The sequence below is a fragment of the Rhodococcus sp. 66b genome, from assembly GCF_002076325.1.
Taxonomy (GTDB): Bacteria; Actinomycetota; Actinomycetes; order Mycobacteriales; family Mycobacteriaceae; genus Rhodococcus_F; species Rhodococcus_F erythropolis.
Genome location: NZ_MUZB01000006.1, coordinates 283430 through 341100, shown reverse-complemented (window position 1 = coordinate 341100; position 57671 = coordinate 283430). Strand labels below are relative to the sequence as shown.

At 61.8% G+C, this 57671-nt stretch carries 54 protein-coding genes and 1 pseudogene (1 of these 55 cut by a window edge); 24 read left to right on the top strand and 31 right to left on the bottom strand.

Features of this window, described 5'->3' with window-relative positions; all coding sequences use genetic code 11:
* Positions 1 to 84 carry the 5' end (the start) of an enoyl-CoA hydratase gene (locus B0E55_RS14075; RefSeq protein ID WP_080909916.1) on the bottom strand. It extends 714 nt beyond the left edge of the window, so only the first 84 of its 798 coding nucleotides appear in the window; its start codon is at positions 82 to 84; its stop codon lies beyond the left edge, outside the window.
* 109 nt (positions 85 to 193) lie between these two features.
* Between B0E55_RS14075 and B0E55_RS14070 the strand changes: the two genes are divergently transcribed.
* Complete coding sequence (locus B0E55_RS14070) at positions 194 to 1624, top strand: coniferyl aldehyde dehydrogenase (protein WP_080909915.1); 1431 nt, start codon at positions 194 to 196, stop codon at positions 1622 to 1624.
* 36 nt (positions 1625 to 1660) lie between these two features.
* Here the strand turns inward: B0E55_RS14070 and B0E55_RS14065 are convergent, their stop codons facing one another.
* From B0E55_RS14065 to B0E55_RS14020, 10 genes are read right to left on the bottom strand one after another with little or no spacing between them, the layout of a single operon-like run.
* Positions 1661 to 3583 carry an SEC-C domain-containing protein gene (locus B0E55_RS14065; protein ID WP_241896069.1) on the bottom strand — a complete coding sequence of 641 codons (1923 nt, stop codon included), beginning with the start codon at positions 3581 to 3583 and terminating at the stop codon, positions 1661 to 1663.
* Between the two features lie 35 nt (positions 3584 to 3618).
* Complete coding sequence (locus B0E55_RS14060) at positions 3619 to 5541, bottom strand: SEC-C domain-containing protein (RefSeq protein ID WP_080909914.1); 1923 nt, start codon at positions 5539 to 5541, stop codon at positions 3619 to 3621.
* A gap of 18 nt (positions 5542 to 5559) precedes the next feature.
* Positions 5560 to 6243 carry a GAP family protein gene (locus B0E55_RS14055; protein ID WP_080909913.1) on the bottom strand — a complete coding sequence of 228 codons (684 nt, stop codon included), beginning with the start codon at positions 6241 to 6243 and terminating at the stop codon, positions 5560 to 5562.
* 49 nt (positions 6244 to 6292) lie between these two features.
* Positions 6293 to 7846: an acetolactate synthase large subunit gene (locus tag B0E55_RS14050; RefSeq protein WP_223257824.1), complete on the bottom strand. Its 1554-nt coding sequence runs from the start codon at positions 7844 to 7846 to the stop codon at positions 6293 to 6295.
* A gap of 5 nt (positions 7847 to 7851) precedes the next feature.
* Positions 7852 to 8592 (bottom strand): enoyl-CoA hydratase/isomerase family protein, encoded by a 741-nt coding sequence (locus B0E55_RS14045; RefSeq protein ID WP_021331919.1) that lies wholly within the window; start codon positions 8590 to 8592, stop codon positions 7852 to 7854.
* 52 nt (positions 8593 to 8644) lie between these two features.
* Entirely contained in the window at positions 8645 to 10219 is a 1575-nt protein-coding gene (locus B0E55_RS14040) for a polyamine aminopropyltransferase (RefSeq protein WP_080909912.1), read from the bottom strand.
* A complete protein-coding gene (locus tag B0E55_RS14035; protein WP_019745424.1) occupies positions 10219 to 10722 on the bottom strand; it encodes a DUF350 domain-containing protein in 504 nt (167 codons plus the stop codon). Before B0E55_RS14035 ends, B0E55_RS14040 begins: the two co-directional genes overlap by 1 nt.
* Complete coding sequence (locus tag B0E55_RS14030; RefSeq protein WP_044480673.1) at positions 10719 to 11096, bottom strand: DUF4247 domain-containing protein; 378 nt, start codon at positions 11094 to 11096, stop codon at positions 10719 to 10721. The genes B0E55_RS14035 and B0E55_RS14030 overlap by 4 nt, the downstream gene beginning before the upstream one ends.
* A gap of 26 nt (positions 11097 to 11122) precedes the next feature.
* Entirely contained in the window at positions 11123 to 11623 is a 501-nt protein-coding gene (locus B0E55_RS14025) for a DUF2617 family protein (protein WP_019745426.1), read from the bottom strand.
* Positions 11620 to 12252: a DUF4178 domain-containing protein gene (locus tag B0E55_RS14020; protein WP_019745427.1), complete on the bottom strand. Its 633-nt coding sequence runs from the start codon at positions 12250 to 12252 to the stop codon at positions 11620 to 11622. Before B0E55_RS14020 ends, B0E55_RS14025 begins: the two co-directional genes overlap by 4 nt.
* 171 nt (positions 12253 to 12423) lie before the next feature.
* Here B0E55_RS14020 and B0E55_RS14015 point away from each other — a divergent pair, with 171 nt between their 5' ends.
* From B0E55_RS14015 to B0E55_RS14005, 3 genes are all read left to right on the top strand, one after another.
* Positions 12424 to 13737: a YhgE/Pip domain-containing protein gene (locus tag B0E55_RS14015; RefSeq protein WP_021345628.1), complete on the top strand. Its 1314-nt coding sequence runs from the start codon at positions 12424 to 12426 to the stop codon at positions 13735 to 13737.
* Between the two features lie 99 nt (positions 13738 to 13836).
* Entirely contained in the window at positions 13837 to 15213 is a 1377-nt protein-coding gene (locus B0E55_RS14010; RefSeq protein WP_080909911.1) for an NAD-dependent succinate-semialdehyde dehydrogenase, read from the top strand.
* Positions 15214 to 15314: 101 nt separating this feature from the next.
* Positions 15315 to 15758 carry a hypothetical protein gene (locus tag B0E55_RS14005; protein WP_021345630.1) on the top strand — a complete coding sequence of 148 codons (444 nt, stop codon included), beginning with the start codon at positions 15315 to 15317 and terminating at the stop codon, positions 15756 to 15758.
* A 4-nt stretch (positions 15759 to 15762) separates the two neighbouring features.
* Here the strand turns inward: B0E55_RS14005 and B0E55_RS14000 are convergent, their stop codons facing one another.
* Positions 15763 to 16596, bottom strand: a complete 834-nt coding sequence (locus B0E55_RS14000; RefSeq protein ID WP_080909910.1) for an alpha/beta fold hydrolase — start codon at positions 16594 to 16596, stop codon at positions 15763 to 15765.
* 75 nt (positions 16597 to 16671) lie between these two features.
* Between B0E55_RS14000 and B0E55_RS13995 the strand changes: the two genes are divergently transcribed.
* The 5 genes from B0E55_RS13995 (at position 16672) to B0E55_RS13975 (ending at position 22566) form a co-directional block, all read left to right on the top strand.
* Complete coding sequence (locus tag B0E55_RS13995) at positions 16672 to 17151, top strand: MarR family winged helix-turn-helix transcriptional regulator (protein ID WP_080909909.1); 480 nt, start codon at positions 16672 to 16674, stop codon at positions 17149 to 17151.
* Positions 17148 to 17780: a 5-oxoprolinase subunit B family protein gene (locus B0E55_RS13990; protein ID WP_080909908.1), complete on the top strand. Its 633-nt coding sequence runs from the start codon at positions 17148 to 17150 to the stop codon at positions 17778 to 17780. Before B0E55_RS13995 ends, B0E55_RS13990 begins: the two co-directional genes overlap by 4 nt.
* On the top strand, positions 17777 to 18640 hold the full coding sequence (locus B0E55_RS13985; protein WP_080909907.1) for a biotin-dependent carboxyltransferase family protein: 864 nt from the start codon (positions 17777 to 17779) through the stop codon (positions 18638 to 18640). The genes B0E55_RS13990 and B0E55_RS13985 overlap by 4 nt, the downstream gene beginning before the upstream one ends.
* Positions 18641 to 18687: 47 nt before the next feature.
* Positions 18688 to 20238 (top strand): bifunctional 3'-5' exonuclease/DNA polymerase, encoded by a 1551-nt coding sequence (locus B0E55_RS13980; RefSeq protein WP_080909906.1) that lies wholly within the window; start codon positions 18688 to 18690, stop codon positions 20236 to 20238.
* A gap of 102 nt (positions 20239 to 20340) precedes the next feature.
* Entirely contained in the window at positions 20341 to 22566 is a 2226-nt protein-coding gene (locus B0E55_RS13975) for an MMPL family transporter (RefSeq protein ID WP_080909905.1), read from the top strand.
* 4 nt (positions 22567 to 22570) lie between these two features.
* Here the strand turns inward: B0E55_RS13975 and B0E55_RS13970 are convergent, their stop codons facing one another.
* From B0E55_RS13970 to B0E55_RS13955, 4 genes are read right to left on the bottom strand one after another with little or no spacing between them, the layout of a single operon-like run.
* Positions 22571 to 23416 carry a DNA-3-methyladenine glycosylase family protein gene (locus tag B0E55_RS13970; protein WP_080909904.1) on the bottom strand — a complete coding sequence of 282 codons (846 nt, stop codon included), beginning with the start codon at positions 23414 to 23416 and terminating at the stop codon, positions 22571 to 22573.
* Complete coding sequence (locus tag B0E55_RS13965) at positions 23413 to 24012, bottom strand: methylated-DNA--[protein]-cysteine S-methyltransferase (RefSeq protein ID WP_080909903.1); 600 nt, start codon at positions 24010 to 24012, stop codon at positions 23413 to 23415. Before B0E55_RS13965 ends, B0E55_RS13970 begins: the two co-directional genes overlap by 4 nt.
* The gene (locus tag B0E55_RS13960) at positions 24009 to 24563 is read right to left on the bottom strand and encodes an RNA polymerase sigma factor (protein WP_020909250.1); all 555 of its coding nucleotides are present in this window, start codon (positions 24561 to 24563) and stop codon (positions 24009 to 24011) included. The genes B0E55_RS13965 and B0E55_RS13960 overlap by 4 nt, the downstream gene beginning before the upstream one ends.
* Positions 24550 to 25050 carry a methylated-DNA--[protein]-cysteine S-methyltransferase gene (locus B0E55_RS13955; protein ID WP_019745441.1) on the bottom strand — a complete coding sequence of 167 codons (501 nt, stop codon included), beginning with the start codon at positions 25048 to 25050 and terminating at the stop codon, positions 24550 to 24552. The genes B0E55_RS13960 and B0E55_RS13955 overlap by 14 nt, the downstream gene beginning before the upstream one ends.
* 144 nt (positions 25051 to 25194) lie before the next feature.
* Between B0E55_RS13955 and B0E55_RS13950 the strand changes: the two genes are divergently transcribed.
* Complete coding sequence (locus tag B0E55_RS13950) at positions 25195 to 25740, top strand: hypothetical protein (RefSeq protein ID WP_007729604.1); 546 nt, start codon at positions 25195 to 25197, stop codon at positions 25738 to 25740.
* Between the two features lie 4 nt (positions 25741 to 25744).
* Here the strand turns inward: B0E55_RS13950 and B0E55_RS13945 are convergent, their stop codons facing one another.
* From B0E55_RS13945 to B0E55_RS13930, 4 genes are all read right to left on the bottom strand, one after another.
* Positions 25745 to 26482 (bottom strand): SDR family NAD(P)-dependent oxidoreductase, encoded by a 738-nt coding sequence (locus tag B0E55_RS13945; protein ID WP_080909902.1) that lies wholly within the window; start codon positions 26480 to 26482, stop codon positions 25745 to 25747.
* On the bottom strand, positions 26479 to 27504 hold the full coding sequence (locus B0E55_RS13940; RefSeq protein WP_021345641.1) for a phosphotransferase family protein: 1026 nt from the start codon (positions 27502 to 27504) through the stop codon (positions 26479 to 26481). The genes B0E55_RS13945 and B0E55_RS13940 overlap by 4 nt, the downstream gene beginning before the upstream one ends.
* The gene (locus B0E55_RS13935) at positions 27501 to 28712 is read right to left on the bottom strand and encodes an acyl-CoA dehydrogenase family protein (protein WP_080909941.1); all 1212 of its coding nucleotides are present in this window, start codon (positions 28710 to 28712) and stop codon (positions 27501 to 27503) included. The genes B0E55_RS13940 and B0E55_RS13935 overlap by 4 nt, the downstream gene beginning before the upstream one ends.
* A gap of 75 nt (positions 28713 to 28787) precedes the next feature.
* Positions 28788 to 30566 (bottom strand): ABC transporter ATP-binding protein, encoded by a 1779-nt coding sequence (locus tag B0E55_RS13930; protein ID WP_080909940.1) that lies wholly within the window; start codon positions 30564 to 30566, stop codon positions 28788 to 28790.
* A 95-nt stretch (positions 30567 to 30661) separates the two neighbouring features.
* Between B0E55_RS13930 and B0E55_RS13925 the strand changes: the two genes are divergently transcribed.
* Positions 30662 to 31249, top strand: a complete 588-nt coding sequence (locus tag B0E55_RS13925; protein WP_019745447.1) for a TetR/AcrR family transcriptional regulator — start codon at positions 30662 to 30664, stop codon at positions 31247 to 31249.
* Here the strand turns inward: B0E55_RS13925 and B0E55_RS13920 are convergent.
* On the bottom strand, positions 31184 to 32719 hold the full coding sequence (locus B0E55_RS13920; RefSeq protein ID WP_080909901.1) for a LuxR C-terminal-related transcriptional regulator: 1536 nt from the start codon (positions 32717 to 32719) through the stop codon (positions 31184 to 31186). The genes B0E55_RS13925 and B0E55_RS13920 overlap by 66 nt on opposite strands.
* A 169-nt stretch (positions 32720 to 32888) precedes the next feature.
* On the opposite strand from B0E55_RS13920, the gene B0E55_RS13915 reads away from it, so the two are divergent.
* The 6 genes from B0E55_RS13915 to B0E55_RS13890 all read left to right on the top strand — a co-directional run bounded on the left by B0E55_RS13915 (position 32889) and on the right by B0E55_RS13890 (position 36339).
* Positions 32889 to 33263 (top strand): PLDc N-terminal domain-containing protein, encoded by a 375-nt coding sequence (locus tag B0E55_RS13915; protein WP_019745450.1) that lies wholly within the window; start codon positions 32889 to 32891, stop codon positions 33261 to 33263.
* Entirely contained in the window at positions 33260 to 33697 is a 438-nt protein-coding gene (locus tag B0E55_RS13910) for a DUF6325 family protein (protein WP_029256345.1), read from the top strand. Before B0E55_RS13915 ends, B0E55_RS13910 begins: the two co-directional genes overlap by 4 nt.
* Position 33698: 1 nt before the next feature.
* A complete protein-coding gene (locus tag B0E55_RS13905; RefSeq protein ID WP_019745452.1) occupies positions 33699 to 33995 on the top strand; it encodes an SHOCT domain-containing protein in 297 nt (98 codons plus the stop codon).
* Between the two features lie 65 nt (positions 33996 to 34060).
* On the top strand, positions 34061 to 35038 hold the full coding sequence (locus B0E55_RS13900; RefSeq protein WP_029537077.1) for a DUF1214 domain-containing protein: 978 nt from the start codon (positions 34061 to 34063) through the stop codon (positions 35036 to 35038).
* Between the two features lie 27 nt (positions 35039 to 35065).
* Entirely contained in the window at positions 35066 to 35479 is a 414-nt protein-coding gene (locus B0E55_RS13895; RefSeq protein WP_080909900.1) for a phage holin family protein, read from the top strand.
* Positions 35480 to 35517: 38 nt separating this feature from the next.
* A complete protein-coding gene (locus B0E55_RS13890) occupies positions 35518 to 36339 on the top strand; it encodes a tyrosine-protein phosphatase (protein WP_047888321.1) in 822 nt (273 codons plus the stop codon).
* Here the strand turns inward: B0E55_RS13890 and B0E55_RS13885 are convergent.
* Positions 36326 to 37254, bottom strand: a pseudogene (locus B0E55_RS13885) (DMT family transporter). The gene B0E55_RS13890 and the pseudogene B0E55_RS13885 sit on opposite strands and share 14 nt — an antisense overlap.
* Positions 37255 to 37336: 82 nt before the next feature.
* Between B0E55_RS13885 and B0E55_RS13880 the strand changes: the two are divergent.
* The gene (locus B0E55_RS13880) at positions 37337 to 37915 is read left to right on the top strand and encodes a TetR/AcrR family transcriptional regulator (protein ID WP_080909939.1); all 579 of its coding nucleotides are present in this window, start codon (positions 37337 to 37339) and stop codon (positions 37913 to 37915) included.
* A 131-nt stretch (positions 37916 to 38046) separates the two neighbouring features.
* Here the strand turns inward: B0E55_RS13880 and B0E55_RS13875 are convergent, their stop codons facing one another.
* Positions 38047 to 38940: a LysR family transcriptional regulator gene (locus B0E55_RS13875; RefSeq protein WP_058037608.1), complete on the bottom strand. Its 894-nt coding sequence runs from the start codon at positions 38938 to 38940 to the stop codon at positions 38047 to 38049.
* A gap of 114 nt (positions 38941 to 39054) precedes the next feature.
* Here B0E55_RS13875 and B0E55_RS13870 point away from each other — a divergent pair, with 114 nt between their 5' ends.
* Both B0E55_RS13870 and B0E55_RS13865 read left to right on the top strand, forming a co-directional pair.
* Positions 39055 to 40545, top strand: a complete 1491-nt coding sequence (locus tag B0E55_RS13870; protein ID WP_021331897.1) for a CoA-acylating methylmalonate-semialdehyde dehydrogenase — start codon at positions 39055 to 39057, stop codon at positions 40543 to 40545.
* A 63-nt stretch (positions 40546 to 40608) separates the two neighbouring features.
* Positions 40609 to 41772, top strand: a complete 1164-nt coding sequence (locus B0E55_RS13865; RefSeq protein ID WP_021331896.1) for an iron-containing alcohol dehydrogenase — start codon at positions 40609 to 40611, stop codon at positions 41770 to 41772.
* A gap of 29 nt (positions 41773 to 41801) precedes the next feature.
* On the opposite strand, the gene B0E55_RS13860 is transcribed toward B0E55_RS13865, so the two are convergent.
* Positions 41802 to 42848 carry a LacI family DNA-binding transcriptional regulator gene (locus B0E55_RS13860; protein WP_019745461.1) on the bottom strand — a complete coding sequence of 349 codons (1047 nt, stop codon included), beginning with the start codon at positions 42846 to 42848 and terminating at the stop codon, positions 41802 to 41804.
* A gap of 957 nt (positions 42849 to 43805) precedes the next feature.
* Positions 43806 to 45347: a PucR family transcriptional regulator gene (locus tag B0E55_RS13855; protein WP_019745463.1), complete on the bottom strand. Its 1542-nt coding sequence runs from the start codon at positions 45345 to 45347 to the stop codon at positions 43806 to 43808.
* Between the two features lie 346 nt (positions 45348 to 45693).
* Between B0E55_RS13855 and B0E55_RS13850 the strand changes: the two genes are divergently transcribed.
* The 3 genes from B0E55_RS13850 to B0E55_RS13840 are packed head-to-tail and all read left to right on the top strand — an operon-like array spanning position 45694 to position 48603.
* Positions 45694 to 46773, top strand: coding sequence for an ABC transporter permease (locus B0E55_RS13850; RefSeq protein ID WP_080909899.1), 1080 nt, complete (start codon positions 45694 to 45696; stop codon positions 46771 to 46773).
* Between the two features lie 48 nt (positions 46774 to 46821).
* A complete protein-coding gene (locus B0E55_RS13845; protein ID WP_080909898.1) occupies positions 46822 to 47790 on the top strand; it encodes a sugar ABC transporter substrate-binding protein in 969 nt (322 codons plus the stop codon).
* A gap of 33 nt (positions 47791 to 47823) precedes the next feature.
* A complete protein-coding gene (locus B0E55_RS13840) occupies positions 47824 to 48603 on the top strand; it encodes an ATP-binding cassette domain-containing protein (protein ID WP_019745466.1) in 780 nt (259 codons plus the stop codon).
* A 248-nt stretch (positions 48604 to 48851) separates the two neighbouring features.
* On the opposite strand, the gene B0E55_RS31685 is transcribed toward B0E55_RS13840, so the two are convergent.
* The 6 genes from B0E55_RS31685 to hisD form a co-directional block, all read right to left on the bottom strand.
* Complete coding sequence (locus B0E55_RS31685) at positions 48852 to 48992, bottom strand: hypothetical protein (RefSeq protein ID WP_157902081.1); 141 nt, start codon at positions 48990 to 48992, stop codon at positions 48852 to 48854.
* 50 nt (positions 48993 to 49042) lie between these two features.
* Positions 49043 to 49879: a sugar phosphate isomerase/epimerase family protein gene (locus B0E55_RS13830; RefSeq protein ID WP_070795628.1), complete on the bottom strand. Its 837-nt coding sequence runs from the start codon at positions 49877 to 49879 to the stop codon at positions 49043 to 49045.
* A 31-nt stretch (positions 49880 to 49910) separates the two neighbouring features.
* Positions 49911 to 51710, bottom strand: a complete 1800-nt coding sequence (locus tag B0E55_RS13825; protein WP_070796055.1) for a thiamine pyrophosphate-binding protein — start codon at positions 51708 to 51710, stop codon at positions 49911 to 49913.
* 40 nt (positions 51711 to 51750) lie between these two features.
* On the bottom strand, positions 51751 to 53337 hold the full coding sequence (locus B0E55_RS13820; protein ID WP_029537086.1) for a GMC family oxidoreductase: 1587 nt from the start codon (positions 53335 to 53337) through the stop codon (positions 51751 to 51753).
* A 153-nt stretch (positions 53338 to 53490) separates the two neighbouring features.
* Positions 53491 to 54924, bottom strand: a complete 1434-nt coding sequence (locus tag B0E55_RS13815; protein ID WP_019745471.1) for an aspartate ammonia-lyase — start codon at positions 54922 to 54924, stop codon at positions 53491 to 53493.
* A complete protein-coding gene (gene hisD / locus B0E55_RS13810; protein WP_080909896.1) occupies positions 54921 to 56243 on the bottom strand; it encodes a histidinol dehydrogenase in 1323 nt (440 codons plus the stop codon). The genes B0E55_RS13815 and hisD overlap by 4 nt, the downstream gene beginning before the upstream one ends.
* 361 nt (positions 56244 to 56604) lie before the next feature.
* Here hisD and B0E55_RS13805 point away from each other — a divergent pair, with 361 nt between their 5' ends.
* Positions 56605 to 57624, top strand: a complete 1020-nt coding sequence (locus B0E55_RS13805; protein WP_021331882.1) for a Gfo/Idh/MocA family protein — start codon at positions 56605 to 56607, stop codon at positions 57622 to 57624.
* Positions 57625 to 57671 lie beyond the last annotated feature (47 nt).

Here is a 57671-nt window from a genome sequence, read left to right as displayed (position 1 = left end):
CCGATCGAGCGTCAGGAATCCGAGTCCCACCGACTCCTCGACGGAAATCTTCACTGCAGTGTTTTCTACCTGTGTCTGCGACATGTGTTCTCTCTACCAATCGAATCCGTCCCGGTCAACGAGACGAAAGGGGCATCTGTTCGCGCCGCGTCGATACGGTCCGGTCAATACTTCGCCACTACGAGGAGTGCCCATGAGCACCGATGCCGCCGTCACCACCGATCTCGAAGAGATTCTGCGGGCCCAGCAGGAAGCAACTCGCGCCGCTGGTCTTCCGTCCGCGCAGACACGACGCGAGCGCATCCAACGCGTCGTCGATCTTCTGGTGGCAAACCACAAGGATCTGACCGAAGCGATCAACGAAGACTTCGGCGGCCGAATCCCGGCCTACTCGGTGATGAATGACGTTCTGGGATCCATGGTTTCACTCAAGCACGTTCGTGATTCGCTCGAAGAGTGGATGATTCGCTCACCGAGAGCCACCGGGGCGATGCAGGATCAGCTGGGTGCCACGGCGTACGTGTCGTACCAGCCGAAGGGTTCGATCGGCATCATCGGAACCTGGAATGCTCCCCTTTTCACTCTCCTGAGCCCGCTCGCCTGCGCCCTCGGAGCGGGAAATCGCGCCGTTCTCAAACCATCGGAGATCGTGCCGAACACTGCGGCGGTCCTGGCCGAGGCGGCGCGTCGAACGCTCGACCCCGTGGAGGTCGCGGTGGTGACAGGTGGACCGGAGGTCGCTGATCTGCTGACGTCGCTGCCTTTCGACCACCTCGTCTTCACCGGCAGCACAACCGTCGGAAAGCTGGTCATGGCCAATGCTGCGAAGAACCTGGTGCCGGTCACCCTCGAACTCGGCGGCAAGTCACCGAGCGTCTTGAGCCGCAGTGCCGATATCAGCTCTGCGGCTTCACGTTTGGCCATCGCGAAGTCGACCAATGCCGGCCAACTCTGCGTCTCTCCCGACCTGATCTACGTCCCGCGCGAGAACACAGAAGCGTTCATCGACGCGTTCACCGATCAGTTCACCGGACTGTTCCCCACGATCGCCGACAACAAAGACATGGTCTCGATAGTCAGCGATCGTCACCTCGCACGCATCGAGGGGTACATCGCGGACGCGGAAGAGCGTGGGGCACGAATCATCACCGTTCCCGACGAAGAACTCTCCGCAGACACTCGTCGCCGCCCACTGCGAATCGTGGTCGCCCCTCCGACCGACGCGCAGATCATGAAGGAGGAGATCTTCGGACCGGCCGTCGTGATCCTGCCGTACGACCAACTCGACAGCGTCGTCGCCGACATCAACTCACGGCCGAAACCTTTGGCGCTGTATTACTTCGGAACCGACCTGGACGAGAAGGAATCCGTACTCGAACGCACCGTCTCGGGCGGCGTCACCATCAACGACGCGATGTCACACCCGGGCCTGAGCGACGCACCCTTCGGCGGCGTCGGAGCTTCGGGTATCGGGCACTACCACGGTCGCGAGGGTTTCCTCGAGTTCAGTCACGCCCGAACGGTATTCGAAGCAGCGCAGCATGACCCGCGCGGTGAATGGGGAATGCTCCCGCCGTACGGTGAGGGTTTCGAGCAGATGATGTTGGCTCAGGTCACGCCCTGAGGCCTCCGGCCCCGTGCGCCTTTTTGGTAGTGCACGCTACCGGAAAGGCGCACCGGCAAGGCCGCGGCTGAGGAACTCCACCAGCTGACCCGGTTCGGTATCCACCGACTCGATCAGTTGGATCAGTTCCTTCTTGTCCTCTGCTGCAAGCGGTTCGATGCCACCGAAGGTGCGCATCGTGGAGCCGGCGGGGAGAACGCGTGCACAGACGAGCGTGCCCGGCTCGAGATTGACTGAGCCCCACTCGTCCGTGACCTTCACCAGATGCCCGTTGCGGACGTCGCTGAGGGTCACCAACTGTCCCGGCTCCGTCGAGGCGACCTTGTACACCGAGCGCGGAATCGACAACCACTGATCGGCCAGTTCGCGTTCGTCGGCAGGCAACAGTTCTCCGCGCCGCTCGACAAATGCCGCGAAAATACCCGCATCGAACAAGGCAGCGTCGACGGCCAATCCGCCTTCGACGGCCAACGTCAGTGCTTCTTCGCTGTTGAACTGCTCGGCACGGATGAGCGCAAGATCGAACACGGCGTCGAAGTACTCCGGTGTGCGCGAGAACAACTGAGCCTTGACGTAGAGCCAGTTGGCCCGATCATCGAACGTCACCTCGGACTTGCCCAGATGGCAGACCTTGAACTTGCGACCGGAACCGCACCAGCACTTGTCATTTCGGCCGAGTTCGGGGTGCTCGGCCGGGGCATAGCGCTGAAGAACCTCGTGCAGAACCTCGGACTCGCCACCCTCGATCCGGCCGAGAAGTGCCAGCGCGCGGGTCACGTCGCTGCGATCGGCCGCCAGTAGTGCCAGATCGAAGATCGCGGGAGTCCAGTCGGGATCTAGATCGTGCGCCGTTTCGTACGACGCCTCAGCGACAAGGATCTTGCCGAGACGATCCGAAGCCTTGCCTGCAAGCCAATGCGCTGCCGGCTTGACACGACGCGACCCTTTCTCGGCGAGAGCAGTTGCAACAGAATGCAATACGGAATCATGATCGTCGAGTTCGGACAACAGCTCCAACGCTGCCGCAGCCGCGGGCGGCTCGGCGATGCCGGCGAAGGTCTGCGGATCCTCCTTGATCTGCTTGCGCGCCCAGTCCGAGACATCCTCGACTGCTTCGGCTTTCGCGGCCATGACCACATCGACGAAGGCAATCACCGAGGCGGCTTCTTCCGGGTGCAGGTTCTCCCGAACCTCGAGCATGCGGGCTCGGTTCGCCAGGTGGTATGCCTCGAAATCGAATCCGTCGACCGCAACGTAATCACCGTCGCGGACGTAACCTGCCGCCTCGAGCATTTCGCCCAGCGGTGCGGTGGGCTGACGGAACAGCGACGGCTCGTCGAGCATCAATTGCCAGACAATGGCATCGAGGGTGTCAGCACCGGTGTCTGCGAGGACCGTCCCCAGACTCTCGCCGAATCCGGGTGCGGGATCCAGTACCTCGGGGATGGTGCAGAGCGTCAGCTCACGGTCAGCGACGAACAGTCCGATCAAATCGCCCGCAGAACATTCGGCGAGAGTATCGGTGTCGAGGAGAAAACCCTCGTCGTGCGGGAACTCCGGATCTTCGATCCCACGATCAGCCAACAGGTCGTCGTCGATCCCGCGGTGCACGACGCTGATGCCATGAATCTCGTCGTCGTCACGATCGAGGAACACCCGCAGCATCATCAGATCAGGGTTCGCGTCGAGAACGCCGGACTCTATTTCGGCTTCGGTGAGCCGATGGGTCAGCACTCGATGCTCGAACAACGTGTCGAGTGCGGCGTACCGCTCCTCACTCAAGTAGCCGAGCAGTGGGTCCTCGACGTACTCGACGAATTCGGCCATGTCGTCGGCTGTACCGTGGCCGGCATCGGCCAACAGGGTGCCCCAGTCCGCCGCTGTCTGCGGGCCGTGCTCACGCAACAACTCCATCGCGGCTTCGGCGATCAAGTCATTGGCATCCATCGGTTCGTTCACCTATCCAACTTTAACGGGGTCGACTCGATACATCGTCACCGGTCATGGGTCGAGTGATCGGCGCCTCCACGCGACTCGCGCACCAGTTCTTCGGCGTCGAGTTCCTCGGAAGCGAGAACCTCGAGTACCCTCGCAGCCTGCGATTCCGAGGACATGACGGCTACGCCCACCGCAAGCGCACCAGTGGGGGCCGTCACGAGCCTGGCACTGATCAGGTCGCCGGGCTTTCCTTCGACCGGGTGACCAACGGTGACGGTTTCCTCGGACACACGATCGAGCAGCACGACGCCGGTGTCGGAAGTTTCGATCACCTCGTACACCGACCTCCGGACCCCGAGCCACTGTGCGGCTGTCACTACTTCCGCCTCGGGAAGTAGTTCGCTGCGTCTGGCCAGGAAGTCGGCAAAGATCCCACCCTCGAACAGAGCCACGTCCAGTGCCGAGCCGTCGAAGATCGTGGCGGCGATCAGTTCGTCCTCGGAGAGATTCGCGTTTTCGAGATCGTCGAGCCCGGTCACGACGTCGACGAATTCGGAGGCAAACGCAAACAGGCACGCCTTCTTGTACAACCAGCGACCATCTGCCTTGACCGATTCATCGGCCTTTCCGAGGTGGCAGACCTTGTACTTGCGGCCGGAACCGCACCAACACTTGTCGTTTCGCCCGAGCTCCGGGTGATCGGCTGGGACGAAGTCCTGCAGTACGGCGTAGAGATTCTCTTCACTTCCGCCGTCGATCCGCCCGAGCAGTGACAGTGCCCGGGTCGCGTCGCCGCGGTCCGACGCGAACTGAGCCAGCTCGAACAAGGCCGGACCCCAGCCGGATTCGGCAAGGAGCGCTTTCTCGTAGTGCGCCTCCGCTTCGAGGACGCGCCCCAGCCGATCGACGGCCTTACCGGCGAGCCAATGAGCCGCCGCCCTGACCGACCGTGGCCCTCGCTCGGCCAGTTCGGACGCAAGCGCTTCGAGGATTGCGTCGGTCACCGGGTCCTGATTCCGAAATCCGAGATCGAACACGGCCACTGCAGCACCCGGATCTGCCAGTGAGACAAAGAAGTCCGGGGCGGCGCTGACGTGACGGCGAGCCCAGTCCACGATGTCGAAGTCGGCGATGACGGCATCGGTGTATCCGCGGTCCGCCAGATCGACAAATGCAACAGCAGCGACGGCCTCGTCGTGGGTCAGGTCGTAGGTACTGGCGACCAAAGCTGTCCGAATCTGCAGGTCGTAGGCATCGAAGTCGAATCCCCGCCGAGCCAGTAGTTCACGCTCGTGCTCGTATCCTGCCGCCTCGAAGATCTCACCCAGCGGCGCAACAGGAACCGTGAAGAGAGACGGATCCTCGAGCAGGAGTTGCCAGCACACCGAATCCAGGGCCTCGACTCCGTCCTCCTCGAAGAGTTCGCCGAGCGCCGGAGCAAGATCGGGTTCGTCCTCGATCTCGACCAGACGAAACGCAAGTCTTCCGTCTTCGACTGCCAGGCCGATGAGATCACCGTCGGCGCACTCGCCGAGGGTTCCGGCTGGAAGAACCACAACTCGTCGACTCCGGAAGGGAGCAGCTCCACGTTCCACGGCCGCTTCTTCCGCCAGGGCCACCCGGATCGCCCCGTCTTCGCCGTCGCCGTCGCCGTCGCCGAATGCCAAGATCGGCTCCAGGTCGGGGCTCGCGTCGAGGATGTCGGACGCAATCTCGAGCTCGCTTAGCCGGTGAGTGAACACGAGGCCTTCGAGGACCGTGTCGAGGGCGACGTACTTTCCGTTGGGCAGGTACCCGAGCATCGGTTCGGATAGATACTCGAGCACGTCGGCCAACTCGGTCGCAGTTCCGTACTCCTCGAGATGGGTCGCCCACTCTTCGAGACTCAGCGGGCCTTGCTCGCGCAGAACAGTCAAAGCAGCGGAGGCAATGGAACCAGCAGCGTCGGAACCAGCGGTTTCGTCGTCGAAATCAGTCACCCGCCAATGGTAGGCGACTTATTGCAGTCCACTGAGCCCCTCGCCCAGCACGGTCGCGCCGAGGATCGCCAGGATGACCGCCATCATCACTGCGTTGTTCGCGGTCATCCATGACTTCGCTGATGCGAGGATCTCGTCGGCTCGCTTGCCGGAGAACACCTTGACCAGGATCGGCGACGCGATGCCGACGCTCGCGATGACCGTGAAGATCACCGCGGCAACAATCTGTTGGGCAACAACATTCGTGGCGACCGCGATAGTGGCCGCACCGGATACCGCCAGCGCTGCATTTTTGGGATTGACCGCCGCGGACAAGAACGCCAACCCGAACGCCTTCCGCGGAGTCAAGCCGTCGATGCTCTTCATCCACTTCGGAACTGTCGGATCACTTCCGTCCCTCGGACGCGCTCGCCACTGCTTGTACGCCAATCCGAACAGAACGAGCCCCAACACGATTCGTACGACGCTCGACCACACCGAAGTCTGCGACGACTCCGACTCCGACTCCGCAAACGAATAGTCCGCGATCACGATCGTCACCGCAACGACTGCCGAGATTCCGAGGACCCACCCGAGTAGAAAAGATGCTGCCCCTCGATGTGCTCCAGCGGTGATCATGACGAGCACGATCACCGCCATGGGCATCGAGACGAAAAGCAGGCCGAGGGCAATCGGAAGAGACAGACCGATCGCAGCTAGCACCGAAAACCTCCAGTTGAATGCACGATCGACGATCGATTCGAGATCGAAATCACGACGGCGGAGGCAGCATGACCTCGATGAGATGCGGGCCGGGTTCCGCCAGCGCTGCGGCAAACTGTTCGGCCAACTCCTCCGCTGTGTTCGCCCGCGACGCGGGCACTCCCAACCCCTCGGAGATCTTGACGTAGTCCATGTTCGGAGACGACAGATCCAACATCGACTGTGCGACGACGCCGCCACCTTCTGCGCCGACTCGTTGCAGTTCGCCACGCAGGATGGCGTATGCGCGATTGTTGAGCAGAATCGTCGTGACGTTCAACTGTTCTCGCGCCTGCGTCCACAACGCCGTGATGGTGTACATCGCGCTTCCGTCGGCTTCGAGATTGATCACCGGCCGCTCCGGCGCTGCCACAGCGGCGCCTGTCGCCACCGGGATGCCCTGGCCGATGGCACCTCCGGTGAGCGTGAGCACGTCGTGGCGCGGCGCTCCGGCAAGGGCAATCGGGATCGCCCAACCGGAAGTGGCCGCCTCGTCGGAGATGATGGCGTCGTCCGGCAGCAGGGCCCCGATCACGTCGGCCCAATTTCGCACGTCGAGAGGCCCGCTCGGCAGCGACGGCCGATTTGCCTCCTGCAGAACGGGTTCCGCTCCGGGTGCCACGAGTTCCGCCACTGCTTCCAACGCGCCGACAACATCGTCGCTGACATTCGCCAGCGTTGTCACCGCGGCGCCGTCCGGGACCAGATCGCTCGGTTTTCCGGGATACGCAAAGAACGAGACCGGCGAAACCGCGCCGGCCAGGACCAGCTGAGTTGTTCCGCGAAGTTGTTCGGTGGCGTGCTCGGCGAAGTATCCCAAGCGCTCGAATGACGGTAGTCCCGCACCGCGTTGAAGCCTGGCCGGAAAGGTCTCGACCAGAATCTGTGCACCGGTCGCGACTGCAATTCGGGAAGCGGCGCGCAGTCCGGCTTCGGAACACGCTGCGCCGCCCAGCAGTAGCGTGGCGCGCCCCTCGGCATTGAGCGCGCCTACCACCGAGTCGATCTGTGCTGCAGTTACTTCCGCCCGCCCCGGTTTGTCTCGAGGACCCGCAAGAACTCCACCTTCGCCCCACGAGACGTCGGCGGGGAGGACAAGTGTGGCAATGCGTCCGGGCGGATCCATGGAGGCGGCAACGGCGTCGGCCGCATCGCTACCGACGGTCGCGGTGGAGTCGGAACGTCGACTCCATCCCTCCAGCCACTCGGTCAGCGCGTCGATATTCGATTCGAGTGGAGCGTCGAAACCGTGGTGGTAGGTCGCGTGGTCCCCGACGATGTTCACGATGGGGGTGTGGGCGCGGCGCGCGTTGTGAAGGTTCGCCAGTCCGTTCGCCATTCCGGGGCCGAGATGAAGCAGCGTCGCGGCAGGCTTTCCGGCGATACGCGCGTACCCGTCCGCGGCACCGGTGACGGCGCCCTCGAACAAGCCGAGTACCGCACGCATCTGGGGAACGGAATCGAGTGCGGCAACAAAATGCATCTCGGACGTTCCGGGATTGCCGAAGCACACCTCGACACCCGAGTCGACCAAGCTCTGGATAAGCGATTGTGCACCATTCATTTCGGTCACCTCTTCTTCATGAAAGCTGCGAAGGCTTCTTGCGCTTCGTCGGATCGCCGCCGTCTCGCGAAATGATCCGACTCCACGTCGATGGTTTCCAGCAGGGCATCGAGATGTGGGCGGCGGAGGAGCATCTTCGTCAGCGTCACCGATTCAGCCGGGGAGTCTGCAATGCGCACCGCGCGCTCCAATGCCACGTCGAGCGCGGTCTCGGCCTCCACAACGCGATTGATCAGGCCGGCTTCGGCAGCTTCCTCCGCCCCGAACATTTCTCCGAGCATCAGTAGTTCCGTTGCCCGCTTGAGCCCCGCGATCTGCGGCAACAGGTAACTCGATCCGCCCTCGGGCGAGAGCCCGAGCGGAACGAACGGCAATCGGAATCGTGTACCTCGCCCCGCGAATGCCAAGTCGCAGTGCAACAACATCGTGGTGCCGATTCCGACTGCAAACCCCTCGACCGCTGCGACAATCGGTTTGCGTGCGGTGACGAGTGCGATCAGCAGGTCTTTGGCCTCGCCGCCGTCTCTCCCGGCAGTGTCCTGGAAACTTCCGATGTCGTTGCCGCTGGTGAAGACACCACCGGCGCCCGTCAGCACCGAAACCCGCACTGCGTCATCGTCGTCAGACTCCCGGATCGCGTTCGTCAGTTCGCGGTAAGTCTTGGGGTCGAGCGCGTTGCGCCTCTCCTGGCGATCCATCGTGAGCAACCGGACTCCCGGTGCGTGCTCCTCGATCCGAACAGTCATCCGTACCTCCGTCGTGGCCGAGAGTCTCGATTCAAGCTACTCGGTCGGGAGTTCAGCGTTCATAGCCCTTGCGCATATCGTCGACGATGCGCGGCCGGTCGAGTGTTGACGGCTCCAACTCCCGCCTCGGGCGATCGCGAGGAAACACCGAGGCCGACGCCAGGGTGGGCTCGTCGAGGAACCGCAGGTTCGGCACATCAGCGGGCAAACGAAGCTCGGGCGGCGTGGAACCTCTTTGCGCGAGCACGTATCCCCAGTCACCGAAGCTCGGCACGAAAACGTGATAGGGCGAGACGCTCAGTCCGACAGCCGATACCGTCGACACCGTTCTCCAGTACGCATCGGGTGTCGAGTACGGACTGCCGGACTGGACGACCATCAGCCCGCCCGGATTCATCGCGGCAGCGGCAAGTCCGTAGAACTCCATCGAATACAAGCGGCCAAGTGCGGGGGTGTCCGGATCCGGGAGGTCGACGATGACCGCATCGAAGCCTGGATCCGGACGCTCGCGCAACCACCGAAACGCGTCGTCGAGTACGACGTCCACCCGTGGATCCTCGAGTGCTCCCGCGTTCAGATCACGAAGACGCGTGTTGGCCAACTCGATGACTGCCGGGTCGAGTTCCACCTGAACGATCTGCTCGACGCTGTTCATTCGCAGCACTTCTCGTGCAGCGAGGCCGTCACCGCCGCCCAGAATCAGCACGCGCCGCGCGTCGTTGACCAGGGCCGGATACACCAGCGACTCGGTATACCGATGCTCGTCGACACTGGAGAACTGCAGGTCTCCGTCGAGGAACAGTCGCACGTCGTTTCCCCGCTCGGTGACGACGATTTCCTGGTACACCGATCGCTCGGCGGCCACCACGGGATCGGTGTAGAGCCGCTGCCTCGACGTGGTCTCGATGTCCGAGGCCGCGATCAGCAGCCACCCGATCAAGCTCGCCGCCAACAGCATTGCGACGACGGCGATCAATCGTGCACGCAGGCTGAGCTGCCACCGAAGAAGTATCAGCGCGACAACTGCCGCAGCCACGAGATTGATCATGCCGGTGAGTGCGGCACCGCGAATCATGCCCGCCCACGGCAACAATACGAACGGCCACAGGAGGCCGCCGATCAGCGCGCCGAGATAGTCGGCTGCATTGAGGTTGGCCAATACCTTTCCGGTGCTCTGTGCGTCGTTGTCGCTGCGACCGGACTGCAACAGCGTCATCAGCAGAGGCACTTCGGCACCCACGAGGATACCGATCAGCGCGGTCGCAGCCACCAGAACTGCTGCGCTGGAACCGAAGAACGTGAAGGTCACGTACAGCGTGACGGCACTGAATCCGCCGATCAGCCCGAGCAGGATTTCGACGGTCACAAACGAGATGGCCGCATGCCCCAACAGCGGTTTGGCGGCCAGCGCTCCGATACCCAGCGCCGCAACAAATCCCGCGACGATCAACGACGTCTGGGTGATGCCGCCGCCGGTCAGACTCACGCTGAGCGTCAACAGGGCCAGCTCGTAGATCAGGCCGCACGCCGCGCACGCGGCAACAGCCGCAAGGAGAAGCACGCGTGCGCGTGAGCCGAGCATCGTCGAACGCTCGGCAACTTTCACATCGCGATCAGCGGCAACCATCAGGTGAGCGCTGCGGCGTTCACCAAACCGATGGACAACAAGCTCACACCCACCGCCCACGCGGCGCCGCACATCTTCGGATCCTGCACCAGTGCAACCAACTTGCCGGGAAGGAATGCGTTCATCAAACGCAGCGCGATCGCTTGCAACACGATCGCGAACAGTCCGTACACCGCGGAGTCGGCGAGTCCCTGGGCAAAGCCGTCCGAACTGGTCAGGATTGCCGTCACCACGATGATCGCCAGCGCAAGATGGTTGGAAGCCAACAGAATCGCAGCGTTCGGGTTCTTGTCGACGTAAACCTGGTGGCGGAGATTTCCGGGTGTCATAAGGTCGAGGACCAGGAATCCCGTCGCCAGAACCGCTACGCCGACGACGAAGTAGGCGAGGGTGCCGAGAACGCCCCCGACGAGCAATGCCGGATCCACCGTTCCGATCTCGACGGAAGTGGATGCAAAGATGTTCGTCACGCCGTTCTCCTTCTCATTGAGCACTACCGTCATTTGGCACTACCCGAGCCGCCGCTGCCACTACTCCCACCCGCCGGGGATCCCGGGTTGAAGCCCGGTCCCAGGTACGCGTATCCGCCGCTGCGATACGTGCCGTCGATGTCCTCTACCTTGATGGTGCTGCCACCGCCCGAAGCCGAACTGACAGTGACGATGTCATCGTCGTAGCGCAGGTATTCGTTGCCGCCGTCAGCACTTCGCGCCGCTGGTTCGTCCGCGTCGACAATCCGTGAGACGGTCGTGCCCACTGGATCTTTCGACGAGTACAACACGACGTCGCCATCCTGGGACGTCTTGGAATAGTTGTCCGCGATGAAGTCTTTGGCTCCACCACCGCACGCCGACAACATAATTGCGGCTGCCACCATCACCGGAGCAAACCACGTCCGCCCCCTCACGGGCGCCACCTACTGCGCGTCTTCACGATCACTCCTGTCCCCTCCCCCGGGTACAAATGCCAACTCTGCCAACTCCACCCCTGGCGGTCTCGCACGCCACACAACGCGGTCAACGCTGTGTCGTCGCCGGGAAAGGATCCGCAGATCCAACCGTCCTGGCCGGCGGACTCTCTCAACGATGCAGCTTCCGAATCGAATTCGACTCGGTCCAGGATCAGCGACGAAGACTCGAACCGGTAGTTTCCCGTGGACTCCACTGCCGGCAAGGGTTCACCGCCGGCGGCAAGAGCATCGCACGAAACCTGCTCGGTCAGTTCCTTTCCCGACGCCCGGGCCGTCACCACGTGAGATGCCCCGAGCACTCCGAGTGTCAACGTCGCATCGGAAGTTTCGATCACCAACTCGGCGAGGGTCGGCGGCGAGGGAGCTCCCAGCACCAACCCCAGTGCCGAGGCATTCACGTCGGTCGGTTCCACATCGAGTCGATACAGACTCATTCCGGTGGGCCCGAGTGGATGACGGTGAGTTCGCTGCGGGTGACCGCACGTCCCGTGGAAACCTCCCACGACTGTCCGCGCGCCCACTTCTCGAATGCGATCAGCCCGGTCTTGTCGGCGGTCGCGTAGTCCGCGTATTCCATCGAGCCGGAGGGGGCCGTACCCGTCGTACCCTCGGCCGTGAACTTCGCCGTTCCACTTTCGATCTTGCGGTGAACCTTGTCGTCGAGAATGACGTCGCCGTTCGGGACCAGGTTGGTTCCTTCTCGACGCATCCAGAGAGTCATCTCGAGTTCGCCCTCGTCGTCCTCCACTGTCAGCCAACGACGACCGGTCGACCCGTCGAGAAGGTGCTCACGCCAGATGTATCCCTCTTCGTCGAGCGTGATGGTCCCTCGAACAACGTGGTCGATACCCGCGTACGTGATGATGTCGCCGACCCCGATCTTGTGGGGGTCGTACACCTCGGGATAGTCGGCGAGCGGGTCCACGCGAGCATTCGGCTTGCCCTGGCGTCCACGCAGGACCACAAACGCGACGGCAGCGATCACTACGAGTATCAGGACAACTATCAGCACGTTGGTCAACGGTTTCTCCGAAATCGTCTCGGCAGGGTTGCCGCGGGCCATACCCTACCGATCCGTTCTCAGCCTTTTCGGATGAGACTGCCGGCAAGCTGACCCGCCGCCGGCCGGGCAGGTCTCCAGCGCCGTGGGCAGATCGAAAGACTGCCCCGGCGCACCTTTGCGTTTACGCTCAGCCCGAGGAACTCCGCGCGAAAGAAAGCCGGTCGACTGACGATGAGCAAGAACACGGAGCCGTCTGCCCGCACCGTCATGCACACACCACGATTCTGGTTGACGCCGTTGATAGTGGTCACCCTCTTGATGTCGGCGCTGGCAGCGCTGTACATGGGCGGAATACTCGACCCCAAGAAACACCTGGACCAGTTCCCGATCGCCCTGGTCAACCAGGACGAAGGCGACACCCTCCCCGGCGGCGACCCCGCCGACCGCAAGAATTTCGGAAACGACATCGTCGCCGGCCTCGAAAACGGAATCGACCACCAGAAGATCGACCTGCAGCAGATCGGTATCGCCGAAGCCCAATCTCGGTTGAACTCCGGCACGCTGTACGGCGCGATCGTGATTCCCAGTGATTTCACGAAGAGGACGATCATCCTGGCGGAGGCCAGCGTCGTCGCCGGTGACGTAGAGCAACCGATCATCACGATCTACACCAATCCGCGCGCCGGTTCCGTATCCGCATCTCTGGTCCAGTCGATCGGAACTACAGCCCTCGCCTCGGTCAACAAGAACATGGGCGAGCAACTCACCACCCTGGTCACCCAGCAGTTGGAAGCGGGAGGCACCGGAACCCAGATCTCAGGAGCGAGCCGCCTGCTGCTCGAAAATCCGGTGAACGTACTCACGGTGGCCCACGATCCGCTTCCCGACGGCACCGGATTCGGTTTGGTTGCATTCTATTTCGCGCTGCTGTTGGTCCTTGCGGGATTCACCGGAGCAACCGTGGTCAATTCCTTGGTGGACGGCATGCTCGGATATGCGCCTACCGAATTCGGTCCGCTCTTCGTTCAGAACGACGTTGTGGGTATCAACAGGTTTCGGACGCTGCTCGTCAAATGGGCGTTCATGATCGTGTTGTCCGGCATAGTCTCCGCGTTGTTCCAGTGGATCAGTCGCGCCCTCGGAATGCCGGTCACTCACGGGCTTGCATTGTGGGAGTACGGCGCGCTGGTCATCACTGCAGTCGGCATCACGGCGATGTCGGTGATGGCCGCATTCGGCTCGTTGGGCATGTTGATCAACCTGTTCGTGTTCGTCATTCTCGCGCTGCCCTCGTCCGGTGGCACCATCCCCCTCGAAGCCAGCCCCAGGTTGTATGCCTGGCTGGCGCAATTCGAGCCGATGCACCAGATCTACATGGGTACGCGATCGATCCTGTTCTTCGGCGCACGCGGTGAGGCAGGGCTGCTGCATGCCGTCTGGATGACGTTGGTGGGTCTACTGATCGGCGTCGTACTCGGCATCGTGACCACCCGTTTCTACGACCGCAAGGGCTACGAACGCACCCATCGCCCCAAGGTGGCGTGAGATGGTACCCAGCCGGGATTTGATCGAAACCTGTTGGGCCGATTCAATGTGATTGCGCGTTTCGGGAATCTTCGGCCCCCTTCCGCACGTTGTACAACTATGGCTAATTACAAAACAGTCAATCCCGCGACAGGTGAAACCGTCAGGGAATTCGATACTTTGGATGACGCCGGAGTTGAAGCCGCACTTGCGCACACGCATCGCGGCTACTTGACCTGGCGCAACAGTGCGCCACAGCAACGTGCGGCAGTCCTGAGCAAGACCGCCGAACTGTACACAGAGCGGGCGGACGAACTGGCCCGAATGATCTCGTTGGAGATGGGTAAGCCGGTCCGTGAGGCCAAGGGCGAAGTACAACTCTCGGCCGCGATCTATCAGTGGTACGCAGACCACGGTCCGGCGTTGCTCGAGGAAGAACGGCTCGACGTTCCCGGGGCCGAGGAGTCGGTTGTGTACCGGCGACCGATCGGTGCCCTGATCGGCGTCATGCCGTGGAACTTCCCGTACTACCAGGTCGCCCGCTTCGCGGCACCGAATCTCATGCTGGGCAACACGATCATTCTCAAGCACGCGTCCAACTGTCCGCAGTCAGCGTTGCTGATGGAAGAGATTTTGCGACAAGCCGGATTGCCGGACGACGCCTACGTCAACGTCTTCGCGACCAACGAGCAGATCGCGGACATGATCGCCGATCCCCGAGTTCAAGGCGTGTCACTGACTGGCAGCGAACGCGCCGGCACCAGCGTCGCCGAAACTGCGGGACGCAATCTCAAGAAGGTCGTCCTCGAACTCGGCGGATCGGACGTGTTCATCGTCCTCGATTCCGACGACATGGATGCCACCGTCAAGTCCGCAACCAAGGCGCGTCTGTCCAATGCCGGCCAGGCCTGCAATGCGGCCAAGCGTTTCATCGTCACCGAAGATTTCTACGACGACTTCACCCGCAAATTGGCGACGTCCTTCGAATCCGTTTCTGCCGGTGACCCGTTGGACGAATCCACCGTTCTGGGCCCGCTGTCCTCACAGAGCGCGGCAGACACTCTGATCGAGCAGATCGACGACGCTGTGTCCAAGGGAGCAACGCTGCTCACCGGTGGGAAGAAGATCGACGGCCCGGGCGCCTACGTTCAGCCGACGTTGCTCGCAGACGTGACCCCGGATATGCGGGCTTACAGCGAAGAACTATTCGGACCTGCCGGCGTCGTCTACAAGGTCAAGTCGGCCAGCGAGGCTGTGGAACTTGCCAATTCGTCGGTCTACGGTCTGAGCGGGTCTGTCTGGAGCAGCGATCTCGATTCCGCCCGGTCGGTCGCTGCCGATCTCGACGTGGGAATGGCGTTTGTCAACGAGCACGGAACGACGTTGCCCGGTCTGCCCTTCGGCGGAGTCAAGCGCTCCGGAGTCGGCCGCGAGCTCGGTCCGTGGGGAATGGACGAGTTCGTGAACAAGAAGCTGCTCCGCGTCTCCAAGAAGTAGCTCGGTGCAAAAGTAGCGCAATACAAAGGAAGGCCCTGATCTCTGTTGAGGTCGGGGCCTTTCAACTGTAACGCTCCGCAGAATGAAACCGACCTGCTGGTATGACACTTTCACGAATCGCTCGCACTACCGTGATCGCCGCCGCCATCAGCGCGAGCGCCGCCATCTGGTCCGCGACGTCAGCTTCCGCGGACGTAGTCGACGTCACGATCCTTCCGGGTCTCAGTAGCGGGCCGACAACGCCGTACGGGGCGGGCTGCACGTATCTGGTGGTTGCCAGGACAGCAGCGTTGGACGAGTCGAACGTCTCGATTGTCGACCTGAACCGGGCGTCGACCATGTTCCCGCAGGAATTGATCTGGGACACCGTCAATCCCTATTTCACCTTGCCGGTTGTACTCGGCCACGCCGTCACGCTGTGGACTCCGACCGCGCCCGGCGAACACTCTCTGATGGCCTACCAGACGTCAGCGGGCGGGCCGGTCACAACGGTCAATGTCAATCCGGCCACCCCGATCGGTCCGGGGTGCGTCGTCGCACCCTGATCCGCTACCCCTCCAAGAAGTCGACGAGCACCCGGTTGAGTTCATCGGCGGGAACCATCGGAATACTGTGATGTGAAGCATCTTTCAGCACCTCGACACGTGCTGCGGGAATCCTCTCCCGCACCGACCTCGACACCGTTTCCGCATCATGCACCCGTCCGTCCTGTGCGAGGACCACCAGCAACTCGACATCCAGTGCGCTCAAGTCCTCTTTCGAAGGGCGTTGAGGCACTACGAGATCGGGTCGCGGTAGATCCGAAGTGCCCACTTCCACAAGAGACAGCCAGTCGGAGTCGATACTCGACTCACCTGTCTCCCACTCCAGCAGTCGTCGTCGGCGTGCTCGCGACGGGGATATCAACAGCGGAAGCGCACGCAGAAGGTAGCCCGCCTTCATGCCGGCGAAACTCGAATTAGGATCGAGCAGAACAAGTTTCCCGACACGATCCGATCGATGCAGCGCAAAGGCCAACGCAATCATTGCGCCGTAGGAATGTCCGATCACATCGACGGTGTCGGCGCCGGTGCAATCGACTATCGAGTCCATCCACTCGATCAGATCGTCGACGGACTTCATCGGATCACCATTGGGAATGCTGAGTCCGGCATCGCCCAGGGTGTCGACGGCAAAAACACGCCGGAATTTCGACAGCGCCGCAACGTTGTCGAACCACACCGTCGAAGTGGCACCTCCCCCGGGCAGAAGGATCAACGGCCGCGAGTCTTCAGGTCCACAGACGTTCACATGCGTTCGGCCGAACCGGCCTGAGAGATCCACACCCAGCGGTTTTTGCGGCCATTTGGTCAGTACCGCGTCGTATGCGCGATTGAAGTCCATTCCCCACCCCCATTTTCTCTCGACTATCGAGATAGTAGACAATCGAGAGACAACACACCAGGGCTGGAGGCATCCATGAGCGTCGGCGATGCAGAAGACGAAGCGATGGCGATCGTCCACTCGCTTCGCGCACTGACCGTCGACTTGAACGTGGCGGTTTCCGGCTTTGCGAACAAGTACAAAATGCACTCGACCGACGTCCGCGCACTGATCTGCCTTCTCGATGCCGAGCGCTCGGACACACCGGCGACGCCTGGTTGGTTGGGCTCACAGCTCGGGATCAACTCGGCGTCGGTGACTGCACTGGTCGACCGGATGGTCAAAGCGGGGCACGTAGCTCGGGAGCGAGATTCAGCGGACCGTCGACGGGTGCTCTTGCAGGTCACACCATCGGCGGTCACTCTGGGCGAGAGCTCCTTCGGCCCCCTCATTTCACGGGCTGCGAGCACCGTCGGGAATTACACCGCGGCCGAGCGAGCTACCATCGCGAGTTTCATCGTGGCGATGCGAGCGGACGTGGAGCGGACTCGAATCGATCGGGAGCCCTCCCTGTGACTCGCATACTTCCCGCGGGAGAACGCGCATTTCTCGTAGACCTCGATTCCGAAGCTGACGTTCTCGCGTTCACCGAAGCACTGACGCGTAACACCCCGGTCGGGGTCGAAGACTTCCTCCCCGCTGCTCGCACGGTCCTGGTCACGTGCACCCCGGCGGCAGATCTCACGTACGTCCGGAAGTGCTTGAACGATCTCGAGCAAACCAATTCTGCCGCGACCACAGACGAGCATTCCGAGACGGATGCACTCACCATCGCCGTCAGGTACGACGGGCCCGACCTCGACGACGTCGCACAGTCACTCGGAATGAGCCGTTCCGAGGTGGTTGCGGCCCATACCGGGGCGATGTGGCGTTGCGCCTTCATCGGATTCGCACCCGGCTTCGCCTACCTGACTTCAGTCGACACTCGGCTCGACGTTCCGCGTCGAACTCAGTCGCGAACCGCAGTGCCAGCCGGTTCCGTCGCCCTGGCCGCTGGATACAGCGCGATCTACCCGCGGGCATCGCCGGGTGGCTGGCAGATCATCGGGAGCACCGACGCCGTGATGTGGGATCTGAACGCCACACCACCGGCCGCCGTTCAGCCCGGGTGCCGCGTGCGCTTCGTGAACGAGGACGACCGATGAGCGGTCTGGAGATACTCGACACCGGGCCGATGAGCTTGATCCAGGACCTCGGACGGACCGGACACCTTCGCTCGGGCGTCGGGGTTTCCGGTGCTGCGGACAGGCGATCGCTCAAACTCGGCAACCGGCTCGTCGGCAACGACGAGAGCGCGGCAGGCGTCGAGGTCCTCCTGGGCGGATTGAGCATTCGAGCGCAGCAACAGGCAACGATCGCGTTCACCGGGGCGCCCGCACAGGCCTACCGCGACGGCATTCCGGTCGGGCATTCGAGCGTGATCGCTCTCGACGTCGGTCAGACCGTCCGCCTCGACTACGCACCGAGTGGCCTGCGGACGTATCTGACCGTCCGGGGCGGCATTGTGGTTCCCGAGATCCTGGGATCGCGCAGCACCGACACCATGTCCGGGATAGGTCCGGCGCCTCTCGAGCCCAAGGTTGTTCTCCCGATCGGGCCTTCGCCGACCGCGTTCTCGCTCGTCGACCTTGCACCAGTTCCACCGATGACAAACGAGACTCTCGAGATTCGAGTCGTATTCGGGCCGCGCGCAGATCGATTCACCAACCCCGAATCGCTCCTGCGGGGGCAGTGGGCGGTCTCGACCGACTCGGACCGAATCGGGGCGCGACTCGATCGTGTCGGCACCGACGAACTGCTGCAACGAACGAATGACGCCGAACTCCCCACCGAAGGCGTAGCGCTCGGATCGATCCAGGTCCCACCCAGCGGCCAACCTGTCGTGTTCCTCGCCGATCACCCGATCACCGGCGGGTATCCGGTGGTCGGAGTGGTCGCGGACGCAGATATCGACCGACTCGGCCAAGCCCGCCCGGGTCAGCACATCCGGTTCGTCGGGGCCTGAGCAGCGCCGAGCGATGGCGTGTCGGACCCTGCCGTCACACTGATGTCGTGCGAGTTGTCCTGGTCCCCGGTAGTACGACGTCCACGGGAGCTGTGACGGCAACTGTCCTACGGACCGATCCCGGTGGAACGCCGCTCGCCGATCCCGTCGAATACCCCGACCTGATCGCAGCGGTGCGCACCATCGAGGAAGCCGAGCACCCGCGGTGGGTGTGGCCGAGTACGGCGACCGTGTACCCACCGCTACTGCGTGCAGGCGTACGGGTTCAGCGGTGCCACGACATCTCCCTGACCCGCGCGATACTCGGAATGCGCGTCGGCAAACCGTCACCGCCTGCCGAGGAGTTCGACGACGATCGACTCGGACTCTTCGACACTGCACCCGTTCTCGATCCTCTCGCCGTCGCCACCGAATTCGCCGATCAGCGCGCAACCATCGGCACGGACGCTCGACTGGACTTGTTGATCGCAGCAGAATCGGCCGGCGCTCTCAGCGCCGCCGAGATGACGCACACGGGCCTGCCGTTCTCGACGCAGAAGCACCGCGAGTTCCTCGAAGAACGACTGGGGCCGCGGCCGACGGGATACGACCTCCCCGCACGCATGCAGGAACTTGCCTCCCAGATCAGCGAGGTCTTCGGGCGCACCGTCAATCCTTCGTCTTCGGTGGAGATCACCGAGGCGTTCGGGCGTCAGGGCATCGAACTACCGTCGACGCGCAAGTGGTTTCTGCAGGAAATCGATCATCCGGCTGTGCCGCTGCTCCTACGTCACCGCGAACTCGCCAAGCTGTACAGCACCAACGGTTGGCAATGGATGGACAGTTGGGTGCGGGGCGATCGATTCCGCCCGATCTACGTTCCCGGTGGTGTCGTGTCCGGCAGGTGGGCGAGCCGGGGCGGCGGGGCCCTCCAGATTCCTAAGACCATGCGCTCGAGCGTCGTCGCAGATCCGGGCCACGTGTTCGTCGTCGCCGACGCCGGTCAGCTCGAACCCCGAATTCTGGCCGCCATGTCCGGCGACCGCCGCATGATGGCTGCCGCCGGCGACGACGATCTGTACGCACTTGTCGGTGCAGAAGCCTTCGGCGGGGATCGCGCAAAAGCCAAGGTCGCAATCCTCGGAGTCCTGTACGGGGCGACGGCGGGTGAAGCCAAAGCACTGCTCATCTTGTTGCGGAAGCGATTCCCGGTCGCCGTCGAGTACGTCGAGCAAGCTGCCAAGGCAGGTGAGCGCGGCGAGGTGGTGAAGTCACTGCTCGGCCGGGCCTGTCCCCCACCGTCTCCCGACTTCTACTCCCACGGCGACGCTCATGCCCGCGGTCGTTTCACGCGAAACTTCGTCGTTCAGGCCACTGCGTCCGAGTGGGCGTTGTGCCTGCTCGCCGACCTCAGGCGCCGCCTCGCCGAAGATCCGGACGGCGAGTTGGTCTTCTTCCAGCACGACGAAGTGGTCGTGCATACCCGAAACCCCGAGTCAGGTGCCGCCCACGTGCTGGCCGCCGCGGCTTCGGCAACTCGATTGTTGTTCGGCGACACAGTCGTTCGTTTTCCCATGGACGTCGCAGCCCGCGAGACTTACGGCAAAGGCACTTCGTAGCGTCGTCAATTCCACTCCAAGTGGTTCCACCGCGCCCGTATTGCGTGTTCTACTGGAAAACGTTGCTTTGTTGGTGCTGGTCGACTGTGTTCGAGGAGAACCATGACCAAGCTGGATACAACTGATGCAGAACGGAACGAGCGCGGAACGGTCAAACGCCTTCGCGTGCCGATCTTCACCGTGATCGCGCTTGCAATCTTTGCCTTCGTCGCAGGCGGATTCGGCGGTTCGTTCCAAGGCAAACTCGCCGAGGTTCAGAAGAACGACAACGCCTCGTACCTGCCGAGTTCCGCAGAATCGACGATCGTCAGCAATCAATCCGCGAACTTCCTCGCGGTCGAGACGATCCCTGGTTTTGTTCTGTTCCATCGAGATTCGGCCCTCACCGAGGCGGACAAATCTGCAATCAACTCGGCGTACGGCGCTATTGCCGGCATCTCCGGAGTAGACGCCGACGGAATGCAACCCACTCAGTACTCCGCCGACGGCACAACTGCGTCGATCTTCGTGCCACTCGTCGCCAAGGACGGAGACACATCCGTGGCAGGCGATGTCCTGGCGACCACCGAGCAGAACGTCATCGACGCAGCAAAACAAGCAGCTGGTGATGTCGAGGTACTCCCAGCCGGGCCAGGTGGGCTACTCGTTGCGTTCATCGACGCCTTTGCCGGTCTGGACGGAGCGCTCCTTGGCGCGGCACTCCTGGTCGTGATCCTCATCCTGCTTGTCGTGTACCGATCGCCGGTGTTGTGGTTCTTCCCGCTGTTCTCCGCGCTCCTCGCCATCGGCTTGTCGTCGATGGTGATCTATTTCCTCGCGAAAGCCGAATTACTCACTCTGACCGGACAATCTCAAGGCATCCTTTTCGTGTTGGTGATCGGTGCCGGTACCGACTACGCCCTACTCTTGATCTCTCGCTATCGCGAAGAATTGCACACGTATCCCAATCGCTTCGACGCGATGATCAAGGCCTGGCGCGAGTCTGCGCCGGCCATCACCGCTTCGGCTGTCACCGTGATTCTCGGTCTGCTCTGCCTGACGTTCTCTCAACTCAACTCCAACAAGAGCCTCGGACCCGTCGCCGCCATCGGGATCGCCTGCACCTATCTGGTGATGATGACGTTCATGCCGGTCGCTCTGGCCGCCACCGGACGGTGGGTCTTCTGGCCGCGCAAGCCCAAGGTCGATCACGCCGCAGACCTTACGACGCACGGGATGTGGGGCAAGATCGCCGAGGCCGTCGGCAGCAAGGACCGCCCACTGTGGATCGGCGCCACAGTCTTGTTGATCATCCTGTTCGCGGCCGGGATCGGCAGTCTCAAAACCGATGGCCTGACATCCACCGAAAGCTTCACCAATCGTCCCGACGCTGTTGTCGGACAAGAACTCTACGACTCGAAGTTCGATCCCGGAGCCGGCGCACCGGCCGTGATCACCGCAAACGCCGACCAGGCCGACGCCGTCATCAAAGCAGCCAGCGGCGTCGAAGGTATCTCGCAGGATCCCGGCGCCGTCTGCACCCAGGTGGACGTCGCAAAGGTCAGCGAGCTGATCAAGACCAACCCCGCTGCCGTCGCACAAGCCGCCGCTGCGGGTTGCGCCCCTGCGGCTTTCACCGTTGCACCGATCGACGGCCGAACCATGATCAATGCAACCCTCGCCGACTCTTACGATTCGCCGCAGGCACTCGAAACTGTCAAGCGACTGCGGACTGCCGTCCACGACGTGCCCGGCGCCGACGCGCTCGTCGGCGGCAGCACGGCCACCACCCTCGATGTCCAGGCGGCCTCGGTCCGCGACAGAAACCTGATCATCCCGATCGTGTTGGTGGTGATCTTCCTGGTCTTGGCCGCTTTGCTCCGCGCTCTGCTGATCCCGGTGATTCTCATTGTCACCGTGGCACTTTCCTTCGCGGCGACCCTCGGTGTGAGCGGATTCTTCTTCACACACGTATTCGGGTTCGCCGGGGCGGATCAATCGTTCCCACTGTTCGCCTTCGTGTTTCTGGTCGCTCTGGGTATCGACTACAACATCTTCCTGATGACCAGAGTCCGGGAGGAGACCGGAGAATTCGGTACCCGTGCAGGTGTCCTGCGCGGTCTTGCGGTGACCGGCGGTGTGATCACCTCAGCCGGAATCGTCTTGGCCGCAACATTTGCCGTACTGGGCATCCTGCCGCTGGTCTTCCTCGCCGAGATCGGATTTGCCGTGGCCTTCGGTGTGTTGCTCGATACGATCATCGTGCGCAGTGTCCTGGTGCCTGCGCTCTCTCACGACATCGGGAAACGTATTTGGTGGCCGTCCGAACTGGCCCGCGCGAAAGACTGACCGACTACAGAAACGCTTCCTTGGTCCACAGATGAAAGAGTGCGTACGCTCGCCAGGGTCGCCAGCGCTCGGACAACGCTGCGGCTTCTTTGCCCGACGAAACCCCCAACGCTCGCTTCAACACCAGATCGTCGGGTACGAAGGCGTCGCGATCACCGAGAATCCGAACAGTGAGATAGTCAGCGGTCCACGGCCCGATTCCCGATAGCGCCAACAGCTCTCGCCGAAATTGGACAGGATCCGCATCCCAGGAGAGATCGAGACCGTTCGCTGCCGCAGTTGCCAACGTATGCACTGTTCTTGCACGCGCTGTGGTCAATCCGACGGCTTTCTGTATGTCCTCCGGCGATTGCGCTGCAACCGCGTCCGGATCAGGGAAGGCAAGAAACTCCCCTTCCACCGGCGCTCCGAATGCGCTGACAAAACGACCACCGAACGTCCTCGCCGCGCCGAGCGAAACCTGTTGTCCCAGAACGGTGAGCACTGCGGTCTCGAACCCGTCCACCGAGCCGAGCACCCGCAATCCCGGACGGGCGGCAACGAGTGGGGCCAACAACTCGTCGCTACCGAACGCTGCTTCGACAGCAGTGTGATCGGCGTCGAGGTCGAGCCAACGACGCACGATCACCTCCAGCACTGCGGAATCCCCCGCTGGCACATCGGAATCCACGACGACGCCGCCGTCTGTCCACGACACCGACACGACAACCGGGCCGGAAGGCAACGGTATGACTCTGGTGTGAACACCGTCGTCGTGACGCTCGAGGCCTGCGACGCAGTGAGCCCGCAGGGCACCGGTGAGCGGTTCGACTGCATAGGGTGCCTGAAAGCACAGGATCACTGCGCTCACCGGCCGGCTTCCAGATCCAGCAGAATCGCTTTCAGTTCGGGGCCGCCGGCGTACTGCCCGAGGCTGCCGTCGCTGCGCACCACCCGGTGACACGGGACCACCAACGGCAGCGGATTCTTTGCGCATGCGGTCCCGACGGCACGCACCGCACGCGGGCTTCCCGACGCTACTGCGACCACCGAATAGCTTGCAGTGTGGCCGTATTCGATCTCGGGGAGATGACGCAACACTTCGCGTCGGAACCCCTTCGCGAGTTGGAAGTCCAAGCGCAGATCGAATTCTCGACGCGCACCGGCAAAGTACTCGTCCAACTCGCGAGCGACAGTGTCCAGCCTGCGCGGGTAATGAAGCACACGGGGGCTGACGGTGTCCGCCAAACGTTCCAGAACGAGGTCGTGCCCTTCGACGGCAAAGGCAACCCGCACCAGGCCGACATCGGTCGCCGCCAGGAGCAGCTTTCCGACCGGCGAATCGACGGTTCGATATGCCACGTCGATCAATTCAGCTTCGGACGCCTGCGCAGCCAGGCGCGCCCGTAGGCGGATCATGGCGTCGGCGTCAACGGCTGGAAGCGCCTCGAACACATCGTTACTCATGAGTGACTCCCTTCCGCAGCGGTAGCGGACAAGTAGGTTCTTCGTAGTGTGGCGATACCGTCGGCACCCGCGCGTCTGGCGGCCGCCGGGGTGTTGCCGAGGATGTCCGCGATCTCTGCGTACGGCAGCCCACCCAGAAAGTGATAGGCGACTGCCGCACGTTGTTTGAGCGGTAGCTGTTCGAGTGCGTCCCAGAGTTCGTGATCCCACGTTCCGGGTACGCCGATTCGCGTCGGCAACTCCGGAACCTCGTCTGTCGGCACGGCCACGCGGGCGCGCACTCGGGTGATGTCGATTGCCTTGCGGTGCGCGATGGTCACCAGCCAGGCTTCGATGTTCGCGTCCGGATTCAGATCCGGATATGCCCGCATCGCTGCGATGAACGTCTCGGACCACGCGTCCTCGGCGTCGACGGGACCGACCACCGCGCGGCAGACACGGAGGACCACTGCACCGTATTCGGTCACGACGTCTTCGAACGGTTTGAGTCTCACGATCGGTAGACGTTCCCGATCACCGAATTGTGAGCCGAGCGCATCAGAAGAGGACATCCGATTCGCCGCCGTGCTCGCGGTCGAGCAGGAACCGCTTGCGTTCGAGGCCGCCGGCGAAACCGGTCAGACTTCCGTCGCTACCGACCACACGATGACAGGGAACGATGATGCTGATCGGATTCTTGCCGTTTGCCGCGGCGGCGGCACGGATCGCAAGCGGGTTACCCAAAGTTTGCGCGAGCTCCATGTATGTCCAGGTTTCGCCGTACGGGATCGTTCGCAAGGTATCCCACACCCGCTTCTGGAACTCGGTACCCACGGGCGCCAGCGGCACGGAGAACTCCGTGCGATCACCCTCGAAGTACTCGGTGAGCTGCGATTCGACTTCACCGAAGACCGCCGCGGAACGATCACCGAACGTGGACTCGTCCGGCTTGTGGCGATGCTCCGCCATGTACAGCCCGCAGAGGTCGTCACCTGCTGCTACCAGCGTCAACGCCCCGATCGGCGAGTCGATCACGGTGTGCGTACGGATAGCCGTCATGTCTCGATCCTTCCAGGTTGCGCGGTGCAGCAGGCAGCGGGTGAATTGATTGTCCGCGCCGGCACCGGCACCTCGAAGACGCCGCTGGCCTCGTGAATGTGAGATTTACCTGTACTTTGACGTCACATCAGGCAGTATCGAGGGATGGCTCTAGTTTTGCCCGGCAGCTCCACCGTCGTCCGCTCCGTCGGCGACGTGGTGCACTGGTCCCTGTCCACGGTCGCTTTTGCGGTCACCCTGCCCACTCGACTCGAGGCGCTCCTCTTCTCGGTCGAGAGGTTGGTGGCGCGCATCAACCAGATCGCCGACAACGCCGACCGCGTCGTCATCGGAGCCGCCGCCGTGACCGTTCGCGCTGAGACACTGGTCGAGGCCGTCGAGCAGACCTCGGACATCGCGGGACAACTCCTCGAGATCTACGAGCCCATCGCCCTACAGCTCGCGCCGCTGGCCGCCAGGTTCGCCGACGACCTTTCCGAGGCAGAGGTCAGCGCCGCGATCAAGCTGATCGACCAACTACCGGAGCTCACCGACCGGGTGGCCGCGGTGTTGCCCATCCTCGGAACCTTGGACTCCGTCTCGCCCGAGATCCACGAACTCCTCGGAGTGGTCAAGGACCTGCGGCAGGCAATCGTCGGGGTGCCTGGCTTTCACTTCTTTCGCAAGCGGGGCGAAGCCAAGCTGGATTGAAATTTCAGGCGGAGTAGCCGTTGGTCCCGGCCCGCGCCATGACGACCTTCGGAACGACCGCTCGAGACGAGAGCTTGAGCAGACCGTCCACCAACTCCACGATGTCGTCGACCTTGATCATGGTGTCCGGTGTGATCCGATCGTGTGTCCACGCCGACATGTCGGTGTCGACGTAACCGGGAGCGATGGCCGTCGCACTGACGCCGTTTCCGGATTCCTCGGCGTTGAGTGCCTCGACCATCGAAATCAGCGCAGCTTTGGTGGCTCCGTAGACGGCCAGGCCGCTCTCGGCATACACACCGGCCATCGAGGCGAGAGCGATCACCTTCGCTCCGCCGACTAGGTCCGCGTCCGCCGCTGTACGCAGGAGCGGCAGCGACGCTTGCAATAGTGCGAACGGTGTCCGGAGATTGACGGCAACGGTCTTGTCGAAACGGCGCATCGGGTAGTCAGCCACTCGCCCACTGGTTCCCACTCCGGCATTGAGGACGAGGGCTCGCATGGAGCCGAATCGCTCGCCGTGCGTGGCTACGAGTGCTGCGGCGAAGCTCTCGTCCGCCATGTCGCCGGCCGAGACGACGACGTCCGGCGATCCGGCGCGCGTAAGTTCTTCGGCGACAACGGCGAGCCGTTCAGCATCACGCGCCGTGATGGTCAGCCCGTACCCTTGCGAAGCCAAGCGTGTTGCGATGCCGAGCCCGATTCCCTTGGAGGCGCCGGTGACCAGTGCTGATCGAGTCATTCGAATTTCCCTTGCAGCGCGTTGAGTCCGGCCGAGATCAGTTCCGGCACAGAAGATCCAGCCTTGTCGAATCCCCCGCCGACGGTGGCTCCTGCTCGGAATCGGTGATCGATGCCCTGCGCCACGACGGCGAGTTTGAAGAACCCGAGCGCCATGTAGAAGTTCCAATGCGCCAGTTCACGACCCGAAACGGACGAATACCGTTGCGCCAGATCGACAACGGACGGTAGCGACGGGCTCGTCCACGCGGCAGGCTCACCCAGAACCAGATCCAGCGCGGGATGCCGATAGACGCACATCATCGCGATGTCCGCCAGCGGATCTCCCAGCGTCGACAGTTCCCAGTCCACCACTGCGGCAACCTTGGTGACGTCGTTCGCCGCGAGAATCGTGTTGTCGATCCGGTAGTCGCCGTGCACGATCGACGAAGCCGATTCAGCCGGAATCAATTCCGCGAGGCTCGACGCCAACCTGTCCACATCGGCCGAGTCCTCGGTCTTGACGCGTGACCATTGACCGGCCCACAACTTCACCTGGCGGGCTACGTAACCGTCGGGTCGGCCGAGTTCGCCGAGACCCACTGCGTTGTAGTCGACGTCGTGCAGGGCAGCGAGAACACGCACCAACTCGTCGGTGCACTGCGTGACCAGCTCTGCCGGAACAGCTTCCAACTCGGTTTTGGTCCGGATCACTTGACCGGTGACGAACTCGACCACCGTGAACGACGCACCCATCACCGAGGCGTCCTCGCACAGCACGACGGTCGGCGCGACCGGCACGGCAGTGTTCTGCAACGCCGAGGTGATTCGGAACTCGCGCGCAACGTCGTGCGCCGAAGGCGTCAGGCCGGCCGTGGGTGGACGACGCAGAATCCACTTCGAGTTGTCGTCGAAGATTCCGTAGGTGAGATTGGATTTGCCGCCTGAAATCAGTTCGGCTCGCAACTCACCGCTCACCTCGACGCCTGCGGCTTGCAGATACTTGTGGAGCGCCGCGAGATCGAGTCCTGGGAAGTCCGTCACTTCGACTCCTCCCGAGCAGCGCGCTTTGCGGCGCCGACAACACGTTTCGCAATTGCCCAGCGATGAACCTCGGACGGACCGTCGTAAACGCGGAAGGGACGCACTTCGCGGGACAACCGTGCCAGCGGCAGATCGCCGGACACGCCTATTCCGCCACACATCTGAATGGAGCGGTCGACGATCCGGAAGATCGCCTCGGCCGCGTAGGTCTTGGCGATGGACGTCGCGTTGCTCGCGTGCCCGCCCTGATCGAGTTCGAAGCAGGCCTGCACCAGAAGTGCGCGACTGGCTGCGATGTCGATCTCGTTGTCGGCGACCATCTTCTGGATCATTCCGAGATCACCGAGTCTCGAGCCGAAGCCTTCTCGTTCGGCAACCCTGGCCACGGCGACGTCGTGGCCGCGGCGTGCTGCACCGAGCCAGCGCATCACGTGCGTCATGCGGGCGGGACCGAGACGAACCTGCGCGTAGGCGAATCCCTGATCGACCTCACCGAGAACGGCCTCGTCGGGAACGAAGAGATCCTCGAACGTGACCTCGCAGTGCCCGCCGATCATGGCCTTGTCGAGGGTGTCGATGTGTCGACCCACGATGAGACCCGCTGTGTCCGTCGGCGTCAGGAACATGGTCGCTCCGCCGCGCTGCCCGGGCTCGCCGGAGGTGCGCGCCATGATGATGAAGAATCCGGCGCCGTCGGCGCCGGTGATGAACCATTTCTTACCGTTGATCTTCCAGCCACCGGGGACTTTCTCGGCGCGGGTGTTCAAAGCCGAGGGATCGGATCCCGCTCCCGGCGCGGGTTCGGTCATGGCGAATGCCGACCGCATGTCCCCGCTTGCGAGCGGCGCGAGGAACTGCTGCTTCTGTGCTTCGTTCGCGACGTGGGCCAGCATGTGAACATTGCCCTCGTCCGGCGCAGCGATGTTGAGCGCCGTCGGCCCGAAGAGCGAGTAGCCGGCTTCCTCGAAAACAGGCGCGCGATCACTCATGTTGAGTCCGTGGCCGCCGTACTCGATCGGTGCATGCGGTGCGAAGACACCGGCTTCTTTTGCTGCCGCCTGCATCTCGATGCGGATGGCATCGCCACCCGCGACGGCGATGTCACCGGCGTGTTCGTCTTCGATGGGGAGCACTACGTTGCGCGTGAAGTCGCGCGTCTTCTCGATCAGCGCCACCACCTCGGGCGCGTACGTCAGATCGATTGCCACCAGCCACCTCCGAAAGAACATCCCGACCGAGCGATCGCTCGGTAACAGCACTCTCGCACATGCCGATGCGCCGGGTCAACAATCTTCGAGCATCGCCTCGCCCTGATCGAGCCGGCCGGCAACCACCATGTCGCGGTACAGATCGTCCTTGTCCATGAGCTCGTCATGGTTGCCGATGTTGCGGATCCGACCGTCTTCCATGACCACGATCCAGTCGGCGTCACGCACCGTTGAGAGCCGGTGAGCGATAGTCACCACGGCCCCGGTACGTGCACGTTCGTTGATCGCGTCGACAATCGCGGCTTCGGTGAGTGTGTCGACCTGGGCAGTGGCTTCGTCGAGCAGAAGCAAAGCACTCGGTCGCAGAACTGCGCGTGCCATCGCGATCCGCTGACGTTGGCCGCCCGACAGCGAGGTGGCCGTCAGAGCGGTGTCGAGTCCGTTCGGCAGGGCCTCGATCGCGTCGTCGAGCCGGAGCAGGCGCAGAACGGCCTGGACTTCTTCGTCCGTCGCGTCGGGATGGCTGAAGACGACGTTCTCCCGAATCGTTCCGGGCACCACCGGTGTCTCTTGCTCCACGTACGCGAGACTCTCGCGCACAGCGCGGTGATCGAGCGCGTCGTAACCGACTCCATGCAGGAGAACCTCACCCGATCGCGGTTCGACGAATCGCAGCACAGTCGAGAGCAAGGTCGTCTTTCCGGCACCCGACGGGCCGACGATGGCCATGTGCCCACGCGTCGGAATGACCAGCGAGACATCGCGCAACGCCGGCTGGCTCGACCCGTGGTAACTCACGGTGACGTCGCGCAACTCGATCAGCGGCGCGGCAGCATTTGTTTTCGCGACCACGTCCACGACCTCGTCGTACTGCTCGGTGGGCAACGACTGCATCTCGCGAATCCGGATAGCTGCCGCGATTCCCGACTGAACGGAAGTCACGTTCTGCGCCAGCTCCGACACCGGCCCCATCAGGGTGAAAGCGTAGAGCAGAAACGCGATGAGCGTCGAGACTGCCATTTCGCCGCCGGCGACTCGCCAGGCGCCGAAGCCCAGGATGGCAATGATCGATCCCTGAATGGCGGTCCACGCGACAGTCCACGCGGTTGCCGACACTCGAACCGCCGTGATCGCATGCTTTTTCGCATCGGACGCATTGGTCGTCACCAGAGCGCCGACGCGATCCTCGGCGAGGGAAACCTTGACCGTCCGGATCGCACGCAAGCCACCCTCGAGTACGCCGCCGAGCTGACCGAGCGATTCCTGGGTTCGCGCTTCGGCTGCGGAAATCCGAGGCATCAGAACGGCAAAGAGTATGGAGGCGAACACGATTGCCACCATGGTGACACCCAACAACGGCAGATCCAGAACGCCCATCAGAACAATCGTTCCGATGGTCAACGCGGCTGCGTTCAGAATATTCACCGCGGCCGACGACGCCGCCTCCCGCAGCAGCAAGGTGTCCGACGTGACCCGGGTGACCAATTCACCCACGGATCGCGATTGCAGCGAAGGTACGGTCGCCGCCAGGAATCGCCTCACCAGCGAAGACCTGGCGTCGAAGACAACCTTCTCGGCGGCGGTTCCGAGAACGATCCACTGAGCACAACCGAGCACAGCACCGACGATCAGAAGGACGACGAGCGTGAGGATCGGTCCCTTCAGTGACGCACCGGTATCGAGGGTGTCGAGAACCCACTTGGTGACCATCGGCGTTGCCAGCGTCGCCGCCGAGCCGCACAGCGCCAGTACCAACCCGAGGAGGAGCGACGGCAGATGCGGTCGAGCGAACTCCGAGAGGACGCGGAGATTGCTCCATTTCGGTGCGGGCTGAGAAGCGTCGGATTCAAGCATGAATTTATGGAACACGAATGTTCCATAAAGGGCAAGAGAAATTCCGATTCGGAAACACTGGATACCGAAACCGGACACGGCTACGCTTCGAATTCGTGACAACGATCCACAGCGCACCAGAACAAAGCGCGACCCGCGAGCGCACACGGAAGGCCATCCTCGATGCTGCCGTTTCGGTGTTCGCATCCAAGCCTGCTGCGACCCTCAGCGAGATCGCTTCGGCCGCGAAGGTGGGCCGGACCACTTTGCACCGCTACTTTCCCGAACGGTCCGACCTGGTCGACGCAGTCGCGGCCGAGGCCACTCGCGCCGTCGGTGAGGCCGCAGCAGCGGCGCGACTCGGTGAGGGCACCGGAGCCGAGGCACTGGTTCGCCTCTGCCACGAATACTTCGAACTGGCCGACCTTTTGACGGTCCTGTTCTTCACTCCCGGCGTCTATCAAGAAGATTCGTTTGCCGAGTCCGCGTCGAACGACGACGGAGTCACCGACGCCATCGAACGCGGACACTCCGACGGGTCCATCGACCCCGACATGGGTTCGGACTGGGTGCAGAACCTACTGTGGTCACTGCTTTACACGTCGATGGACTACGTGAACCGCGGTTCCGGGACTCGACTACAAGCCTTGGATCTGACGGTTCGCAGCCTCCGTCGCGGAATCGCCCCCGATCCCGCGGTCTAGGTTGTCGGCTGCTTGAACAGCGGCACGCCGCTTGGCCACACCTAATTTGCGGTAAATCGAGCGAATGTGAGTCTTCACAGTGGGATAGGCGATGCCGAGGTGCGCAGCGATCTCGTCTGCAGTCATCGTGGTGCGCAGAAAAGTGAGAATCTCGTTCTCGCGTTCGGTCAGGACTCCGGCGAGCTGGGCAGAGAGCCGGCTCCGTTTTTCCAGAATCGTGCGCAGGAGGTCCTGGTGTCTCGACCCCTGTATTGCGTGCGCGTTCAAGAGATCGACAATTACCGGATCGCCGCTGAGAAAGGGGGCGAGGATCTGCTCCGGGATTGCCTCAGCCAGCGCACGATCCAGCTGCTCGTGCGCCTGCGGCCCACGCCCTGCGACGGAGCTCAGCGCTGCAGAGGTGACAAGTGTGCTCACCAGCGCATATCGCGGCAGCGCGGCCGAACTTGCCAACCGAAGCGCCTGCGCCGACGGTTCCGGATCCCCCAAGACTCGATAGAGCTCGGCGAGCAGCGCGTGAGCGACCGCAGCACCTGTTCTGGTCAGCGTGGGCTTCGCGATGCGGCGCGCTTGCTCGTCCTGCCCCTGAGCGTGGGCGAGCCAGGCCGTGGTGACGCGCCGCAGCGTATCCCAAGGAATGCCGTGCTTGTCCGCAGTGCTCACGCCTCGCAGCAGCCGAGCGGCGTTGTGGTACCGGTCTTTCCGGTTCAGAGCGATCAGGCTCATCACCAGGTACAGACGGGCGAGCGCCTCGAAGTTGGTTCCGGGACTGCCCTCCACAATTATCGAGTCGAACTGAGCGATCGCTTCCTCGAAGTCGCCACGCCAATAGGCGATGCACCCTCGATTCGACTGTGGGAGTCCACCTTCGAAGCGTTCCCAGTCGGATGCAACCTCTCGGGCAGGAAGGCCGTCGAGGATCTGTTCGGCTTCGGTGAACACTCCCGCGTGGGTGAGTGCAAAAGCCAAATTGGATTGCGCGAGACGCAACGTCTCCGCACGCGACTGCAACCGCGCTTCATCGCCGGCGGAGCGAAGTAGCGCGATGGCGCGAGGTAGATCACGACGAAGCCTGATCTCGGTCCACCCGAGGAGGAAAAGTGCGGACGGGTAATCGTCCTCGGCCTCGCACTGGGCGAGCGCGTGACGCGCGCGATCGGCGATGACGGCCTTGGTCGAGGTGTCCGGAGCGAGCAGTAGGTCGGTGAAACAGACGACAAAATCGTCGGACGCGACCCGTAGACCCTGCCCGCGTAGAAACTCCGCGCCGTACGGATCGCCGCTGAGGTCGCGGCAGCACGCCCGTATCAGCAGGATGTGTGGATCGTGCGGATCGGGATGCGCAAGGCAGAGTTGCTCGAGTTCCCTGGTATGAGATTCGAGAATCAGACGGAGCCAATTCTTCCGCAGGACGCGTCGAGCCTGCTCCGCCTCACCGGAGGCAAGTGCGTCACGCACGGCTTCGATCATGTGTCGAAGATACTCGAGACGTTCGACGGCCGTGGAAATCCCGTCTCATCCGCTTCGGATGAGACAGCGATCGAAGCATGCGGAAACCGGTGAGAATTGCCGGAATCAACTGAAAAGCGCGAGTCGGCGGAATGCCGATGCGCAGGCCTGACACGAACGGACAAGACACATGAGTTTCTGGGAAAGCCTCGGCTGGATGCTGTGGGCGACCGTCTTCGTCGGATATCTTTTCGCGCTGTTCGCGATCGTCGCCGACCTGTTCCGCGACCACAAGCTGAGCGGCTGGTTGAAAGCTGTTTGGATATTTTTCCTGCTCTTCCTACCCATCCTCACCGCGCTCGTCTATCTCGTCGCCCGCGGCGATGGGATGACGGAACGCAGCAACAAGGCCGCACGCGAGGCCGAGAGCGCGGCCGAATCGTATATCCGCGAAGTCGCAGGAAAGAGTCCCAGCGAGGAAATCGCCACAGCTGCAGCACTCCTCGAAGCCGGATCGATCAGCGAGGAAGAGTTTGCCGCACTCAAGCTGAAGGTGCTCTCGTGAGTGCCGCGCGTTTCGGCCCCGTCGACTTCTACCTTCTCGGTCTGCCGGGGCAGAGCCTCGACCCCGCCGCGTTCTCCGCGCTCACCGACATCACGGATACCGGCCTGGTACGACTCCTCGATCTGATCGTCATCTCCAAGTCCGACGACGGTGAACTCACCCTCGTCGAGGTCGAGGAATTGCCGAACGGCTTCGAGATCAACGTCGAAATGCTCGGCGCGTCCGGTCTGCTCGGGCATGAAGACATCACCGAACTCGCGGAGGCGATTCCCGCCGGCGCTTCAGCGCTGCTGGTCGCGCTCGAGCTGGTCTATCAGCGCGAACTCGCCGCCCGGACCGCCGAGTCCGGCGCGGTGTTACTGGGTTACGAGCGGATACCCGCACCCGTCGTCAATGCCCTCGTGGACACGATCATCCCGAAATTGGAGGTCTGACATGCCGTACATCCCGAGACGAGGACGCCCTGGACTGCTGGGCCTCGCCGCCCGCACCGCGGTCGTGACCGGTACCGCGACCGCCGTCAGCGACGGTATGGCCACCCGCCGGCAAAGGAGAGCTCAGGCCGACTACGAGCAGGCGCAGTACGAATTCGCCCAGCAGCAGGCCGTACTCCCCACACCCGCACCCCCGGTCGATCTCGTCGCCGAGTTGCAGAAACTCGGCGATCTCAAATCACAAGGCCTACTGAGCGACGCCGAGTTCCAAGCCGCGAAAGCACGACTGCTGGGCTGATTCACCCCGACGGGCCATGGATTACCGCGCCCGCTTCCGTACCCCGACACCGATTGGAATCCGCTATGTCCACGATCGCCGTCAACGTCCTGAACTTCAATCGGGCAGAATCCGATCTCATGTTCGCTCGCCTGGCCGCGGGCGTCGGCCTGGGCACGTGGAACCACACTCGCGAGCTCGGGTCACTCGACAACCAGCCGATCATCCGCCAGAACCGCGACACCCTGTACAGCAGCGCGATCATCGACGTGCGCGAAAACGTCACGATCACGGTGCCCGATACCGGCAAGCGCTACATCTCCGTCTGGGTGGTCAGTCAAGATCATTTCGGTCCCGTCATCCTGCGCGATCCGGGAGAGCACCTGCTCACACGCGAATTGGTCGGGACCGACTACGCCGCACTGATCGTGCGCATCCTCGTCGATCCGAACAGCCCCGAAGACGTCGCCGAGGTGAACCGGTTGCAGGACGCCCTCACCATCGACGGCGGCGGAACGGGCGAGTTCCCGTTGCCCGACTACGACGAACAGTCGCAGACCGAGACCCGCGACGCGCTCCTCGCACTCGCGCGTGGCATCACCACCTACGACCATTCATTCGGCACCGCGACGGAAGTCGACCCGATCAGGCACCTGCTCGGTACCGCATCCGGCTGGGGTGGCCTTCCCGAGTACGAGGCCACTTACGTCAACTTCGACGAACGTCTCCCGGTCGGGGAATACCGTCTCCGCCTGAACGTTGTTCCCGTGGAAGCGTTCTGGTCGGTCTCGCTGTACAACGCAGCCGGATACTTCGAAGAGAACGCCTTGGGCGTCAACAGCATCAACAGCCTCACAGCCACCCCCGACTCCGACGGCAGCACCACCATCCGGTTCGGCGTCAATCTCGACGGCGTCGCGAACGCACTGCCCATCATGCCGGGCTGGAACTACGTACTGCGCCTGTACCGCCCCCGCCCCGACGTGCTCGACGGCACCTGGACGGCACCTCGTCCCGAGGCCCTCCAGCAAAGCGTTCCCCACGCACACACCACTCTCGGGTGACTCGACCTGATCACGGAGGTACAAGCCATGCGTCTGTTATTTCAGCTCATTTCGCAATGTGTACTCGGCGCGATCGCGCTGATCGTCGTGCATTTCGCTCTTCCCGGGGTCAGCCTGAGCGTGAACGGTTTCTTGGCCGCTATCGGTGTATTCACCCTCGCCCACATGATTCTCGGCCCATTCGTGCTCAGCGTGGCACTGCACTGTGCGGCTCCGCTCGCGGGCGGTGTCGGCTTGGTCGCCACGCTGCTCGCGCTCTGGGTTGCGACCCTGGTCCCCGACGGTATTGAGATCAGCGGCGTCGGGTCCTGGATCCTCGCCCCGATCATCGTGTGGGTGATCACGGCGTTGGGAGGGTGGATCTTCATGGCTCTCGTCATCGACAAGTGGATCAAGAGACGCAATGCCGAAAAGCTCGTGCGCAGTGTGCAGAAGGCATGAATGATCAGTTCGGAAACGGAACCCACAAGGAGTCAGCCATGCCAACTCACCCGCTCGATCGTCGCGTTCTCCTGAAGACCGCTCCGAACTTCCGGGATCTCGGTGGCATTCCCGTTGCTGATGGCACCGTCCGCGCCGGCGCGCTCTACCGTTCGGCGACGCTCGCGAAACTCGACGGCGACGACGTCGCCGCGGTCGCCGACTTGGACGTCCGGACGGTCTACGACCTGAGGACCGCTGCCGAGCGCGACGGCGCACTCGACAATCTCCCTGACTCGACGCGGACGGTCTGGCTCGACGTTCTCGCCGACAATGCCCAAAACGCCGCGGCCACCGGACTACTCATGACGGACCCGGTCGCGTACGCCGAGACCATCAGCGATGGACGTGGGATCGCACAGATGGAGGAAGCGAACCGCAACTTCGTCAGCCTGCCGTCCGCCCTCGACGCCTACCGCGCGTTCTATCTCGACCTCATCGACGAAACAAGAACCGGTGCAGCACTTTTCCACTGCACCACCGGCAAAGATCGCACCGGGTGGGCCGCGACCTCTTTCTTGCTCCTCCTCGGCGCCGACGAAGCCGATGTACGCGCCGACTACCTGGAGACGAACACCGATCTGGCGCCCATGACGGAACCGATCCTCGACTTCGCCGCAAGCAAAGGCGTTGACGGAGAACTGCTCCGGCCGCTCCTCGGAGTCCGTGACAGCTACTTCGACGCCGCGCTCGACGAAATGCGCACGCGCTTCGGCACAGTCGAGGACTACGCAATCAACGGACTCAAGCTCACCGCAGAACAAATCACCACGCTCCGCGAGCGGTTCACATCGCGATCGGGCTTCGTCAGCGCGACGTGATCGGAGCTCTTGCCGGGCAGGAATCCGTGCTCTCGTCATGCTTCTTCGGTCGATTGTCCACCCGGGTGACCACGACGACGGCGACGATGCCCACCGCCAAGCCGAGAGCGGTGAACGGAGTGAAGGATTCTCCGAACATCAGTGCGCCCAGACCGCGGTGACGGGGGCGATCAAGAACATCAAGGTGTTGACGGACGTGATGCCGATGCGGCGGAGCAACAACCAGTACAGCCCGTATCCGCCGAAGGTGGACAACACGATCAACCAGAGCAATGCGATCCAGAATGTGCTGACACTCGGCGGTACGGCAGCACCCGAGACGATCGCCAGAGTTGTGAAAACTATTGCGCTGGTTGAGCAGTGGATGGCCAAAGCCTGCAGTGGCGGCGTGGACGTGGGAGCGCGTTGCTGAACGAAGGTGGATGCAACGAGGCTGAGCATTCCCAGGAACGGAATCGCGTACGCCCACCACGGGGCCGATGTACCGGCCCCGGCGTCGGCTGCCGTGACCATCGCGACGCCGGCCAGTCCGATCGCTAAACCGATCCACTGCATCCGCGGGACTGCGACACCGAGGACCGGGCCGAGCAGCGCGGCTGCCACCAGCGGCTGAATACCGTCGATCAGCGCTGTGGTTCCGGTGTTCACGCCGAGATCGACTGCCCAGTACACAGACAACAGGTAGCCGCTCTGGGAGAGTATTCCGATCACCACCTGCCTGCCGACAGCCCGCGGTGTCGGCATCGCGTTCCGGCACCGGGCGGACAGCCAGACAATCGGGACCAGTACCGCCGCAAGCGGGAGAAAACGCCACATCAGCAGCGTGGAGACCTCGGCACTGCCGGCGCCGAGTTTGGCTCCGATGAATCCCGAACTCCAGCATGCGACGAACAGGACCGACAAGGTAGCCGTCACGGCAGATCTCGAGGTCACGATCCGAGGTATACCGATCTGTTTACTCATGGAGTCGACTATACAGATCGGTATACTTTTGTCCATGGCAGACGAATCCGTACCCGACTTGACTCCGAAAGCACGTCGCATTCTGGAGTCGGCGTCGAAGCTGTTCTACGAAAAGGGAATTCACGCCGTAGGCGTGGATACCGTCGCACTGGACGCCGGGGTCACGAAGAAGACTCTGTACGAGCGGTTCGGCTCGAAAGACGGCCTCGTCGTGGAATATCTGAAGGATCGAGATCGGCGGTGGCGAGCCTTTCGCGACAAGAAGCTCGCATCAGCCGGACACAGCCGCGCCGAGCAGTTGAGTGCGGCATTCGACGCTTCCGCCTCCTGGTCCAAGGCGAGCGGAGGCAAAGGTTGCAGCATGGTCAACGCTCACGCCGAGTTCAGCGATCGGTCACATCCGGTGTTCGCTGTCATCGCCGAACAGAAGCAGGAAATGTTGGACGTCTTTCGGCGCATTCTGGCGACGGACGGGGAAGCCGACGAACGTCTCGTCGAGGCAATCATGCTGCTTCACGAAGGCGCCCTCGTCGCAGACGGTATCGGTATCGGCACCGACCCCTTCGACGTCGGCCGGGATGCGGCCCTCGAAATGCTGAAGCATTCCGGGTGATCCACCCCTCTCCACACATTCCAGAAGACCCTTCGACAGAGTCCACACCTGAAATCGAGATCATTCCTCATAGGCGCCACAAACTGACCGTCAACCATCGCCTCGCCCGACGAATACAGGAAACCCGCACATCACCGCGCACGGAGGTCGGGGTTCCTGTCGACAATCTCATGCAAGGCATCGGTTATCGCCCGCACGCGGGCCAATCTGATCAGCTCGCGCGGGACAACGAGCCAATACGACCTCCGAATTACGAACTCGTCACGCAGCACCGGCACGAGGTCATCGTCGGTCGCGCCGATGTACGTCGGCAAGGGCGCGATTCCCACACCGTGCCTGACTGCCTCGTAGTGACCAGCGATGTTATTGGTCTGGATCTGCGCTCGCCCGGTGGGCAGTATCCGGTCGAGGATACGCAGAGGTTCGACATCCAAGAACGCGTCCACATACCAGACGAGCGTGTGATGACGTAGGTCGTCCACCGACGAGATCGACTCGTGCGTCTCCAGATACCGACGCGAGGCGTAAAGCCGCAAGTTGTAGTCCGCAAGTTTGCTGACGACCACAGATCGGGGAGAGGGACGCTCCAATGTGACGGCGACGTCGAAGTCACGCCCGGTCAACACATCGTGGGTAGTCGAAGTCAGCACTTCGGTGTACAAATCCGGGTGCCGGGCACGTACAGAGCGCAGGCCCGGAACCAATACGAAGGCACCGAAGCCGTCTGGGGTCAGGATCCGGACCGTCCCGTTGAGGCTCGGCGACGCCGAGGCGGTCGTCTCACCGAGCGCAGAAAGTAGCGTCGACTCGATACTCTCCGCGTAGGGAACCAATCGCCTGCCCGCCTCGGTCAGCTGCCAGCCCGAGACGCCGCGATCGAAAAGCCTTGCTCCCATGTCTTTTTCAAGCCTAGAGATTCTCCTGGAGACCGTGGTCTGATCGACCCCCAGTCGCTTCGACGTATCCGAAATACGCCCCGTGCGTGACAGTTCCAGCAGAAAGCGCAGGTTGTCAGAAGTGAACATCGCCATTCCCGTTCTTGGCTGCAATTTTGCATTGAGTACTGCGATCTTACTTGTTGACGACGGCAATTCTGCGGCACAGACTCGAATCAACCCCAGCCTCAGGAGTGAATAGTCATGACTGTCATCGCACATTGGATCGACAACAAGATCGCCCCCGGTTCGAGCGGAAACTCCGCTCCGGTCACGAACCCTGCGACCGGCGCCGTCACTGGCAGTGTCGCGCTCGCCAGCGTGCAAGACGCACGCGCCGTTATCGACGCAGCTGCTGCTGCGTTTCCCGATTGGCGCGACAGTTCGCTCGCCAAGCGCACCGCAATCCTCTTCGCGTTCCGCGAACTGCTCAATGACCGCAAGCACGAACTCGCAGAGATAATCACCGCCGAGCACGGCAAAGTCCTCTCCGACGCACTCGGCGAGGTGTCAAGAGGCCAGGAGGTCGTCGAATTCGCTTGTGGCATCGCGCACCTGCTCAAGGGCGGTATGACCGAGAATGCCTCGACGAACGTCGACGTCACCTCGATCCGTCAACCGCTCGGCCCGGTCGCGATAATCTCGCCGTTCAATTTCCCCGCGATGGTCCCGATGTGGTTCTTCCCCATCGCGATCGCCACCGGAAACACGGTAGTACTCAAGCCGTCCGAAAAAGTTCCATCTGCTTCGCTGTGGATCGCGGCGCTCTGGGCCGAGGCAGGACTTCCAGCGGGCGTGTTCAACGTCCTGCAAGGCGACAAGACAGCTGTCGACGAACTTCTGACCAACCCTGCGATCAAGGCCGTTTCGTTTGTCGGTTCAACCCCCATCGCCCAGTACGTGTACAGCACCGGCACCAGCCACGGAAAGCGCGTTCAGGCTCTCGGAGGAGCGAAGAACCACGCGATCGTCTTGCCTGACGCAGACCTCGATCTGGCCGCCGACGCAATGGTCAACGCCGGATTCGGCTCGGCCGGCGAGCGCTGCATGGCGATCTCGGCACTGGTCGCCGTCGGCGACATCGCCGATGAACTCGTTGGCAAGATCGCCGAGCGAACCCGCACCCTGAAAACCGGTGACGGCACGAAGAACTCAGACATGGGTCCTCTGGTGACCAAGGCCCACCGCGACAAGGTCGCCTCCTACGTCGACGCCGGTGAGGCGGCCGGCGCGACGCTCGTCGTCGATGGCAGGCACGTGCAGGCGAACGGTGGTGAGGGCGGATTCTGGCTCGGCCCGACCCTGATCGACCACGTCACCACCGACATGAGCATCTACACAGACGAAATCTTCGGCCCTGTGCTCTCGGTCGTGCGAGTGAACTCCTACGACGAAGCACTCGACCTGGTGAATTCGAGTGCATTCGGGAATGGCACCGCGATCTTCACCAATGACGGTGGCGCAGCACGTCGCTTCCAGAACGAGATCGAGGTCGGCATGGTCGGGATCAACGTCCCCATTCCCGTCCCCATGGCCTACTACAGCTTTGGCGGTTGGAAGAACAGCCTGTTCGGCGACACGCACGCTCACGGTACCGAAGGAGTCCACTTCTTCACCCGTGGGAAGGTCGTCACTACCCGCTGGCTCGATCCCAGCCACGGCGGCATCAACCTCGGCTTCCCCGAAAACAACTGAGTTCTTGTCCCGTCCGAATACGACGGGCCGGGAAATACATTCACAACATTCGAAGGGATCGGCATGGTTGCCAACATTTCATTTCCCCGGTTCTTGAAACTTGGTCCTGGGTCCGTCGAGAGTCTCGGCGAAGTGCTGACGGATCTGAACATCGAGCGTCCGCTTCTTGTCACCGACGCGTTCATGGTCAGCAATGGTTCTGCCGATCGATTGCTGAAGATCGTTGCAGCAGCAGGAAAGAAGGCCGCACTCTTCTCCGAGACGGTTCCCGACCCCACTACCGATTCTCTACAGGCTGGTCTCGACGCTCTGACCGCCCACGATGCCGACTCGATCATCGGCTTCGGCGGCGGCAGCCCGATGGACACGGCAAAAGCACTTGCCGTCTTGTTCAAGCAGGGCGGCGTCATGCGCGATTTCAAAGCCCCTCGGGTGTACGCGGGGCCGGCGCTTCCGATCATCGCCATCCCGACGACGGCAGGAAGTGGCTCGGAAGCAACACAATTCACGATCATCACGGATGTTGCCACCGACGAGAAGATGCTATGCCCTGGGCTTTCTTTTCTTCCGATCGCCTCGATCGTCGATTCCGACCTCACGATGTCGATGCCGCCGAGACTGACGGCCGACACAGGTGTCGACGCACTCACACACGCGATCGAGGCCTACGTCAGTAAGAAGGCAAACCCCATCTCGGACGGGCTCGCACTGTCTGCGATGAAGACAATCGGGGCGTACCTCTTGCGCGCGTACCGTGACGGCTCAGATCGAGAAGCACGTGAACAGATGATGCATGCTTCCACTCAGGCGGGTATGGCATTCTCCAATGCGAGCGTGTGCCTGGTACACGGGATGAGTCGTCCGATCGGCGCACATTTCCATGTGGCGCATGGACTTTCCAATGCAATGCTACTTCCGGCGATCACCGCGTTCTCCATACCCGGGGCGCGTGATCGATACGCCGATTGCGCCAGGCAGCTGGGCGCGGCCGATCGCCGCGATTCAGACGAGGCGGCCTCGCACAAGCTGGTCGACTTCATCGATACTTTGTGCGTCGACGTAGAGGTACCCAGTCCGCGCACATTCGGCATCGACGAGTCCCGCTGGGAGGAGCTCATTCCACTGATGGCGGAACAGGCCTTGGCGTCGGGTTCTCCGTCGAACAACCCGGTGGTGCCCAGCGCACAGGAAATCGTCGAACTGTACCGGAGAGTCTATCGATCCTGACCACTTCGGCCCGGTCAGCATGGTCTCGTTCAGACTGTGCTGACCGGGCCTGTCGAGTTTCGGACGATCAGCTTGGTTTTGAAGATTTTCTGCCTCCGCTTGGCGCCGTCGATATTGTCGAGCAGCATGGAAGCTGCGGCGCGCCCCTTCTCCACCAGCGGTTGACGCACAGTGGTCAGATCCATGAGTTCGGCGATTGGCGCATCGTCGAATCCGACAACCGAAACAACCTCAGGTACTGAGATATTCATGCCACGAAGCACGCTCAAGGCAGCGACGGCAAAGACATCTGATGTCGTGGCTATTGCGGTCGGATTCAGTATCTCGACCATCGAGCGAACAGCACGGACGCCGCTGTCACGATCGATACCTGAAGCCTCGTAAACCTCAATCGAGATACCGGCATCTCCCCGTGCAGTTGCAGCATCGAAGTACCCGAGGATCCGATCTCGCTGGACCCGCTCCGAAGAGTGTTCGACAACTGCCTTGGAGATCGGCCCGTCGGTGCCACCGATGTTCAAACGTTCGCAGACCACACCGATTCTTCGGTGCCCGAGATCCAAGAGATGGGCCATCTGCTTGAATCCCGCAGCGCGATCATCGATTCCGATGAATGGCAAGCCGCAGTCCGCGGGTGAATCGATCGCAACTGCCGGCGTTCCTGAGTGAATCAGGGCCGCAATGATCGGGTGGGTAGGAGTCACATTGTGCAGGACTACTCCGTCGACCAAACCTCTGACCGCGGGAGAATTGAATCCTTCTTCCCTACTGGAGACCAACGGCAACAAAGTGAGGGCAACGTCGGCGAGTTCGTTGACTTCGACTACCCCCTTCATCAACAGCATGGTCGACGGGTCTTCCAGTGCGTGCCCCAACGACTCCATCACCATGATGCCAACCGCTCCAACTCGGCCGGAGCGCAGGCTACTGCCGACGATGTTCGGCCCGGCGTAGGACAGAGACTGAGCGACTGCGTAGATGTGATCGCGCTGCGATGCAGAAACTTTCGGAGAGTTACTGAACGCGTATGAGACAGCGGCTTGGGAGACGCCTGCTGCCCGCGCCACGTCCTTCATCGTAACCACTGAAGCGACTCCCCTTGCTCCGGACGAATCATCCGCCGTAACCCTTGACGATCTCACGAATTCTATCGTGGTCTCGTTTCAACCGAGTGTTGGCTTCGGTTGACCTGTCGTCACAGTAGATGGTGTTCACACATTCGCCCACACCGGACTGCATGGGTCCAAGCTCTACGAAAGCCCCCGAAGAGCTCGACACGGTATGGCACATCGTCTTTCCGCCCCGACATCGCCGTGTCGATCTCGCCACAGAGGTTGCATCGAGCTCGCACGGCCAGCGGCACAGACGGCTTGGGCATAGGCAACGACGAACCGATATGGCGACACGTGACACAGACGTACCCCACTTCTTCCTCCATACGGTGACTAGCCATGTTCGTCGCCCCACTCCTGCCGTTGCCTCGATAGTTTCAAAGATGTTTCTGCACTGAAGGTCCCGCGAATGTACGAACGATGACGTCCGTGAGAGGTACTGTCGGCAGCGGCGATTACCCCGACCGAACACTTCGGGAAACGGTAGGCGCGACACCGTGGTTTGCGATACTTCCGCCTGTCGCGCCACATCTCAACCTTCACCTTGTTTCACCACCACAGACACGAGTGAATCGTATCACCGGGTGATACGATTCACTCAACTCTTCTACGAAGAGAATCAACGAAATGCTCTACCCGAAGTTGCCCTTCGTGCTCGGCCGCACGAAATGGGCACAGCTTGTCATCTTCGCACTTCTCGGAGCTTGCCAAGCCTCTTGGGTGACAGTGACACCCGACGTCAAGAATGCACTCGAGCTCACCACCAGCGGACTCGGTTTCGTCATCTTGGGACTGCCCGGTGGTTCCCTGTGCGGATTGCTGGCAACAGGCCGTCTCATTGCCGCGCGCGGAGCTAGCAGGGCGATCAGTATAGGTTTAGCCACGGCAGGAACCGCCGTCCCCCTCATCGAAGCCGGAACGCTAGTTCCTTCCGGAACGTCGCGACGAACTGATCGCCGAACCCTCCAGCAGCTCAAGACCTTTGACTGCCAACAGCAAGCGCTGCCGTGTTTCCGGGGCATCAAGGGATTTTCCGAGAATCGTGGAGATCCGCTCCAACCTGTTGTACAGAGTTCTGCGCTGCACGTAGAGTTTGTCCGCCGCTTCAGTCTTGCGCCCGTCGACGCTGAGAAACGCACGCAGTGTCGGCAGCAGCGGACTGGCCGAGTGCGCATCCTTCGTCAACAACGGACCCAATTCGTCTTCGACGAAGCTCGCCAGTTCCGGGCCCTGCGCCAGGGTCACCAAAATCCGCTCGACCCCCAGTTCGTCGAAGTGAAGGACACCACCAGAAGCTCGGGCGACCGCCGCAGCACTGCGCGCTTGAGTGAGCGCGACAGCAACCATGTCACGTGAAATAGCGCGGCTCACACCGACACCCGCTCCGACGAAACCGACAAGATCCTCGATCTCCGGCGGACGGCCACTCACTTCCGGCGCCACCGTGACGATGTAATCACCCATGTCGGCACTGATCGCATTGGGACTGCTCCTGCGCTTGGGCCGGATTCCACCAGAATCGTCACGAGTATTCTTGTTGGCCACGAACACTCGCATCAGGCCAGATCCGAGCCGATACCCCAGACGACTGGCCTGCTTCACGAACTCATCGCCGGAAATTTCTCCCAGCAGCAAGTGTGTCATCAAAGCGGTACTGCGCTGATCGTCACGCGCCTCGCGGCTACGATCGGTGAGAAGCGAGATCGCGATCGCTGCTGCTGCCCGCTCCGCCGCGAATTCAGCCGAGAACGGCGCGGTCGGCGATTGTCCCTGGAGCACGTGGATCCACCCCCACGGTTGACCACGCATGACGACGGGCCTTCGGACACAATCAGTTTCATTGTCGTGCGATACTCTGGCGTGACGATTCCACTCGTCGTCATCGAATTCGACACCGTCCACTGAAAAATAGACCGTCACCCGGTGCGCGATGTTTTCCAGAACCACCGTGCTGTCGGTGAGCGCCGCCAGAGTCTCCACTATTCCGAGATGGTCTGCGCCGTCGAGCAGCAATCCCGAGAATGTTGCTTCGACCTCACGCTCACGAGTCAGGCTCCGAAGTCGCATTTCGGTCAGAATTTCGTGCACCTGGGCGGAGACTCCGGCGAACGACACTTCGTGGGTCAACGCGATCACCGGAAGCAGCATTTGTTGGGCTTCCTGTACAACAGCTTCAGGAACTCGATCGAACATGCGACCGGATTCTTCGATCACCAGAGCTGCCGCACCCGCTCGAGAAACCGCCTTCACGTAAGCACGCTGCTCGGCTTCTGTTTCCCCTATACCGAGGCCCGCCGTCAGCAACAATTCGCCGCCGCTGAGAAATCGTGCGATATCGGGGATCTCGGACGAGTGAACCCATCGGACTTCGCGTTGATCCAGATCCGTTCCGTTGGTGAGTACGTGAGGACCGGCCGCGCGGATCAGTGAGAGTTCCAGAGCGTCCGCAACCGTGAAAGACATGTCAAAGACACTACACAAAACGTGTCGCTCAGCCGAGATATCTTTCCCGCCTTGCGTCTAGCTGTGAATGCAGTCACAGGACAGTATTTCTACAACCCCAGGGCTTCACCGGGGGGCGCCAAACAGAGTTGAGACACATGGCGAACCCGCTTCCTACCTGTCCGAAGATTTGTTTCAGCGCCCATATAGACCCGGCCCACCGTCCGAGTAATCGCTACCGGTTCACGAACCGAACGCGAACTGCATGGCACCGATCCAAATCTCGACACGCACAACGCCGTGCCGCCGGGTGACCTGATTTCGCTCTTTCGACCGAACACCGACACACCCTTTCGAGGAGTCCTCAATGCCCCTGACCGAAGACCAGCAGAAACGGCCGCCAAGCGCGCGAATCTCTGTCGATGACATCGGCCGTTCCACTCGTTCCGCGGCACCCCAGCCGCCCCACGCATCCTCGCAGGAATGGCTACCTGTTCTGCTCAAACGCATTCTGCCAAGCACACCGTCGCAGGTCGTTCAGCGGGTGATGCTGACTGTACTGGCCGCATCGGTGGTGATTCTGTGCATCGCCAACCCGATCTTTCGGCAGTCGGACAACCTGCTGAACGTGCTGCAACAGGCGGCGATGGTCGGAATCATTGCCGGCGGTATGCAGCTGATGATTATCTCAGGTGGCTTCGATCTCTCGGTCGGAATCGTGGCAGCGGCAGCCGGATGCGCGGCAGCGTACGTCAGTCTCCAGCACGGTATAGCCATCGGAATTCTCGTCGGATTGGTCGCCGGTCTACTCGCCGGCTTCGTGAACGGCATCCTCGTAGCCAAGATCGGCATCAACCCATTTGTGGCCACGTTCGGTACACAAGCCGTCGTCACCGGACTGCTGTACGCCGCAACCGGCGCCACCCCGATCGCTCCTCTTCCTTCCGGATGGACCGATCTTGGCTTGAGGAACATCGCTGGAATCTCCTTTGCCAGTCTCACATTCGTCGTGGTCATCCTGATTCTGTTGTTCGTCTTACGATGCACGCTCTTCGGCCAGCACATCTACGCCGTCGGGAGCAACAAGGAAGGCTCGCGTCGTGCCGGAATCCATGTCGATCGGGTTCTGATTGCCGTCTATGCGATCGGCGGACTGTGCGCTGCCATCGCAGGAATTCTTCTCGTCTCGATCTCGGGAATCGGGAGTCCGGCAACAGGTACACAGTGGGCACTTCTCGCCATCGCCGCCGTCATCATCGGCGGCACACCACTCACTGGCGGAGTCGGCGGCATCAGCTCCGCGGTGATCGGCATCCTGTCGCTCACCGTCCTCACAAACGCACTGAACCTGTACAGCGTTTCCGCTTACTGGCAGCCGGCGCTGACGGGTACGGCCGTTCTGCTCGCAGTCGGCTTCGAAGCGTTCCGCAGCGCCCGCAAACGCTGATACGTCCGATTCCACTCGCAGCCAACCACATTCCAGGAGTGACAACATATGACCGTAAGAAGAACGTCCCGAACGATCAAAACCGCATTTGCCCTTTGCCTGGCCGCGTTCGTCGCCGTCGCACTCACGGCCTGCGGAACCGCACCTTCCTCGGGTGCGAACAAGACGCTGGGCTTCGTGGTGTACGACGTCGGCGTCGACCCGTGGATGAACGTAGCCATCTCGACTGTGCAAGAAGAAGCTGAAGCTGCGGGATACAAGCTCAGTGTTGTCAACGGGCACAACGACATCGCTCAGATGAGTAGCGGAATGGACCAGCTGGTCACGCAGAAGGTCGACGCAATTCTCCTCGCCCCCAGCGACCAGGACAGCATGACTCCGTCAATCAAACGAGCCGAAGCAGCAGGAATCCCGGTCATCGCATTCTCCCTGGCGCTGTCAGAAGACGCCCCGGTCTCCTCGTTCGTCGGGACCGACGACGTTCAGGTCGGACGCGAGCAGGCGAAGATGGTCGCAGGAGCAATTGGCAATCGGGGCAACGTCGCCTTGATGACCGGCATCCTCGGCAGTGGGCCGCAGATCGGTCGGTCGGAAGGGTTCCGTGCCGAACTGCAGGAGAACTTCCCCGACGTCAAACTCGTCGAAGAGCAGCCGAACAACTGGGCGAACGACAAGACCATCAGCCTGACCCAGGACTGGCTCGCGAAGTATCCGGCAGGGCAGATCAACGCCGTCGTCGCGCAAGGACCCGAATTGGCTGCGGGCGCCCGCCTGGCCAAGTCGATGGGCCGAAGCGAAATCGTCTTCGTTGGCAACGACTATCCGGAAGAGATGCGCGAGAGCATCCTCGCGGGAGACACGTACGGAACCATCAACGGCGATCCCAAGGAGATGGCGCGAGAAGCTGTCGCCGCCATGCTGACCTTGCTGGACGGTGGCACGGTGCAACCCAAGATCTTCGTCCCGATCCCGCCCGTAACATCCGCCAATGTCGCCGACTCTCCCGCAGCGTACTGATTCGAGACGACCCCCCAGATCGGAACCACCTCAATGAGTACTATCACCAACACCACCGAGCCTCTTCTCCAGACTACGAACCTCTCCAAGTTCTACGGCGGCGTCAAAGCTTTGCAAGGCGCCTCCATCAGCGTCGGACACGGTGAGCACATCGCCATCATGGGCGACAACGGCGCAGGCAAGTCCACCTTCGTCAAGATCCTTTCCGGCGCGCAACCGTCGAGTGATGGCACCATCCGATTCGACGGTGCGGACTGTGAGTTCCAAAGCCCAATCGATGCACGCGAAGCCGGGATCGAAACCGTCTATCAGGATCTTTCACTCGCAGATGACCTCGACGTCCTGACCAACCTGTTCCTCGGGCGTGAAGAGAAGCTGATCAACCTGGGCGGCTTGAGCGTGCTCAACAGACGCAAGATGGCCAAGCGTGCAACCGAATTGCTCACGGAGATCGGAGTGAACGTGCCCGAGGTACACCGGACCGTTCGGGGTCTTTCCGGTGGCCAGCGCCAGGGTATTGCCATCGCCCGCGCATCCGGTTGGGGATCAAAGCTCATCATCATGGACGAACCCACAGCGGCATTGGGCCTGCAGGAGACCGCCCACGTCCACGACATCATCAAACGCCTCAAACAACGCGGAGTCGCGGTCATCATCGTCAGCCACAACATGCAACAGGTGCTGGAACTGACCGACCGGGTGTACGTTTTCCGGCGAGGCCAGGTCGTCGGGTGCCGAAACACCAAGGAAACCACCGCCGACGAGATCGTCTCGATGATCACCGGCGCCCGACCAGCAGAAGCCGTCACGTAAGCAGCTGTAGCTGCAAGCAGATCGACGTACAGGCCCGTCTGAAGTCACCACGACTGTCGACGGGCCTGTTCGTGTCGCGGATCCGAGACTCACTGTCTCACCGTCACCGTCGGCGTCGGACATCCGAGACCCTTTCCATCACCCATCTGGCCCCCACCGCCCCAGACGAGGCAGAACTACAGCCGCCGAGACGAAAAGTGCTCGGGCCCAACCTGATGAGGTTGGGCCCGAGCACTTTCGGTGTTCGGTTAGTTGATCTGTATTCGGCCGTCGACGGCTTCGATCCGCGGGATCGGCAGTGCGCGTACGGCAGGCGGGGCTGTCACGAACTCCTCGACGGTCGGCACTTCACCGTTCGGAATCCTCTGCTTCATCACGGACGGGTTCATGATCACGACTGTATTCATGTTTCCCGGATGCGTCTCCAAACCGAACACGGCTACTGACCGACTGCTTCGATCAATGCGCTGAGGTGGGTGTAGCTCTTCTTCGCGGCGTCGAGCGTGCCGCACTCCACCGACAAGACGACGTCGTGGTCGGCCGCGGCGAGTGTGTCGACGATGCGCTTCCAGTCGATGACGCCTTCACCGCATGCGCATCCCAGCATGCCTCGCACTTTTCCGCGTAGACGTTTCGCGTCGTCTAACGCGATGTCCTTGGCGTGCAGGTGCGTGACCTGACCGATGATGGCTTCGAGCCACTCGTGCGGATCGTTCTCACTCAGGTAGCTGTTTCCGGTATCGAGGTTGATCGTCAGGGCAGGACTGTCGACCAAATTCATGATCTTGTCGAGGCGCTCCGGAGTCGCGGTGTACGGCCCGTGGGTCTCGATTGCGATCTTGATACCCCGGGGTTCCGCGACCAGCGCTGCCTCCTTCAGGGTGTACCGCATGAGCGTGTAGTTCTCTTCCTCCGTGGTCCAAGACGGGGTGGGTCCATCGTCGACCATGATCATCGGAGAACCTGCCTCCGCGGCGTAACGGATGGCCTGGCGGAAGTACTCCACTGCCACCTCCGGCTTGGCGAGTGGTGCGTGGCTCGACAGCGACGAGATGCTGAGACCGCGATCTTCGGCCGCATTCCGTAGGATCAACGGATCGTCGAGCATGGACCGACTGTGGAAATATCCTGCTGCACTGAGCAGTTCACGACCCCAGTGCACCATCGGCTCGACGTACTTGTAGCCGATCTCAGCAGCTTGGTCCATGGCCCAATCGAAAGAGCCGTTCTCGTATCGCGCGAACTCCAGATTAAGTCCGAGTTTGATGTTGCCCATGACTTACAACTACTTTCCGGTGAGGGGTGGGTCAGAAGCCGCGCTGGTTCACGTAGTCGTCTCGAACTTCGCCGTGGTACGCCGGTACGGTGATATCCCACCAACCCATTGCATGCATCTCGGTCCAGGGCAGCTCGCGAGCACTGATCGCCTCGATGACTACGGGGCCCTCGGTCTCGAATGCGCGCTGAACAGCGGCGCCGAGCTTTGCCGGATCCTCGACACGCTCGGACTTGCATCCGAGGGACTGGGCGAACGCAGTGATATCGGCGAAGTACGGGGATCCATCCGGCAACTTCCACCCTGAGATGATTTCCCGTTCCGCGCCGAAGAGATTGATCTGAAGGTCCTTGATTGCTTCCCAGCCACCGTTGTTCAGAACGACGAAGACGACATTGACGCCGCTCATGGCGGCAGCTGCGATCTCCGTGCCGGTCTGTAGGAACGCGCCATCGCCGACGAGCGCGAGAACCGGCTTGTCCGGTGCGCCGATCGCGGCGCCGATCGCGGCAGGTACACCGAATCCGATTCCGGAGAATCCGCCGGCAACGATGTTGCTCTTCGGCTCGTAGATCGGGAATTCGTTGAACGCCTGGTTTGCCGGGTTGCTGGAATCGGTGACCAGAATTCCGTTACGCGGAAGAACCTTTCGGATCTCGACCATTGCCCGCGAGTTGGTCATCGGTAAGTAATCGGTCTCACGCATAGGGCGCAGGTGCTCGTCCCACTGCGCCTTCAAGTCCTGAAGTTCGGCGTAGTAGTCGGTTGCTCGGAAGTCGTAATCCGCTGCCGGTGCGCCGAGTTCGTCGATCAGAGACGCGAGCGAGGTCTTGGCGTCGCCGACGATCCCGACCTCGACCGGGTAGTTGCGGCCGATCTCGAATCCGTCGATGTCTATGTGAACGAGTTTCGTGTTAGGGATGTCGAATGTGACTCCCGGGCGGTACGAGGACGTGATGCGATCGCTGAACCGGCAACCCACTGCAAGAATGACGTCGGCGGTCTTGGTGACTCCGTTACCAGGAATCGATCCCATGTCGCCGCACGGCCACGCGTACAGATCGTGGTCTGCAGGGAATGCGCCTTTGCCCTGGAAGGAGTGCGTCACGGGAGCGCCGAGACGTTCCGCCAGTGTGAGGAGTTCCGCACCGGCCTCGGCTGCGATGACGCCTCCGCCAGCGAGGATCACGGGACGCTTAGCACCCGCCAGTAGCTTGGCTGCCTCGGCAATGGCGACGGGATCACCAGTCGCCCGGGTCTGAGCTCGGCGCGAGTACAACTCTGGAACATAGTCGCCGTACTCAGCTTGCAGGTCCTGCGGGATATCCACCAGGACAGGCCCTCTGCGACCTTCGAGCATCGTGTTGAACGCCTGAGCCATCGCGGAAGGTAGCTGCTCCAGTCGACCGGGCTGCCACCAGCGCTTGACGACCGGCTCGACCATCCGTGGGAAATTGTTCCCGTGCGGCCGATCGATCTCCTGGAGGACGCCGCGGTTCTCCATATACGTGTGAACGGCACCGGTGATCAGAATCATCGGCTGCGAGTCCGCGAACGCAGTCGCGATTCCGGTTACGGTGTTCGTCGCTCCCGGTCCGATGGAAGTACAGACGGCCGCGATCTTGCCCGATGCGCGGTAGTAGCCGTCGGCCATGTGTGCGGCGCCCTGCTCGTGGATGGCGGGAACCAACTCGATTTCGTCGGCCCGGTCGACGAACGCATCAAGTAACGCCGTATTGCCGTGTCCCGGAATAGCGAATACCTTTTCAACTCCTTCACGGATCAGTATGTCGACCACCATCTGGCCACCGGTGAGCTTTTGCACAGTCATGTTCTTCACTTTCGAATCGAAAAGAATTGGGGTGAGCAATTTATGCAGAGATCGACGAGCCGTGCGATGCACCCGCCGTGGAGTCGCCGCTTCGAGCGATGATCGAATCTGCAACACGCAACGCGTTCGCCGCGATCGACAGCGCCGGATTCATCACCGGGAGCGACGGAAAGAAGGAGGAGTCGACGACATACAGGTTGTCGACATCGTGTGCCTGGCAACTCGGATCGAGGACCGATGTAGCCGGGTCGGTACCGAGCCGAACGGTTCCGGCCTGATGCGAGTTGACCTCTATCCCGGTTCCTTCACTGATGACCACTGGAAATCCGATCTTGCGAAGCATTTTTCGCGTCTCGCGAACCAGAACCTCGTGTGCCCGGACGTTATTCGGTTCCCACGCGATCTGGATACGCCCTCCGGGAGTCAGCGTGACACGATTTTCAGGGTTGGGCAGATCCTCCGTGAACAGCCACCAATCGGTACTACGGTTCGTGGCAAGGCTCAACGCCCATTTGGGGATGTGGGGCCGTTGCCCCTTGATCATCTCCGCCTGGAGCTTCCCGATCAGTTGCACGTGGCCCAGCGGATACGGATGATCGTCAGTGCCACGCAGGTAGAAGTCGTTGAAGTACAACGTCTTTTGAAACTCGGACTTGTTCTTCTTGAGTGGGTCGATGGCCACCATGATCGAGTTCATGTGCACCATGTAGTTACGACCGACCATTCCGGAGGAATTTGCGAGCCCGTCAGGATGGACAGACGTGGCCGAACGTAGCAGCAGCGCTGCAGAATTGACCGCACCACAGGAGATTACGACCGTATCCGCACGTACGGTGGAGGTGACGCCGCGATGGGTCACTTCGACGCCTGATGCTCGACGTCCGGAATCGTCGGTCAGCACCTTCTCCACGTACCCGTTCGTGACGATTTCGACGTTGCCCGAATCGAGTGCGGGTCGCACGCAACAGACGTCGGCATCCGATTTCGCCAAGGTACGGCAAGGGAACCCGTCGCATGTCTTGCATCGAATACATGACCCACCCTGCCGAAGGTCGACCCCGAGCGGGAGATTGGAAGGGGTGAAACCCGCCTTACGCATATCGTCGGCGACCTGCTGTATCGCTGGCTCGTGCCCTACGGGAGGGTACGGAAACGGTTCGTTGCGTGGCAACGTCGGGTCGTCGGTGTGGTCGCCGTGAACCTTGTACACCTGCTCGGCACGTGCGTAGTAGGGTTCGAGATCGTCGTACGAGAACGGCCATGCCGGCGATTCACCGTCGTGATGCCGTGAGGACTGAAAATCCTCCCTCCTGAACCTGACCAGCGAGCCACCGTAGAATTTGGTGTTTCCGCCGACGTAATAGTAGGTGCCGGGGGCGAACTCCCGCCCTTCGGTGTCGACCCATTTTTCGGCGTTCTTGTACCGATCTTTCTCGAACACCGCTCGGGGGTCCCAATTCTGACGTTCCTGTGGAAGGAAGTCTCCCCTCTCGATCAAGAGCACATCGAGGCCGGAATCCTTGAGAGCGTATGCCATCGTTCCACCCCCCATTCCGCTTCCCACGACGATGACGTCGTAGTTGCTCTTACAGGGGGGATGACTGTCCATTCGTGTCTTTTCGAACATGGTTTCCGTCTCCTGGCTGGCTTGACGCTGTACGTCCTTGAACCGTGCCGACTCAGCTTCTGTCAATCCTGACGCAACAGGACTGCAAGTAGTTATACGTATCACTAAACGATACCGCCCACATGTGCGGTGTCAACCGCCCTGAAGACCTGGTCAGGTCGACGGGACGAGCGGATCGAAATCGGGAGCCGACACGATCGCAGTTCGTGCCAAATTCGCAGGCTCCATGATCGCGTCCAAATCCTCCTTGCCCAACAACCCGCGTTCGAGCACCAACTCCACGACGGTGCGACCGGAAGCAAGCGCGTCCGCCGCCAATTCCGTCGCGGCTGTGTAGCCGATGTAGGGATTGAGCGCGGTCACGACACCGATCGAAGCCGCGACCGTTCGTTCGAGATGCGCGACGTTGGCGGTAATGCCGATCACGCATCGCTCGCGCAACACAGTGCAGCCCCGCGTGAGGAGTTCTGCAGTCTCGAACAGGCTGTGTGCAATGACAGGTTCGAATGCGTTGAGCTGCAGTTGACCCGCCTCGGCAGCCATGGTGATGGTCAGATCGTTTCCCACCACCCGGTAGGCAATCTGATTGACCACTTCGGGAATGACCGGATTGACCTTGCCGGGCATGATCGACGAACCCGCCTGCACCGCAGGTAAATTGATCTCACCCAGCCCTGCGCGTGGGCCCGAGGACAGCAATCTCAGATCGTTGCAGATCTTGGACAGCTTGACCGCAGTGCGCTTGAGCACTCCCGACAACTGAACGAAGGCCCCGACGTCCTGGGTTGCTTCGATGAGATCCGATGCCGTCGAGATGTCGAGACCGGTGATCGACACCAGGTGCTCACGCACACGTCTGGCGTACTCCGGGTGCGCATTGAGACCGGTGCCTATCGCCGTCCCTCCCAGGTTGATCTCCGAGATCAACCGAGCGGCCTCTTCCAGTCTCTGAGAGTCCTCCTTGATCATCACGGCGAACGTGACGATCTCTTGACCGAGAGTCATCGGGACCGCGTCTTGCAACTGAGTCCGTCCGACCTTGAGCACGTGGGAGAACTCGGCTGCTTTCTCCGCGAATGCGCCTGCAAGTTCGTCCATCGCACCTCGAAGCCTGGTGACCGCACCTTGCAAGCCGATTTTGATCGCGGTGGGGTAGACGTCGTTGGTGCTCTGACTCATGTTGACGTGTTCGAGAGGATGGAGGAATTGGTACTGCCCCCGTTCGCGGCCGAGCATTTCGAGCGCGCGGTTCGCGACCACTTCGTTGGCGTTCATGTTCGAGGACGTGCCGGCACCACCCTGAATGACGTCGACGACGAACTGGTCGGCGAACCTGCCCGCGCGAATCTCCTTGCAAGCTTGCTCGATCGCTGTTGCATGCTCGGGCGAGAGGATTCCGAGGTCGGCGTTCGCCCGAGCCGCGGCCTGCTTGACCGCGGCCAACGCCGATACCATGTCCGGGTGGACCGAGAGAGGAATACCGGTGATCGGGAAGTTCTCCAGTGCCCTCAGCGTGTGGATGCCGTAGTAGGCCTCCGCAGGCACTTCACGATCACCGAGCAGGTCGTGCTCGATGCGCATCGTCATTTGAGGTTTGCCGCCACCGGGATCTCGCCCCACGGTAGTTCGGCTCCACCGAACTTCGCCGCACGCAGGTCACCTGAACGGGCGTGGCCTTCGAAGCGTTCCAATCGGGACAGTCGCGCAGCGATCTCGCCGATCCTGGCGCTCGCCGCCGGATCGCGCACCTCCTGGAAAGTGAGGGTTTTGAGGAACTTCCCTACCCAGAGCCCTCCGGTGTAGCGCGCAGCGCCAAGAGTAGGAAGTACATGGTTGGTCCCGATCACTTTGTCGCCGTATGGAACACACGTTCCTTCCCCGAGGAAAAGGGCACCGTAGTTGCTCATGCTGTCGAGCGCTTCACGCGGATTCCGTGTCAGGATCTGTACGTGCTCGGAGGCAAACTTGTCCGCGAGTTCATATGCTTCGGAGAGAGTCCCGACAACGTGGATCTGTCCATGGTCGCGCCAGGCAGGCCCGGCGATCGCGTTCGTCTCCAGACCGGGTAGCAATGCGTCGATGTGTTTGGTCACCTCGTTGCCCACAGCCTCAGACGTCGTGATCAACACACACGGTGAATCCGGACCGTGCTCAGCCTGGCTGAGTAAATCCACTGCGATGGTGAACGGATCGGCGTAATCGTCGGCAACGATCAGTGTTTCGGTGGGGCCTGCAAAGAGATCGATTCCGACCTCACCGAAGAGTTGACGCTTTGCCTCTGCCACGTATGCGTTGCCCGGCCCCGTGAGGATCGAGACAGGATCGATCGTCTCGGTACCGAGAGCCAGCGCTGCGATCGCCTGTACGCCACCGAGCACGAAAATCTCGTCGGCCCCGGCGAGATGCATTGCGGTGATGCTGATCTGGGGCGGGAGTCCGTCGTTCGGGGGCGTCGTGGCCGCGACGCGTTCGACGCCTGCGACCTTCGCGGTCAGCACCGTCATGTGCGCCGACGCTGTCAGCGGGTACCTGCCACCCGGAACGTAGGCTGCAGCCGCGTCGATCGGAACGTTCCGGTGCCCCAAGAACACGCCGGGCAGAGTCTCGACCTCGAGGTCTGTGATGGTATCGCGCTGCGCCTGGGCGAAGTCGCGAATCTGACGCTGCGCGAACTGCAGGTCCTCGAGGACCGTTGTCGGGACGGACTTGACGATCTCGCGGATCTGATCTTCGTCGAGCCGGAACGAATCCGGCGACCACCGGTCGAAACGGTCAGAGTACTTGCGGACCGCGTCGTCACCGTTGGCACGAATGTCTGCGATCACACCCGCGACTGTGTCGACCACCGCCGGATTGCTGGCACGCTGCGCTGGTTCGCCGACTGCTGCTTTGAGAACGAACGACATTGGCGGGTTGCTCCTTCGAGGTGAGGCATGAAATCAAACTGATAGCCCTAGCTTTCCTGCGAAGTGATCCAGCGAACAGACACATAGGGGGAAGCACTTCTGCCAAAATCTGCCCAATCCGTGCATGATATGCCGGTCGTTCGAAAGCTCACGGTCAGAGCAGGTGCAGCGCTCGCGCCTGCTCACAGTGGTCGATCAGCGGCTCACGCTTGCACGTTTTGGCGCTGTCGATATTTATCGCCACTTCGTAGTGTTGGCCTACCAGATTTCGTCCGCGCCGAACTCCTGACGTCGAGTCGGCCAATACCCGGAGCCGTCGTTGTCTATTCGACATCGTCGATGCCCGAGAAGGAATACTTCGATGAGCGAACAACCGCATCTCGTCTGGGGAATCGTCGGTGCGAGTGATATCGCCGAAACGCGAATGATTCCCGCACTGCGAAGGACCGGCCACCACATCAGTTCCGTGTACAGCGGAAATGCGGACCACGCCGAGCAGTACGCACGTCGGAACGAGATATCGAACCGAACGAACAAGCTGAACGATCTGCTCAGCGATCCCCTCATCGATGCGGTCTACATCTCCAGTGCAAATGATCGCCACCTCGAGCAGGTGTGCGCGGCGGCAGCAGCCGGAAAACACGTTCTCTGCGAGAAGCCGCTGTCGACGAGCATCGACAATGCGCGGAAGATGACCGCCGCTTGCCAATCCGCCGGCGTAGTCCTAGGTGTCAACCACCACCTGCCTGCCGCAGGTACGCACCAGGCCATTCGACGCACAGTGACGCGCGGCGACATAGGCCGGATTCTGTCGGTCAGTGTTCGCCACACGTCACTCCTACCCGAACGATTGCGAGGGTGGCGACTCGGTAGCGCGCCGGGATCAGGCGCCGTCATGGATCTTTCCTGCCACAACGCATCAGTCGTGAATCCGCTACTCGGCACAAGAGCACTGACGGCGAGCGCGATCACTGTGGCTCAAGGAGATTGGGTGACCGAAGCCGAAGATGCAGCCTCCTCGTCGATTCTCTACGAGAACAACGTCCTTGTACGATTCCACGACACTTTCACTACGCCATTCGCACCCACGTATGTGGAGGTGCACGGGACAGCCGGCAGCCTTCATGCAGCCGACGTCATGACTCCGGAACCCATCGGGTCGGTCGTTCTGCACGATCGCCGGGGATCACACGAGATCGATGTCGAAGACCGCCGGCACACGTACGACATCACGCTGGAACACTTCACCCGTGCCACGCGCGGTGACGGCCGACCAGTCGTCGACGGACTCGACGCGACCAACGCACTGGCAGTGAGCATCTCGATACTCGAGTCGGCCAGGACGGCTAGCCGGGTCACAGTCGACTTCTGTGGACAGTAGCCGTTCACAATTCACACTCGGAGCTGGTTCGATCCAAGGTAGAGGTT

Coding starts and splice junctions, on each gene's coding strand:
- B0E55_RS13985 (WP_080909907.1), top strand. CDS start 17,777: ATGAGCGGTCTGGAGATACTCGACACCGGGCCGATGAGCTTGATCCAG.
- B0E55_RS13945 (WP_080909902.1), bottom strand. CDS start 26,482: ATGACTCGATCAGCACTGGTCACCGGCGCCTCCAAGGGAATCGGGCTC.
- B0E55_RS14025 (WP_019745426.1), bottom strand. CDS start 11,623: ATGAGTCTGTATCGACTCGATGTGGAACCGACCGACGTGAATGCCTCG.
- B0E55_RS14015 (WP_021345628.1), top strand. CDS start 12,424: ATGAGCAAGAACACGGAGCCGTCTGCCCGCACCGTCATGCACACACCA.
- B0E55_RS14005 (WP_021345630.1), top strand. CDS start 15,315: ATGACACTTTCACGAATCGCTCGCACTACCGTGATCGCCGCCGCCATC.
- B0E55_RS13815 (WP_019745471.1), bottom strand. CDS start 54,924: ATGACGATGCGCATCGAGCACGACCTGCTCGGTGATCGTGAAGTGCCT.
- B0E55_RS14035 (WP_019745424.1), bottom strand. CDS start 10,722: ATGACGGTAGTGCTCAATGAGAAGGAGAACGGCGTGACGAACATCTTT.
- B0E55_RS14000 (WP_080909910.1), bottom strand. CDS start 16,596: ATGGACTTCAATCGCGCATACGACGCGGTACTGACCAAATGGCCGCAA.
- B0E55_RS13960 (WP_020909250.1), bottom strand. CDS start 24,563: ATGTCCTCTTCTGATGCGCTCGGCTCACAATTCGGTGATCGGGAACGT.
- B0E55_RS13840 (WP_019745466.1), top strand. CDS start 47,824: ATGAGTACTATCACCAACACCACCGAGCCTCTTCTCCAGACTACGAAC.
- B0E55_RS14040 (WP_080909912.1), bottom strand. CDS start 10,219: ATGGTTGCCGCTGATCGCGATGTGAAAGTTGCCGAGCGTTCGACGATG.
- B0E55_RS13875 (WP_058037608.1), bottom strand. CDS start 38,940: ATGTTCACTTCTGACAACCTGCGCTTTCTGCTGGAACTGTCACGCACG.
- B0E55_RS13865 (WP_021331896.1), top strand. CDS start 40,609: ATGGTTGCCAACATTTCATTTCCCCGGTTCTTGAAACTTGGTCCTGGG.
- B0E55_RS13870 (WP_021331897.1), top strand. CDS start 39,055: ATGACTGTCATCGCACATTGGATCGACAACAAGATCGCCCCCGGTTCG.
- B0E55_RS13855 (WP_019745463.1), bottom strand. CDS start 45,347: ATGTCTTTCACGGTTGCGGACGCTCTGGAACTCTCACTGATCCGCGCG.
- B0E55_RS13920 (WP_080909901.1), bottom strand. CDS start 32,719: ATGATCGAAGCCGTGCGTGACGCACTTGCCTCCGGTGAGGCGGAGCAG.
- B0E55_RS13860 (WP_019745461.1), bottom strand. CDS start 42,848: ATGAAGGACGTGGCGCGGGCAGCAGGCGTCTCCCAAGCCGCTGTCTCA.
- B0E55_RS13900 (WP_029537077.1), top strand. CDS start 34,061: ATGTCCACGATCGCCGTCAACGTCCTGAACTTCAATCGGGCAGAATCC.
- B0E55_RS13845 (WP_080909898.1), top strand. CDS start 46,822: ATGACCGTAAGAAGAACGTCCCGAACGATCAAAACCGCATTTGCCCTT.
- B0E55_RS13975 (WP_080909905.1), top strand. CDS start 20,341: ATGACCAAGCTGGATACAACTGATGCAGAACGGAACGAGCGCGGAACG.
- B0E55_RS13930 (WP_080909940.1), bottom strand. CDS start 30,566: ATGCTTGAATCCGACGCTTCTCAGCCCGCACCGAAATGGAGCAATCTC.
- B0E55_RS13830 (WP_070795628.1), bottom strand. CDS start 49,879: ATGGGCAACATCAAACTCGGACTTAATCTGGAGTTCGCGCGATACGAG.
- B0E55_RS13995 (WP_080909909.1), top strand. CDS start 16,672: ATGAGCGTCGGCGATGCAGAAGACGAAGCGATGGCGATCGTCCACTCG.
- B0E55_RS13825 (WP_070796055.1), bottom strand. CDS start 51,710: ATGACTGTGCAAAAGCTCACCGGTGGCCAGATGGTGGTCGACATACTG.
- B0E55_RS13895 (WP_080909900.1), top strand. CDS start 35,066: ATGCGTCTGTTATTTCAGCTCATTTCGCAATGTGTACTCGGCGCGATC.
- hisD (WP_080909896.1), bottom strand. CDS start 56,243: ATGTCGTTCGTTCTCAAAGCAGCAGTCGGCGAACCAGCGCAGCGTGCC.
- B0E55_RS13905 (WP_019745452.1), top strand. CDS start 33,699: ATGCCGTACATCCCGAGACGAGGACGCCCTGGACTGCTGGGCCTCGCC.
- B0E55_RS13950 (WP_007729604.1), top strand. CDS start 25,195: ATGGCTCTAGTTTTGCCCGGCAGCTCCACCGTCGTCCGCTCCGTCGGC.
- B0E55_RS13915 (WP_019745450.1), top strand. CDS start 32,889: ATGAGTTTCTGGGAAAGCCTCGGCTGGATGCTGTGGGCGACCGTCTTC.
- B0E55_RS13880 (WP_080909939.1), top strand. CDS start 37,337: ATGGCAGACGAATCCGTACCCGACTTGACTCCGAAAGCACGTCGCATT.
- B0E55_RS14030 (WP_044480673.1), bottom strand. CDS start 11,096: ATGGTGGCAGCCGCAATTATGTTGTCGGCGTGCGGTGGTGGAGCCAAA.
- B0E55_RS13890 (WP_047888321.1), top strand. CDS start 35,518: ATGCCAACTCACCCGCTCGATCGTCGCGTTCTCCTGAAGACCGCTCCG.
- B0E55_RS13965 (WP_080909903.1), bottom strand. CDS start 24,012: ATGAGTAACGATGTGTTCGAGGCGCTTCCAGCCGTTGACGCCGACGCC.
- B0E55_RS31685 (WP_157902081.1), bottom strand. CDS start 48,992: ATGAACCCGTCCGTGATGAAGCAGAGGATTCCGAACGGTGAAGTGCCG.
- B0E55_RS13820 (WP_029537086.1), bottom strand. CDS start 53,337: ATGTTCGAAAAGACACGAATGGACAGTCATCCCCCCTGTAAGAGCAAC.
- B0E55_RS13850 (WP_080909899.1), top strand. CDS start 45,694: ATGCCCCTGACCGAAGACCAGCAGAAACGGCCGCCAAGCGCGCGAATC.
- B0E55_RS14070 (WP_080909915.1), top strand. CDS start 194: ATGAGCACCGATGCCGCCGTCACCACCGATCTCGAAGAGATTCTGCGG.
- B0E55_RS13955 (WP_019745441.1), bottom strand. CDS start 25,050: ATGACGGCTATCCGTACGCACACCGTGATCGACTCGCCGATCGGGGCG.
- B0E55_RS14045 (WP_021331919.1), bottom strand. CDS start 8,592: ATGACTGTTCGGATCGAGGAGCACGCACCGGGAGTCCGGTTGCTCACG.
- B0E55_RS14050 (WP_223257824.1), bottom strand. CDS start 7,846: ATGAATGGTGCACAATCGCTTATCCAGAGCTTGGTCGACTCGGGTGTC.
- B0E55_RS14010 (WP_080909911.1), top strand. CDS start 13,837: ATGGCTAATTACAAAACAGTCAATCCCGCGACAGGTGAAACCGTCAGG.
- B0E55_RS13805 (WP_021331882.1), top strand. CDS start 56,605: ATGAGCGAACAACCGCATCTCGTCTGGGGAATCGTCGGTGCGAGTGAT.
- B0E55_RS14020 (WP_019745427.1), bottom strand. CDS start 12,252: ATGGCCCGCGGCAACCCTGCCGAGACGATTTCGGAGAAACCGTTGACC.